A 50,173-nucleotide genomic window follows, 5' to 3' on the forward strand; every position below is an offset into this window, starting at 1 on the left:
TATCAAATAACTCAAAATCACACTCACACTCCGCCACGCCAGCGCTCGGCCCGCCGGCGCAGCCCCCATCAACCCCCGCCCCCCGCCTCGTTTCTGAGGGCCCGTTCGTCCTCGGTGGCATCCTTGAGGCACACCGGGCGTGAGAGAGGCAGGTGGGAGCCATGGCGGGCGTGACCTCACGCGAGGATGCGGAGACCGGGGGCGCGGCGGCGACGGCCCAGCCACGTGCCATGCGCGCGGATGCCCGCCGTAATCACGAGCGGCTGCTCACCGAGGCCCGCTCCGCCTTCGCCGAGCACGGCACGGACGCGTCCCTGGAGGACGTGGCCCGTCGGGCGGGCGTCGGCATCGGCACGCTCTACCGCCACTTCCCCAACCGCGACGCCCTGTTGAGCGCCGTCTTCGAGGACGCGGTCGGCGACCTGCTGACCCGCTCCCGCGAACTCCTCGACGCCCCGGAACCCTGCGCGGCCCTGGTGACCTGGCTCCGCGAGATGGTCACCCATGCCGGGGAGTACCGGGGCCTGGCCAGATCCCTGATGTCCGTCTCCTACGACAACACCTCGGCCCTGGCCCGGTGCAGCGGCCCGATCAGGGAGGCGGGCGGCGCGCTGCTGGCGCGGGCGCAGGAGGCGGGCACCGTACGGCCGGGCGTCGCGATCGGCGATCTGCTCCAGTTGACCCACGCAATTGCCTTGGCCGCCGAGGAGACCCCGGGCGACCCGGACCTGGCAGACAGATTGCTGCACTTGACACTGAGGGGACTGAAACCCACCTAGGGGCGCGGGGCTGTATCGATATGCGGCTCCGCCGCGTGGGCGCGAGCAACCACACCCAGCCTGCACCCGCGCGACTAGACAGACCACTGCGGCGAACAGGCGAAACCTACCGCCGCCGCAGATCCGCGACGCGAGCCCGCTCTCGTTCCCGCTCCGCCCCCGGCTCACCCATCACCGACGCAGCCCTGAGCCCCGCGCCGCCGGCCGGCACCTGACCCCGGCGCGGCCCGGGCAACGCAGGACGCTGCTGACGCCGCGCCGGGACCTCGTCACCCCCCGAGCTGCCGGTCGCCCCGGCCACGGCGATCTGCACCCCCTGATCGGCGAGGGCCTGCAGCTCGGTGTGGGCGCGGTCGTCATGAGCCGGTGGATCGTCGGTGACGAGCCGCGTGATGACATCGGTGGGCACCGTCTGGAACATCGTGTCCGTACCGAGCTTCGTGTGGTCGGCGAGGACGACGACCTCCGAAGCGGCCTGGACCAGCGCCCGGTCGACGGAGGCGGAGAGCATGTTGGACGTGGAGAGCCCGCGTTCGGCGGTGAGCCCGCTTCCGGAGAGGAAGGCCCGGGACACCCGCAGCCCTTGCAGGGACTGCTCGGCGCCACTGCCCACCAGCGCGTAGTTGGACCCGCGGAGGGTGCCGCCGGTCATGACGACCTCGACGCGGTTGGCGTGGGCCAACGCCTGTGCCACCAGCAGCGAGTTGGTGACGACGGTCAGTCCGGGCACACGTGCGAGCCGGCGGGCCAGCTCCTGTGTGGTGGTACCCGCCCCGACGACGATCGCCTCGCCCTCCTCCACGAAGTTCGCGGCGAGGTCGGCGATGGCCGTCTTCTCGGCGGTCGCGAGATGTGACTTCTGCGGAAAGCCGGACTCCCGCGTGAACCCGCCCGGCAATACCGCACCGCCATGTCGGCGGTCGAGGAGTCCTTCTGCCTCCAGTGCGCGCACGTCCCGCCGTACGGTCACTTCGGAGGTCTGGACGACGCGGGCGAGCTCACGGAGCGACACGGCCCCGTTCGCTCGCACCATTTCGAGGATCAATTGGCGACGTTCTGCAGCGAACACGAAACTGACAGTAACCCCAACGACCGTCTGCTTTCAGCAGTTTGCGCCGAATAACAGAAGTTGTTCGTACGCAAGGGCGAGAAGTGGTATAGGGCCTAGTCCCGCCGCCTATGCCGTACGCATGCTCGACAACTCCCCGTGACCAGCGGGGAGTTGCTTCCGGTCGTCAGAGTTCGCCGCCGGACTTCCGTGTGTGCAACTGCCGGGCCACCTCGGCGATCGAGCCCGAAAGGGAGGGGTACACGGTGAAGGCGTTCGCGATCTGTTCGACCGTCAGATTGTTGTCGACCGCGATCGAGATCGGGTGGATCAGTTCCGAAGCGCGCGGTGAGACGACCACACCGCCGACCACGATGCCCGTACCCGGCCGGCAGAAGATCTTGACGAAGCCGTCCCGGATGCCCTGCATCTTGGCGCGCGGGTTGCGCAGCAGCGGCAGCTTGACGACCCGGGCGTCGATCTTGCCGGCGTCCACGTCGGCCTGGGAGTAGCCGACGGTGGCGATCTCGGGGTCGGTGAACACGTTCGACGACACCGTCTTCAGGTTCAGCGGTGCCACCGCGTCGCCCAGGAAGTGGTACATGGCGATACGTCCCTGCATCGCCGCGACCGACGCGAGCGCGAAGACACCGGTCACGTCACCGGCGGCGTACACGCCCGGCGCGGTCGTCCGGGAGACCTTGTCGGTCCAGATGTGCCCGGACTCGCGCAGCTTGACGCCGGCCTCCTCCAGACCCATGCCCTCGGAGTTCGGGATGGCACCGACGGCCATGAGGCAGTGGCTGCCGCTGATGACCCGCCCGTCGGCGAGGGTGACCTCGACCCGGTCGCCGACCCGCTTGGCGGCGGCGGCGCGCGAGCGGGCCATGACGTTCATGCCACGACGCCGGAAGACGTCCTCCAGGACGGCCGCCGCGTCCGGGTCCTCACCCGGCAGCACCCGGTCCCGGGACGAGACGAGGGTGACCCGCGACCCGAGCGCCTGATAGGCACCGGCGAACTCGGCACCGGTAACACCCGACCCGACCACGATGAGCTCTTCGGGCAGCTCGGTGAGGTCGTACACCTGGGTCCAGTTCAGGATCCGCTCACCGTCGGGCTGGGCGTCGGGCAGCTCACGCGGATGACCACCGGTGGCGATCAGCACCGCGTCCGCGACCAGCGTTTCCTCGCTGCCGTCGGCGGCGCGCACGACGACCTTCCGCGACCCGTCGAGGCCCTGCATGCCCTCCAGCCGGCCACGGCCGCGCATCACCCGCGCACCGGCGCGGGTGACGGAGGCGGTGATGTCGTGGGACTGCGCGAGCGCGAGCCGCTTGACACGCCGGTTGACCTTGCCCAGGTCGACGCCCACGACACGCGCGGGCGTGTCGATGTGCGGGGTGTCGTCGGCGACGATGATGCCCAGCTCCTCGTAGGAGGAGTCGAAGGTGGTCATCACCTCGGCCGTAGCGATAAGAGTCTTCGACGGCACGCAGTCGGTGAGCACCGACGCCCCGCCCAGACCGTCGCAGTCGACGACGGTCACCTCCGCGCCGAGCTGGGCGGCCACCAGGGCCGCCTCGTATCCGCCGGGTCCGCCACCGATGATCACGATCCGAGTCACGTACTCCATTGTCCCGCACGCCCCACCCGGCCACTGCCTGGGGGCCCGCCCGAGACACCACTGTTACGGGAGGGGCGGACGATTCCGCTGCCGTACCCTCTCTGCATGTCGCTCTACGCCGCGTACGCCGGCAATCTCGACGCGCGGCTGATGACGCGCCGCGCCCCCCACTCGCCGCTGCGCGCCACCGGCTGGCTGAACGGGTGGCGGCTGACCTTCGGCGGCGAGCAGCTCGGCTGGGAGGGCGCGCTGGCCACCCTCGTCGAGGATCCGATGGAACAGGTCTTCGTCGCGCTGTACGACATCGCGCCGATGGACGAGGAATCCCTGGACCGCTGGGAGGGCGTCGGCCTCGGCATATACCGACGGCTCCGGGTCCGGGTGCACACGCTGGAGGGCGAGGAGTCGGCGTGGGTGTACGTCCTGAACGCGTACGAGGGCGGGCTGCCGTCGGCACGCTATCTGGGCGAGGTCGCGGACGCGGCGGAGTCGGCGGGAGCCCCGCACGACTACGTGATGGAACTGCGCAAGCGCCCCTGCTGAGGACAACAACCGCCACACCGCCCCCTCCCGTCCTGCTCTTCGTTGGAAACGACAAGACAACGATCGCCATCCCGTGAGCTCTGTCATCTACGCGCGTAGGCCCAAACCGGCTACCCTCAGTCGCGTGAACGCATCTCTTCTTCCGGACGACATCCAGGGCGACCCCCACGCCGCCGCCGACGCCGCCGCCGCGCGCCTGCGCGAACTGACCGGCGCCGAGACCCACGACGTCGCCCTCGTGATGGGCTCCGGCTGGGCACCGGCCGTGGACGCCCTCGGCGCACCCGACGCCGAGTTCCAGGTCACCGAGCTGCCCGGTTTCCCGCCGCCGGCGGTGGAAGGGCACGGCGGCAAGATCCGCTCGTACAAGATCGGCAACAAGCGCGCCCTGGTCTTCCTGGGCCGCACCCACTACTACGAGGGCCGCGGCGTGGCCGCCGTGTCCCACGGTGTCCGCACCGCGGTCGCGGCCGGCTGCAAGACGATCGTCCTCACCAACGGCTGCGGCGGCCTGCGCGAGGGCATGCGCCCCGGCCAGCCGGTCCTGATCAGCGACCACATCAACCTCACGGCCACCTCCCCCATCGTCGGCGCCAACTTCGTCGACCTCACCGACCTGTACTCCCCGCGCCTGCGCGCCCTGTGCAAGGAGATCGACCCCACGCTGGAGGAGGGCGTCTACGCCCAGTTCCCCGGCCCGCACTACGAGACGCCGGCCGAGATCCGCATGGCCCGCGTCATCGGCGCGGACCTGGTGGGCATGTCGACGGTCCTGGAGGCCATCGCCGCGCGCGAGGCGGGCGCCGAGGTCCTGGGCATCTCCCTGGTGACCAACCTGGCGGCCGGCATGACGGGCGAGCCCCTCAACCACGAGGAGGTCCTCCAGGCGGGCCGCGACAGCGCGACGCGGATGGGTTCGCTGCTGGCACAGGTACTGGGCAGGCTCTGAGCGCCGTGTAGGGGGTGCCGCGTTCGGCCGTAGAGCCTCTGCGGGCTCGTCGTGGCTGGTCGCGCAGTTCCCCGCGCCCCTGGGGAGTTACGGTCGACCTGCGCCGCAAGGTGAGCGGACTCGCAGCCGCCGACGGCGGGAAGGGGACGGGTCGGGGGGTGTCCGCCCGCAGCGGCGGGCGTCAAGAGACAGCACCTCTCTGCCCGACACCAACCGCCCGACCGAGGACGGACACCCCCCGGCGCGGCCCCGACCCACCCCCGAACCGCAGGCGCTGCACAAGCCCCCACCGAGGCCGCACAGGCCGCCGCAGGCATAGACGCGCACCACCGACAACGAGAGGCTGACCCGCCGTGCACGACGATCTCATCGCCCGGGCCAAGACCTGGCTGGCCGAGGACCCCGACGCGGAGACCCGCGACGAACTCGCCAAGCTCATCGAGGCCGGCGACGTCACCGAGCTCTCGGACCGCTTCAGCGGCACCCTCCAGTTCGGCACCGCGGGCCTGCGCGGGGAACTCGGCGCCGGGCCCATGCGCATGAACCGCAGCGTCGTCATCCGCGCCGCCGCCGGCCTCGCCGCGTACCTCAAGAAGCAGGGCCACGACAACGGCCTCGTCGTCATCGGCTACGACGCCCGCCACAAGTCGGAGGACTTCGCCCGCGACACCGCCGCCGTCATGACCGGCGCCGGCCTGCGCGCCGCCGTACTCCCGCGCCCCCTCCCCACCCCCGTCCTCGCCTACGCGATAAGGCACCTCGGCGCCGCAGCCGGCGTAGAGGTCACCGCCAGCCACAACCCGCCCCGCGACAACGGCTACAAGGTCTACCTCGGCGACGGCTCCCAGATCGTCCCGCCCGCGGACACCGACATCGCCGCCGAGATCGACGCGATCGCGAGCCTCGACGACGTCCCCCGCCCGACGGACGGCTGGGACACCCTGGACGACAGCGTCCTCGACGCCTACCTCGCCCGCACCGACGCGGTCCTCTCCCCGGACTCCCCCCGCACCGCCCGCACCGTCTACACGGCGATGCACGGCGTCGGCAAGGACGTCCTCCTCGCCGCCTTCGCCCGAGCCGGCTTCCCGGCCCCGGAACTCGTCACCGAGCAGGCCGACCCCGACCCGGACTTCCCCACCGTCGCCTTCCCCAACCCGGAAGAGCCCGGCGCGATGGACCTGGCGTTCGCGAAGGCCCGCGAGACGGACCCCGACCTGATCATCGCCAACGACCCCGACGCCGACCGCTGCGCGGCAGCGGTGAAGGACGGCGAGGACTGGCGCATGCTGCGCGGCGACGAGGTGGGCGCCCTGCTCGCCGCCCACCTGGTGAACCGCGGAGCGCACGGCACCTTCGCCGAGTCGATCGTCTCCTCCTCCCTCCTCGGCCGTATCGCCGAGAAGGCGAACCTCCCCTACGAGGAGACCCTCACCGGCTTCAAGTGGATCGCCCGGGTCGAGAACCTCCGCTACGGCTACGAGGAGGCCCTCGGCTACTGCGTCGACCCCGAGGGCGTACGCGACAAGGACGGCATCACGGCAGCCCTGCTGATCACGGAACTCGCCTCCACCCTCAAGGCCGAGGGCCGCACCCTCCTGGACCTCCTGGACGACCTCGCCGTGGAGCACGGCCTGCACGCCACCGACCAGCTCTCGGTCCGCGTCCAGGACCTGTCGGTCATCGCCAACGCGATGCGCCGGCTCCGCGAGCAGCCGCCGACGCAGCTCGCCGGCCTGGCGATCACCCGCGCCGAGGACCTCACCCAGGGCACCGAGACGCTCCCGCCCACCGACGGCCTGCGCTACACGCTCGACGGCGCCCGCGTCATCGTCCGCCCCAGCGGCACGGAGCCCAAGCTGAAGTGCTACCTGGAGGTCGTGGTCCCGGTGGCGGCACACGCCGACCTCCCGGCGGCCCGCACCAAGGCGACGGCCCTGCTGGCGACGATCAAGCAGGACCTGTCGACGGCGGCAGGCATCTGATCAGGAACAGGCATCCGCACCCGAGGAACAGGCATCCGAACCTGAGGAACCAGGCATCCGAACCTGAGGAACCAGCCGAGCTGACATGACCACCCCCGACGGGGTGCCCCCATCCGGAGGCACCCCGTCGGGTGATTTCTCCCCGGCGGTTGACCCGGGCTCCACGCCCCGCCCCGCCACCCGGGCAACGGTGGAACGGAAACGCACCACCGAATCGCCTGGAGCCGCGCCGTGTCCACGACCGCATCCCGGCCAACACCCCGAACGACCACCGCCCCCGGCGCCGACCCCGACTCCGCGCCGGAGCCACCACGCGCCCCGCGCGCACTCGGCACCCGCGCGCACATCAGACACACCCTGCACGCCATGAACGCCGCCCTGCGCCACGCGGCCCCCGCCCTCCTCGCCTACCTCGCCGTACGCGGCACGGGCCTGCTGCTCCTCACCGTCTGGGCGCACCGCGGGCGGCACGGCGTCTGGCCGATCCTGGCGACGCAGTGGGACGCCGACTGGTACCTCGGCATCGCCGACCACGGCTACGCCCACGAACTCGGCAGCGCGCCGAGCGCCAACAACCTGGCCTTCTTCCCGCTCTACCCCACCCTCGTGAAGGCGTTCGCGGCGCTCACCCCGGGCACCCGCGCGAGCACCGGACTCGCCATCGCCGTCATCGCCTCCCTCGTCGCCGCGTGGGGCGTCTTCGCGGTGGGCGACCGGCTGTACGGCCGCCGCGCCGGCATCCTCCTCACCACCCTCTGGGCGGCGCTCCCGGTCGGCCTGGTCCAGTGGATGGGGTACACCGAGTCCCTGTTCACGGCCCTCGCGGCCTGGTCCCTGTACGCCGTGCTCACCGGCCGTCTCCTCACCGCGGCCGGGCTGGCGGCGCTGGCGGGCCTGACCCGCCCGACCGGCGTCGCGGTGGCGGCAGCGGTCACGACGGCTGCGCTGCTCGCCCTGCGCCGCCGCTTCTCCCTCCGCACCCTGGCGGCAGCCGCGCTCGCACCGCTCGGCTGGTGCGGTTACGTCGGCTGGGTGGGCCTGCGGGTGGGCCGCTGGGACGGCTACTTCGCCGTACAGCGGCTCTGGCACAACGAACTGGACGGCGGCCTGGAGACCCTGCGCTGGATGCGCCGCCTGCTCGTGTACGACTCGACGCCCGAGCTGTTCCTGGTGATGGTGACGCTCACGCTGATCGCGTCGGTGGCGCTGTTCGGGCTGTCGCTGTGGGACCGCCAGCCGGTGCCGCTGCTGGTCTTCACGGCCGTACTGCTGACGATCGTCCTGGGCAGCGGCGGCGTCTACTTCCCCCGCGCCCGCTTCCTGCTCCCCGCCTTCCCCCTCCTCCTCCCCCTCGCCCTACGCCTCTCCCACGCCACCAGCCGCTACCGCACCCTGACCCTCACGGCAGCGGTGGCCGGGTCGGCGTACTGCAGCGCGTACATGGCACTGGTGTGGCCGAGCGCGCCGTGAAGGAGGCGGCTCTCAGGACACGGCCAGCAAGATCACCAGAAGCACGGCCCCCGCGACCGCCGGCCCCATCACCTCATAGGCCCACCGCACGGTCACCTCGCCCTGAGCGGACTCCGCGTCCCCCCGGTTCTCCCACAGTTCCCGCAGGTCGGCCATGACCTGGTCGGTCTCGGAGCGCACCAGACCGTGCGCGTCCGTGTCCGTCCCGGGCGCCTGGAACCCGAACTCTCCGAGCCCTGTGCCCCCGCCTCCACGACCACCACGACCTCCCCGGTCACCCCGCGCGGGAGTGCTCCGCTCGGCGGCCGCGCGGGCCGACCGGCGTGCCGCCCGCTTGCGGGCCCGCAGCGAGACCGGGATCGCCCAGAGCTGGAACTTGGTGCCGGCGTTGTCGACGACCTCGTTGGAGTAGCCGGAGCGCAGTGCGGCGACCTGCCCCCAGGGCAGCACGATCACCCGGAGCGGGTTGCGGATGCGCAGCCGGTCGTCGTTGGCGTAGACGGCGGGGCGCAGGGTGAACGCGGAGACCAGCGGCACGATGAGGATCAGTGCCGCGAGGGCCAGCCACTGTGTGCGGCCTTCGCCCCGGATCAGTGCGTCGATGCCGAGCCAGAGCGCGATGGCCAGCATCAGGACGCCGCCCGCGATGCCCGTGTGCGAGCGGTGGACCCGGTCCTTCAGGGCGGGGTCCGGGGTGGGGGGCTGCTGCTCCGGGGTGGTCATGGGCTCGATTCTGCCGTACGCCCGTGGCGGCTCGGCCGACCGCCCGATCGCCGTGGGGGCTTCGCATGTGCGCGAGTGCGGCGTGTTCGTGGCTGGTCGCGCAGTTCCCCGCGCCCCTGGGGGCGTGGCGGTCCCCGGCGCTGTCGAGAACCGTCCCTCCAGGGCAGAGAGCCACTCTCTCGGGGTGTACAGCCGCTACGCGCGTAGATATGCTCGTCTGGTGACCATGCCCACCAATGCATCTGCCGCAGCTCACGCACTCACGGACGTCACCGCGTCCGACAGCACGCTGCGCCGCTTCCTCCACGGGCTGCCCGGTGTCGACGCGGTCGGCCTGGAGGCGCGGGCCGCGTCCCTCGGTACCCGTTCCATCAAGACGACCGCCAAGGCGTACGCCATCGACCTCGCCATCTCGATGGTCGACCTGACGACGCTGGAAGGCGCGGACACCCCGGGCAAGGTCCGGGCGCTCGGCGCCAAGGCGGTCCACCCCGACCCGACCGACCGTACGACCCCGGCGACCGCGGCCGTCTGCGTCTATCCCGACATGGTGGCCACCGCGAAGGAGGCCGTCGCCGGGTCCGGCGTGAAGGTCGCCTCCGTGGCCACCGCGTTCCCGGCCGGCCGCGCCGCCCTCGGTGTGAAGCTGGCCGACGTCCGGGACGCCGTCTCGGCGGGCGCGGACGAGGTCGACATGGTCATCGACCGCGGGGCGTTCCTCGCGGGCGACTACATGAAGGTGTACGACGAGATCGTCGCCGTGAAGGAGGCCTGCGGGACGAGCGCCCGCCTCAAGGTCATCTTCGAGACCGGCGAGCTGTCGACGTACGACAACATCCGCCGCGCCTCCTGGCTCGGCATGCTGGCGGGCGCCGACTTCATCAAGACGTCCACCGGCAAGGTCGCCGTGAACGCCACTCCCGCGAACACGCTCCTTATGCTGGAAGCGGTGCGCGACTTCCGCGCCCAGACCGGCATCCAGGTCGGCGTGAAGCCGGCCGGCGGGATCCGGACGACCAAGGACGCCATCAAGTTCCTCGTCCTGGTCAACGAGACCGCCGGCGGGGACTGGCTGGACAACCACTGGTTCCGCTTCGGCGCCTCCTCGCTGCTGAACGACCTGCTCATGCAGCGTCAGAAGCTGGCCACCGGCCGCTACTCCGGCCCCGACTACGTGACGGTGGACTGATCACCATGGCTTCGGTATTCGAATACGCACCGGCCCCCGAGTCCCGCGCGATCGTCGACATCGCGCCGTCGTACGGCCTCTTCATCGACGGCGAGTTCACGGAGGCGGCGGACGGCAAGGTCTTCAAGACCGTCTCGCCGTCGTCCGAGGAGGTCCTCTCCGAGATCGCCCAGGCCGGCGAGGCGGACGTGGACCGGGCCGTGAAGGCGGCCCGCAAGGCGTTCGAGAAGTGGTCGGCGCTGCCCGGCTCCGAGCGTGCGAAGTACCTCTTCCGTATCGCCCGGATCATCCAGGAGCGGGCCCGCGAGCTCGCCGTCCTCGAAACCCTGGACAACGGCAAGCCGATCAAGGAGACCCGCGACGCGGACCTCCCGCTGGTCGCCGCGCACTTCTTCTACTACGCGGGCTGGGCCGACAAGCTCGACCACGCGGGCTTCGGCGCGAACCCGCGTCCGCTGGGCGTCGCCGGCCAGGTCATCCCCTGGAACTTCCCGCTGCTGATGCTGGCGTGGAAGATCGCCCCGGCGCTGGCGACCGGCAACACGGTCGTGCTGAAGCCCGCCGAGACGACCCCCCTCTCCGCGCTCTTCTTCGCGGACATCTGCCGTCAGGCGGGCCTGCCCAAGGGCGTCGTCAACATCCTTCCGGGATACGGCGACGCGGGCGCCGCGGTCGTCGCGCACCCGGACGTGAACAAGGTCGCCTTCACCGGCTCCACGGCCGTCGGCAAGGAGATCGCCCGCACGATCGCGGGTACCCGCAAGAAGGTCACCCTGGAACTGGGCGGCAAGGGCGCCAACATCGTCTTCGACGACGCCCCGATCGACCAGGCGGTGGAGGGGATCGTCAACGGGATCTTCTTCAACCAGGGCCAGGTGTGCTGCGCGGGCAGCCGTCTGCTGGTGCAGGAGTCGATCCAGGACGAGCTGCTGGACTCGCTCAAGCGCAGGCTCTCCACGCTCCGCCTCGGCGACCCGCTGGACAAGAACACGGACATCGGCGCGATCAACTCCGAGGAGCAGCTCTCCCGGATCACCACGCTCGTCGAGCAGGGCGAGGCGGAGGGCGCCGAGCGCTGGTCCCCGGCCTGCGAGATCCCGACCTCCGGCTACTGGTTCGCCCCGACGCTCTTCACGAACGTCACCCAGGCGCACCGGATCGCCCGCGACGAGATCTTCGGCCCGGTGCTGTCGGTCCTGACCTTCCGTACGCCGGACGAGGCGGTGGCCAAGGCGAACAACACGCCGTACGGCCTGTCGGCGGGCGTCTGGACGGAGAAGGGCTCGCGCATCCTGGCGGTGGCGAACAAGCTCCGTGCGGGCGTCGTCTGGTCCAACACGTTCAACAAGTTCGACCCGACCTCGCCGTTCGGCGGCTACAAGGAGTCGGGCTTCGGCCGCGAGGGCGGCCGCCACGGCCTGGAGGCGTATCTCGCCCCGTCGAGCCCGGAGGGCGAGCGATGAAAAACACAGTTGATGCGACCCGACTCTCCGTCTTCAAGACCTACAAGCTGTACGTCGGGGGCAAGTTCCCCCGCTCCGAAAGCGGCCGGGTGTACGAAGTGACCGACTCGAAGGGCAACTGGCTGGCGAACGCGCCCCTCTCCTCCCGCAAGGACGCCCGTGACGCCGTGGTCGCCGCGCGCAAGGCGTTCGGCGGCTGGTCCGGCGCCACGGCGTACAACCGCGGCCAGATCCTCTACCGCATCGCCGAGATGCTGGAGGGCCGCCGCGACCAGTACGTCCGCGAGGTGGCCGACGCGGAGGGCCTGTCGAAGTCGAAGGCGGGCGCCGTCGTGGACGCCGCGATCGACCGCTGGGTCTGGTACGCGGGCTGGACGGACAAGATCGCCCAGGTCGTGGGCGGCGGCAACCCGGTGGCGGGCCCGTACTTCAACCTCTCCTCGCCCGAACCGACCGGCGTGGTGGCCGTGCTGGCCCCGCAGGAGTCGTCGTTCCTGGGCCTGGTCTCGGTCGTCGCCCCGGTGATCGCGACGGGCAACACGGCGATCGTGGTGGCGTCGGAGAAGTCCCCGCTGCCCGCCCTCTCCCTGGGCGAGGTACTGGCCACCTCCGACCTGCCCGGCGGCGTGGTCAACGTCCTGTCCGGCCGTACGGCCGAGATCGCGACGCCGCTCGCCGCCCACCAGGACGTCAACGCGATCGACCTCGCGGGCGCCGACGACGTACTGGCGAAGGAACTGGAGATCGCCGCGGCGGACAACCTCAAGCGCGTCCTGCGTCCACAGCCTGTGGACGAGACCGACTGGTCGGCCGCCCCCGGCACCGAGCGCATGACGGCCTTCCTGGAGACCAAGACGGTCTGGCACCCTACGGGTTCGCTGGGCGCGTCCGGCTCCTCGTACTGAGCCGCGAGGGGCCACCCAGACCGGAGAGCCGCGCTTCCCCGCCGTCCCGGGGAGGCGCGGCTCTCTGCCGCACTGCGACCGCGGCACAGGGTAGCCGGGTGAACGCGAGATGTAGTCGAGGTGTGACGCGCGCTGCAAACGCGGTACACCGGGTCGTTCACCGGCCCGGCCATGCCTCACACTGGTGTCCCGTGAGTTCCCAACCGCCCATACCGACGCGAGTCGTGCTGCTCTGCGGCCCTTCCGGCTCCGGCAAGTCCCTGCTCGCCGCCCGCTCCGGTCTTCCGGTCCTGCGGCTCGACGACTTCTACAAAGAGGGCGACGACCCGACGCTGCCGCAGGTCCCCGGGAGCTCCGACATCGACTGGGACCACCCCGACTCGTGGGACGCCGACACGGCCGTCGCGGCGATCGTGGAACTGTGCCGCACGGGCCGTACGAGCGTTCCGCTGTACGACATCTCGCTCAGCGCCCGCACCGGCGAGGAGGCCGTCGAGATCGGCCGTACGCCCCTCTTCATCGCGGAGGGCATCTTCGCGGCGGAGATCGTGAACCGCTGCCGCGAACTCGGCGTACTGGCCGACGCGCTCTGTCTGAGCCGCGGCCCGGTGAAGACCTTCCGGCGCCGCTTCCTCCGTGACCTGAAGGAGGGCCGCAAGTCGGTGCCCTTCCTGCTGCGCCGCGGCTGGCGCCTGATGCGCCTGGAACGCTCGATCATCGCCCGCCAGACCGCCCTCGGCGCCCACGCCTGCGACCGCGACGAGGCCCTCGGCCGCCTCACCGCGGCCGCGGCGGGCCGCTGCCCGGCGGCGAACACGGCGCAGCCGGCGTCCTGAGCCCAGGCGCCCGGCCCTCTCCGGAACGCACGAAGAACGGGACTGGACGGACCCCCCGGCCCTCCAGCCCCGCTCCCGTTGTGCTCCCCCAGCGTCCCCCGTGGGTGAGCATCCCCCGATCCCCCGGGCTTCCCCCGTAGGTCCCCCGTTGGCCCCCCGGCCCCCGTGGGTCCCCCCACTTGCTACCGCTCCCCAGCGGTCCCCCCGGACCTTCAGGCGACAAGCTCCCCGAAGGCGTCCTCCTCGTCACGGCCGAAGCTGAGGACCTCGTCCTCGCGCAGCCGGCGGAGCGACCGCCAGATGCTGGACTTCACCGTGCCGACACTGATGTCGAGGATGTCCGCGATCTCCGGGTCGGTGCGGCCCTCGTAGTAGCGGAGGACCAGCATCGTGCGCTGGAGTTCGGGCAGCCGGGCCAGCGCCTGCCACAGGACCGCGCGCAGCTCGGTGCCGCGCATCGCGTCCGTGTCGCCGGGCGTCTCCGGCAGCTCCTCGGTCGGGTACTCGTTCAGCTTGCGGCGGCGCCACGCGCTGATGTGCAGGTTCGTCATGGTCCGCCGCAGGTAACCCCCGACGGCGGCCTTGTCACTGATCCGGTCCCATGCCTTGTACGTCGAGAACAGTGCGCTCTGCAGCAGGTCCTCGGCCTCGAAGCGGTCCCCGGTCAGGTGGTAGGCGGTTGCGTACAGGGAGGCGCGGCGCTCCTGGACGTAGGCGGTGAACTCCGCCTCCGACAGCGAGCGACGACGCTCCCCCGAGTCCTCCCTGTACGCGGCTCCCCCGTGCGGTTCCCCCGTGAAACCGTCAACCACCGTCATGTACGCGGTGTGCTGACGCCCGGCGCCGCGAGCGCACCCCCGCCCGCTCACGGCACCGGACTTCTCGGAACCCCGGCCCCCGTTCACGTCGTGCAGACGCGTGATCACTGCGCTGGTGCTGGTGCCGTGCAGCGTGTTCATCTCGCGCCCCCCGTCGTGGACTTCCGGTGTTCTGCTCAGTACGTCTTGCTGTGTTGCGTCCTGCTGTCTTGCCTGTGCCGAAAAGCTTGCCCGGGCACCTTCATGGCCGTGTCCGCCGACTGTCACAGAGCTGTCACAGGGGCCTGTGTCAGAGGTCCGCCCCAGGACCCGGACAGCGCGCGCACAGCCAACAGCGCTACGCGCACGTATCCCTACAGCTCGTACAGGTGTCGAAACACCACCCCCACATGAGCCAGAATGAGCGCGTGCCTTCCCTGTTGCTGATCGAGGACGACGACGCCATCCGTACGGCCCTGGAGCTCTCACTGACGCGCCAGGGACACCGTGTGGCCACCGCTGCCACCGGCGAGGACGGTCTGAAACTGCTGCGTGAGCAGCGGCCGGACCTGATCGTGCTGGATGTGATGCTGCCCGGCATCGACGGCTTCGAGGTGTGCCGCCGTATCCGGCGCACCGACCAGCTGCCGATCATCCTGCTGACCGCGCGCAACGACGACATCGACATCGTGGTCGGACTGGAGTCCGGCGCGGACGACTACATCGTCAAACCGGTGCAGGGGCGGGTCCTCGACGCCCGCATCCGCGCCGTGCTGCGCCGCGGCGAGCGGGAGTCGAACGATGCGGCGGCCTTCGGCAGCCTCGTCATCGACCGCGCGGCGATGACCGTGACGAAGAACGGCGAGGACCTCCAGCTCACGCCGACCGAGCTGCGCCTGCTGCTCGAACTGAGCCGCCGCCCCGGCCAGGCCCTGTCCCGCCAGCAGCTTCTGCGCCTGGTCTGGGAGCACGACTACCTGGGCGACTCCCGCCTGGTGGACGCCTGCGTCCAGCGGCTGCGCGCCAAGGTCGAGGACGTACCGTCCTCCCCCACGCTGATCCGTACGGTCCGTGGTGTCGGCTACCGGCTGGACACACCTCAGTGACCGACAGGCAAGGGGGGGTCCGCGGCTGGTTCGCGGCTCGCAAGGGAGTGTGGTCGAGGCTGCGTTTCACCAGCCTGCGACTGCGGCTGGTGGTCGTCTTCGGCCTGGTGGCGCTCACGGCCGCCGTATCGGCCTCCGGCATCGCGTACTGGCTCAACCGCGAGGCGGTGCTCAGGCGCACCCAGGACGCGGTGCTGCGCGACTTCGAGCAGCAGATGCAGAACCGCGCGGGCCTGCTCCCCCAGGAGCCGACCCAGGACGAACTGCAGCACACCGCCGGGCAGATGGCCAACAGCAGCCAGCGCTTCTCGGTCCTGCTGGTCGCCCAGAACACCGCCGACAGTCCGCTGTACGGCAGTTCCGGCGGCCTGGACGGCTTCACGCTCGCGGACGTGCCCAAGTCACTGCGCACGGCGGTGAACGAGAAGCAGAAGGTCAACTCCACCAACAAGTCGGAGTACCGCCTGTACTGGCAGCGGATCGTGGTGGACGACACCCCGTATCTGATCGCCGGTTCCCGGGTGAACGGCGGCGGCCCGACCGGCTACATGCTCAAGTCCCTTGAGCAGGAGGCCAAGGACCTCAACTCCCTCGCCTGGTCGCTCGGCATCGCCACGGGCCTCGCCCTGATCGGCTCGGCACTGCTCGCGCAGGCCGCCGCCACGACCGTACTGAAGCCGGTACAGCGCCTCGGCGTCGCCGCCCGCCGCCTCGGCGAGGGCAAGCTGGACACCCGGCTGCGCGTCTCCGGCACGGACGAACTGGCCGACCTCTCAAGGACGTTCAACAACGCCGCCGAGGCGCTGGAGAAGCGGGTCGACGACATGGCCGCCCGCGACGAGGCGTCCCGCCGCTTCGTCGCGGACATGTCCCACGAGCTCCGTACGCCCCTCACCGCGATCACTGCGGTGACGGAGGTCCTCGAAGAGGAGCTGGAGGCGGAGTCCGGCTCCATGGACCCCATGATCGAGCCCGCCGTACGCCTCGTCGTCAGCGAGACCCGCCGCCTGAACGACCTCGTCGAGAACCTCATGGAGGTCACCCGCTTCGACGCGGGTACGGCCCGCCTGGTCCTCGACAACGTGGACGTCGCCGACCAGATCACGGCCTGCATCGACGCCCGCGCCTGGCTGGACGCGGTCGACCTGGACGCCGAACGCGGCATCATGGCCCGCCTCGACCCCCGCCGCCTGGACGTCATCCTCGCCAACCTCATCGGCAACGCCCTCAAGCACGGCGGCTCCCCGGTGCGTGTCGCGGTCCGTGCGGCGGACGACTCGGTCGTGATCGACGTACGCGACCACGGCCCCGGCATCCCCGAGGACGTACTCCCGCACGTCTTCGACCGCTTCTACAAGGCCAGCGCCTCCCGCCCCCGCTCCGAGGGCAGCGGCCTGGGCCTGTCCATCGCCCTGGAGAACGCCCACATCCACGGCGGCGAGATCACCGCCGCCAATTCCCCGGAGGGCGGCGCGGTCTTCACCCTCCGCCTCCCCCAGGACGCCTCGGAACTGGCCGAGCAGACGAACAACGGCAACAACACCAACGGCACGAAGAAGGGGGACGTCTGATGCCAGCACAGCACTCGCCGGGCGTTCCCACCGCACACACACCCACAGCCCGTCTGCTGACCCTCTCCGCCCTGGCAGCAACCCTCCTGACAGGCTGCGGCATACGCTCCACAGAGGTCCCCACCGACTTCGGCCCCGCCCCCTCACGCGTGCACTGCTCGCTCTCCGAACCGAACATCTCGACCCAGGCCGCCCGCGGCCTCCCGGTCCAGGTCTTCCTGCTCTGCGGCTCACAACTGGTGGCCGTGGAGCGAACCGTGCGCGTACCCGACGGCACGGCGGACTCGGCCCGCCGCGTCCTGGTGGCCCGGGGCCTGCTGGACGAGCTGGAGAAATCCCCGTCGGCGGACGAAAAGGAGGCCGGCTACACCACGGACGTCCGAGGCGCCATGAGCGTGACCGCCCCCCGCCCGGCCGACCCCGACGAAACCCTCCGCCTGACCACGCCCCCCGAAGACCTCACGTCCTACGCCCTGGCCCAGATCGTCTGCACGTTCTCGGACTCCACAGCAGCAGAGGGCGACGGCTCGGTAATCCTGGGCGGCCCGGCCAACGACCCCCCACGCCGCTACGAGTGCACGGACGAGGTCCGCACAAGGCCGGGCAGCAACGAGCCCCCGTCAAGCGAGGTCACAACCGACTGACGGCCGATCCGCCCCACCGTATGGGGGACGTACCCCCACGGACCGCCAGCCGCGTACGGCGGGAAGGGGACGTGCCGGGGGGTGTCCGCCCGCAGTGTCGGGCGTCAACAAACAGCACTTCCTGAGGCACAGCAACCGCCCGACCGAGGACGGACACCCCCCGGCGCGGCCCCGACCCACCCCCCCACACCGCAGGCGCTACGCACGCCTCCACCGGACAGGAACGGGCCGCCGCAGGCACCGCCCCCACCCACCCGCCGGAGGCAGTTGTGGCGGACGCCTCACGACACCCCGGCGTGTCCCGGAACCGATCCCACCGGGGGGCGCGTCTACGGGGGCGTGCAGCGTCAAGGCTCCATCGGCGGCAGCGCCGCGATCCGCATCCGTGCGACCGGGGGTGTGCTCCTGGTCGCGCATCTCGCGTTCGTCGCCTGGCTAACGCTGCGCCCCCTGGACGTCCCCTGGGTCATGCCGGCCAACCTCCGTCCGTTCGCCGGGATAAGAGCCGACCTGGCCCTGGGCTGGCAGGAGGCCGCCCACCGCATCATCGAGGGCCTCGCCCTGCTCGCCCCCCTGGGCGTACTGCTCCCGACGGCCCACGGCAGACTCCACGCCTCCCCCGTCGGCTCCCTGCTCCGCACGGTGGCCGCCGGCGCCCTGATCTCCCTCGGCATCGAGCTGCTGCAGACCGGCGTACCGGGCCAGGTCGTCGACGTCGACTCCCTGCTCCTGAACACGGTGGGCGTGGCCCTCACCCACGCGGCGATCGTCCCCGCCTCCCGCGCCTGGCTCCGCCGCAGGTCCCGGCTCGCACCAAGGCCCACGGTCCCCCAGGAGGAACCTTCTCAGGGTCGGACCCCGACGATTCCCAGGGTCGGGATAGCCCCGTAGAGGGAGGCTTTGCCCGGTTCGTCGCCGTAGCGTGGATGTCAGATGAGGCACCCACCAGGAAGGCCCCACAAGGGGGCCTCCGGCCGACGCCCGCGAAGGAGCCGCACCATGACCGCGCTCGCCCGACCCACCCACGGCCGCATGATCGGCGGAGTGTGCGCCGCGCTGGCACGGCGCTTCGGCACCTCCGCGACGACGATGCGCGTGATCTTCCTGATCTCCTGCCTGCTCCCGGGCCCGCAGTTCCTGCTCTACATAGCCCTGTGGATCCTGCTCCCCTCGGAGGACAAGGCGACCAAGACCCGCACGGCCTGGTAACCCGCCCCCACACAGAAATACGCCGCTGGGGCGCACCCTTGGAAACGGGTGCGCCCCAGCGGCGCGACTGTGCGGCTGTGCGGTTGTGCGACTGTGCGGCGAGACAGACTCAGCCGAGCGGAATCCCGTTGACGGGCAGCCCCTGGGTGGGCAGCGCGTCGGTGGGCAGACCCTGCACCGGCAGACCCTGCAACGGCAGACCACCGAGCAGCCCGAGAACACCGGTCGGGCCCCCGGCAAGCACCTTCTCGGCAGCCGGCTGCGCGGTGGCCACACCGGTGGTGACGGCCTCCTGCCCCTGGGCCAGACCCGAGGTGGCGGCCGGCGTGGCCGCGGTGAGGTTCTCGGCCGGCACCGCGGTGCTGACGCTGTCCAGCGCCGTGCCCGCGGCCTCCGGGCCGACCGGCGCGGCGTTCGCGGCACCGGCGCCCGCAGCGGCGAAGGCGGCACCGAGAGCGGCGACACCGAGGGTCTTGGCAGCAGACTGCTTCATGAAATGCGTCCTCGAAATTCGTAACGGGGTTGTGAGCGGTTCTCGACCGTAAACACGCGCCACACACCTCCGCAAACATCGAAATGCGGACGGATTGTGAATGAGCTTCGCCCTCCGTGTGGCCTACGACCCGCCCGTCACTCCTTCTCGGCAGCAGAATCGCTGGTAGACGTGGCCTGTCGGAAAAGCCACTCGGACTTGAGTTCGGCATATCCGGGCTTGATCACGTCATTGATCATGGCGAGTCGTTCATCGAAAGGAATGAACGATGATTTCATCGCATTGACGGAGAACCACTGCATGTCATCGAGTGTGTAACCGAACGCGTCGACAAGATGCTCGAATTCCCGGCTCATGCTGGTGTGGGACATCAGGCGATTGTCGGTGTTCACGGTCGCGCGGAAGTGCAGTCGGCGCAGCAGACCGATGGGGTGGGCGGCGTACGAATCGGCGGCGCCCGTCTGGAGGTTGGAGCTCGGGCACAGCTCCAGCGGGATGCGCTTGTCCCGTACGTACGAGGCGAGCCGGCCGAGCTTCACCGAGCCGTCGGCGTGCACCTGGATGTCGTCGATGATGCGCACGCCATGTCCGAGCCGGTCGGCGCCGCACCACTGCAGGGCCTGCCAGATGGACGGCAGCCCGAAGGCCTCGCCGGCATGGATGGTGAAGTGGTTGTTCTCGCGCTTGAGGTACTCGAAGGCGTCCAGATGCCGGGTCGGCGGATGGCCGGCCTCGGCGCCCGCGATGTCGAAGCCGACGACGCCCAAGTCGCGGTAGCGGTTGGCGAGTTCGGCGATCTCCAGCGCGCGGGCGGCGTGCCGCATGGCGGTGAGCAGGGCGCCGACACGGATGCGGTGGCCGTTCTCCCGGGCGATCCGCTCGCCCTCCCGGAATCCCTCGTTGACGGCCTCGACGACCTCTTCGAGGCCGAGCCCGCCTTCGAGGTGCTGTTCGGGGGCGTAGCGCACCTCGGCGTAGACGACGCCGTCCTCGGCGAGGTCCTCGGCGCATTCGCGCGCGACACGCACGAGGGCGTCGCGGGTCTGCATCACGCCGACGGTGTGGGAGAAGGTCTCCAAGTACCGCTCCAGGGAACCGGAGTCGGCGGCTTCGCTGAACCAGAGGCCGAGCTTGTCGGGGTCGGCCTCGGGAAGCTGGGAGTAGCCCGTCTCGCGGGCGAGCTCGACGATCGTGCCGGGGCGGAGGCCGCCGTCGAGATGGTCGTGCAGCAGAACCTTCGGGGCCCGGCGGATCTGGTCCGAGCTCGGGGTGTTCGCCTTTGGGGCAGTCTCGCTCGTCATTTCCGCACTGTAATACCTACGCGTGTAGATCGCCTGTTGATTGTCTCGTTTCTTTCGTTGCCCGCTCAATGGCTGTTCTTTGTTCCTCTTTGTACGAATCTGTCGATACGTAACGGTGACCCCACAGACGGGTGGCGTACACCCGCACTTCTGACACTGTTCTGTCATGGCACAACAAGCGACGCCGGTTCGCAGGGCCCGGCTGGGCAGGGCGATCGGGCCGGAGCCGACAGCGGTGAGCGGTGTGGTGCTCCTGCTTCCCGGTGGTGACGAGGCCTCACATCGCAGACCGGCGCCGTTGTTGGCGACCTCCCAAGTGCGCGCCCTCGGGCGGCGGCTGGCCCGGGCGGGGCGCGGGGAGGGGCTCGCCGCGCATGTCGTCCACTATCGCTTCCGCGGCTGGAACGGCAACGCGGCGAACCAGGCGAGCGACGCGTTGTGGGCCGCGGACGAGGTCGTACGGCGCTACGGGGACGTCCCCGTGTGCCTCGCCGGGTTCGACATGGGCGGGCGGGCGGCCCTGTACGCGGGAGGGCACGAGGCCGTCAACTCCGTGCTGGCGATCGCGCCTTGGCTGCCGGAGGAGGACATGGCGGCCTCGCCCGAGCCGGTGAAGCAGCTCGCGGGTCGGCGGGTGATGATCGTGCACGGCACGAACGACGAGCGCACCGATCCGGAATTGTCGTTTCGGCTGGCCGCCCGGGCGAAGAAGGCGAACCGGGACGTGTGCCGGTTCGAAGTGCACTCCGATGGACACGGGTTGCACCAGCACCGGGATGAAGTCCTCGCGCTGGCCGAGGACTTCGTCATGGGGGTGCTGTTCGGGAAGGTGTTCTCCCGGCCGGTCGCCGACGCGTTCGCGGCGCCGCCGCCTCTGGGTCTGAGGATGCCGCTGGCCTCCGGCTTCGGGCGCAGGCGGTAGCGCCGCGGGGGTTCAGGTCGGCAGCAGATTCCCCTTCTTCGAGAGCAGGAACTTCTTGAAGGCCGCCACCGGGGGCGTGTCCGGCCGGCCCTCCAGCCATGCGACGCCGATTTCCCGTGCCGCTCGCGGCGCCGTGACCGTCAGTTCGACGACACCCGGGCGGGGCACCGCCGGCGGGGGCAGCAGGGCGACTCCCAGACCCGCCGCCACCAGCCCACGCAAGGTCTCCGCCTCCTCGCCCTCGAAGGCGATCCGGGGTTTGAATCCCGCTTCCTGGCACAGGTCGTCGGTGATGCGGCGCATGCCGTAGCCGGGCTCCAGGGTCACGAAGGTCTCGTCGGCCGCTTCCGCGAGGCGGATACGCCTGCGCGCGGCCAGCCGGTGGTCGGCCGGCACGACCAGGCGGAGTTTCTGTTCGTCCAGGCGGCGGGCCACCAGGTCCGGGGCATCCGGCACGGGCGAGGTCAGGCACAGGTCCAGCTCGCCCGCGCGCAGTCGCTCGATCATCGCCTCGCCGTAGTTCTGGACCAGGCTGAAGCGGACGCGGGGGTGGTCGGCGCGGAAGGCATGCAGGAGGCCGGGGACCGTTTCCGCGCCCATGGTGTGCAGGAAGCCGAAGGCAACCTTGCCGGTGGCCGGGTCGGCGTCGGCCCGTACCTCGTCGGCTGCGCGCCGGATCTCGGCGAGGGCGCGTTCGGCGGAGGCCAGGAAGGTGCGGCCGGCGGGGGTCAGGGAGACCGTACGGCCGTGGCGGGCGAACAGGTCGACGCCCAGGTCCTGTTCGAGGCGGACCATGGCACGGGAGAGCGTGGACTGCGGGACCCGCATCTCCTGGGCGGCCCGGGTGACGTGCTCGGTGCGGGCCACGCCCGCGAAGTACGCGAGACGCGGTGCGAGCAGCCTCGACAAATCTTCCATGTCTTCTGTGTCACTGGACGGTGACAGTCGAGCCTGTGAGCTGTGTTGATGCACCATGGGAACGATTATGGCGAATCCATGCATTGGACGGATGAGTGGAGGCGTACGTAGCTTCGAAGCATGTCTCCCGCCAGTACCGGGGCGTCCACCATCGTGGACGCCGCACCCGCTGTCCCTGTCGTCGACTCCCGTATGGCCCCGGGCGGCCCCGGCTACCGCCGGATGAGCTTCGCCCTCTTCCTGGCCGGTGTCGCGACCTTCGCGCTGCTGTACTCCACACAGGCCCTTCTGCCGCTGATCTCCGGTGAGTTCGGGGTGGCGGCGAGCGAGGCGAGCTGGACGGTGGCGGCGGCGACGGGCGGTCTGGCGCTGTTCGTGCTGCCCATGAGCGCGCTGTCGGAGCGGTACGGACGGCGTGCGGTGATGACGGGGTCGCTGGCGGTCGCGGTGACCGTCGGGCTGCTGGTTCCCTTCGCTCCCAACCTGACCGCGCTGGTCGTGCTGCGGGCGGTCCAGGGTGCCGCGCTGGCCGGTCTGCCCGCGTCGGCGACGGCGTATCTCGCCGAGGAGGTCCGCCCCAAGGCGCTGATCACGGCGATCGGACTGTTCGTCGCGGGCAACAGTGTCGGCGGGATGAGCGGCCGGGTGATCACCGGCTGGGTCGCGCAGGAGTGGGGCTGGCGGGTCGCCGTCGGTGTGATCGGCGCGATCGCGGTGGTGTGCGCGGTGGCCTTCCGGCTGCTGCTTCCGGCGCCGCGTCACTTCAAGGCGGGTTCGCTGCGGCCGCGGGTGCTGGTCCGCACCGTCCGTGATCACCTCTCCGATCCGCTGCTGTGCCGTCTGTACGCGATCGGTGCGCTGTTCATGACCGTCTTCGGCGGGGTGTACACGGTGATCGGCTACCGGCTCACGGAGGCGCCGTTCTCGCTGCCCCAGGGCGTCATCGGCTCGATCTTCCTGGTGTACCTGGTCGGCACGGTGTCGGCTTCGACGGCGGGGCGGCTGGTGGGCCGCCTGGGCCGCCGGGGCGCGCTGTACGCGGCGGGCGGCACGACCACGGCAGGTCTGCTGCTGTCCCTGGCGGACTCGCTCCCGCTGGTCCTCCTCGGCCTGGTCCTGATCACCGGCGGCTTCTTCGCGGGCCACGCGGTGGCGTCCTCGGCGGTCAGCAAGACGGCCACCCGCGGCCGTGCGCAGGCTTCGGCGCTGTACCAGTCCGCCTACTACGTCGGCTCCAGCGCGGGCAGCACGGTCGGTGCCGTCGCCTTCCACGCGGGTGGCTGGGCCGGGACCGTCGGGGTCGGACTGCTGGCGGTGCTCGGCGTCGTGACGATCACGGTGTTCGGCACCCGGGCGGCGCGCCTGCAGCGGGCCCGGCCGGCCACGGCCGCCTGAGCCCGATTCCGGACGAACCCCCTGGTCGGGACCGGTTGTCAGTGGCCGCGGATAGTCTCCGCGATCACTGGTGACCGGGCCGATCAGGGGGATTTTTCATGGAGTTCCGCATCGAACGCACCGCCTTCGCCGAGGCCGTGGGATGGGCGGGGCGCGCGCTGCCGTCGCGCACTCCGGTGCCGGTGCTCGGAGGTCTGCTGCTGGCGGCCGACGCCGGCCGGCTGACCGTCTCGGGGTTCGACTTCGAGGTGGCGGCGCGCATCGAGGTGGACGCCGAGACCGGGGCGGCGGGCGAGGTGCTCGTACCGGGGCGTCGGCTGCTGGACATCTGCCGGGTGCTGCCGGACGGGCCGGTGCGCTGCGCCCTGGAGGGGGCTCGGTTCACGGTGGAGGCGGGCGGCACCGAGTTCGGCATGTCGACGCTGCCGCGCGAGGAGTACCCGGCCCTGCCGTCCCGGCCATCGGCGTACGGCACCGTGGACGCCACCGCGTTCGCGACGGCCGTCGGGCAGGTGGCCGTGGCGGCCGGACGGGACGAGACGCTGCCGGTGCTGACCGGCGTGCAGCTGCGCCTGGACGGCGACTCGATGACGCTGTCGGCCTCGGACCGGTACCGGTATGCCGTACGGCGGCTGGACTGGAAGCCGCAGGGGGCGGTGCCGGATTCCGGCGGCTTCGTGGAGGCGCTGGTGCCCGCCCGGCGGCTGCTCGACACGGCGCGGTCGCTGGCGCGCTGCGGGGTCGTACGGGTCGGGCTGGAGGCCTCGACGGGCGGCGGACTGGCCGGGTTCGAGGGCGCGGGGATGCGGAGCGTCGTACGGCTGCTGGAGGGGCGGCTGCCGAAGTACGGGTCGCTGTTCGACATGGCGGGGGCGGCGGTCGCGGAGGTCGACTGCAGGGCGCTGACGGAGGCGGTGCGGCGGGTCTCCGTGGTGGCCGAGGCGAGCAGCCCGGTGCGGATGGACTTCTCGGGCGACGGCACGGTGCTGCTGCGGGCCGGGTACGGGGACGACGTGGCGACCCAGCGGCTGCCGGCCGTGCTGAGCGGCGCGCGGGAGGTCTCCGTCGCCTTCAACCCGGCGTATCTGCTGGACGCCCTGAACTCCTTCGAGGCACCCCGGCTGCGCCTCGATCTGCTGGGCACCGGGCAGCGGGCGCTGCTGAGCGGGCTCGGCGACGAGGAGCGGGACGGCGGCGAGGGGGACGAGGGGCCGGGAGCGGTGTCCGTGCGGCATCGGCATCTGCTCATGTCGGTGAAGCAACTGGTCTGACAGCGGTTCTGAACTGGGCGTTCGTGTGCTCGGGGGGCCATTGTCAGTGGGCTGCGGTAGCTTCCGAGGTGTTGGGCGCGACGATGCGCACGACGGGATACGGCCACAGGGGTGGGTGGACGATGAGCGACGGCACGGCGACTACGACAACGGACCTCGACGTCAGGCTGGAGAAGCACCGCGTCGAACTGACCGGGTACTGCTACCGCATGCTCGGCTCGTCCTTCGAGGCCGAGGACGCGGTGCAGGACACGATGGTCCGCGCCTGGCGGAGCTACGAGAAGTTCGAGGGGCGCTCCAGCCTCCGGTCGTGGCTGTACCGCATCGCGACGAACGTGTGCCTGGACATGCTGACCGCGGGCAACAAGCGGGCCCGGCCGATGGACCTGACGGAGTCGACGCCGCTGGCTCAGGCGGCGCTCTCGCCCCGTCCGGACAACACCTGGCTGGAGCCGATGCCGGACAGCCGGGTGCTGCCCACAACGGACGACCCGGCGGAGGCGGCCGTCGCCAAGGAGTCGGTGCGGCTCGCCTTCATGGCCGCCCTGCAGCAACTGCCGCCCAAGCAGCGGGCGGTGCTGATCCTGCGCGAGGTACTGGCCTGGAAGGCGAGCGAGGTCGCCGAGCTGCTCGGCACCACGGTCGCGTCGGTCAACAGCGCGCTGCAGCGGGCCCGGGCGACGCTCGCCGAGGGGCAGCAGCCGGGCGCCGCGGCCACGGTCTCCGACCCGCTGGACGCGGAGCAGCAAAAGCTCCTGGACCGGTATGTCGCCGCCTTCGAGGGCTATGACATGACGGCGCTCACGGCGCTGCTGCACGAGGACGCCATCATGACGATGCCGCCGTTCGACCTGTGGCTGACGGGCCATGACGACATCACCGGCTTCATGACGACGCTCGGCGCCGCCTGCGAGGGCTCACGGCTGGTGCCGGTCCAGGTGAACGGTCTGCCGGGCTTCGCCCAGTACAAGCCGGACCCCGAGGCGGGCGGCTACACGCCCTGGGCGGTCCAGGTCCTGGAGATCTCAGACGGCCGGCTCACCGGGTTCCACTTCTTCCTCGACACCCAGCGCTGGTTCCCGCTGTTCGGGCTCCCCGTCCACCTCGAAGCGGAGACCGACCAGGTCGAGGAGGGCGTGTAGCGCGGGGTCGGCGTCCCGCAGCCGGATCCGGCCTCCGGCCCGCCGTGCGGCCAGCTGCAGCCGGGCCAGCAGATCCACGACGCCGAGCCCGGGCGGCCCGAGCCCTCCGACATCGCACACCAGGACCGCCGCTCCACTCGCCTGCAGCCGCCCCCGCACCTCGTCACAGAGCCCCGGCACCTCGTCCCGGGTGACGGGGCCGGCCAGCACGAGTACAGCGGGTGTCATGGAGTCCACGATCGGTAGACCGGGCGGGGGCGGATAACTCATCGCGGCGGCAGACCTCGGGGTGTCCGCCGACCGGGATCACATTGACCCGCTCCCCTCCTTCCCCAGAGGGTTGGCTGTATGCCCCATGCATCAGCGCACCCCCGAATACCCTGCGGTTTCCTCCCCGGCAAGGAGGTTCCGTGCAGGGAGTGCTGACGGGGTTCGCGGTGATCGCGGTCGTCATCGGGGTGGGCTATGCGATCGGCCGCCGCGGCTACCTCGGTGATCACGGCCGCGAGGTCCTCACCAAGCTGGCCTTCCATGTGGCGTCTCCCGCGCTGCTGTTCACCACCCTCGCGCAGACCGACCTCTCGGTGATCTTCTCCAGCCGCCTCCTGGTCACGGCACTGAGCACGGCCGCGGCGGCCGGAGTCTTCGTCGCGGTGGGTGTCGTACGGCGGTGGGGCGTGGGCCGTACGACGATCGGCGCGCTCTGCTCCAGCTACGTCAACTCCGGCAACCTCGGTATCCCGATCGCGGTGTACGTCCTGGGCGACGCCTCGCTCGTGGCGCCGGTGCTGCTCTTCCAGCTCGTCGGTGTCACCCCCGTCGCGCTGACGATCCTCGACCTGTCCGGCAACGGCGCGAAGGGCCCTCTGTGGCGCCGTCTGCTGACCCCGCTGCGCAACCCGATCGCGGTCGGCTCACTGGCGGGCGTCGCGGTGTCGGCGGCCGGGGTGCGGGTCCCGGCGCCCGTCCTGGACCCGCTCACCCTGATCGGCGGCATGTCGGTCCCGGCGGTGCTGCTGGCCTTCGGCATCTCCCTGTGCGGCAGCACGATGCCCGGCCGGGGCCCGGACCGTCACCCGGTGTTCCTCTCGGTCGCCCTCAAGTCGGTGGGCCAGCCCGCGGCCGCCTGGGCGCTGGCGACCGGGGTGTTCGGCCTGCACGGCGCCCAGCTGCTGGACGTGGTGGTGACGTCGGCGCTGCCCGCCGCGCAGAACCTGTTCACCTACGCGTCGAGCTACCGGGTGGGCGAGCGCCTGGCACGGGACTCGATCCTGCTGTCGACGGTGATCTCGGTGCCGGTGCTGGTGGTCGTCGCCGCGCTGCTCGGCTGACCCGCGTCGCTCGGCTGACCCGCGCTGCTCGGGTCACCCGGGCGGGGAGGGCATCGAAACACGACGGGCCGGGACCCGAAGGCCCGGGCCCGTCGCAGGTTCAGCCGCCTCAGGCGATGCGCTCCAGCACCACCGGCGATGCCGTGAAGTCCGTCCCCGCCGCCGCGATGTCGTACGACCCCTCGACCGACTGGAGCGCGTACTCGAAGCGCTCCGGCGTGTCCGTGTGCAGGGTCAGCAGGGGCTGGCCCTCGGTCACCGTGTCGCCCGGCTTGGCGTGCAGCTCGATGCCCGCGCCGGCCTGCACCGGGTCCTCCTTGCGGGCGCGTCCGGCACCCAGGCGCCAGGCGGCGACGCCGATGTCGTAGGCGTCCAGGCGGGTCAGGACACCGGAGGACGGGGCCTTGATCACGTGCTGCTCGCGCGCCACCGGCAGCTCCGCGTCCGGGTCGCCGCCCTGGGCCGCGATCATGCGGCGCCAGACGTCCATCGCCGAGCCGTCGGCCAGGGCCTTCGCCGGGTCGGCGTCACGGACACCGGCCGCGTCCAGCATTTCCTGGGCCAGGGCGATCGTCAGCTCCACGACGTCCGCCGGGCCGCCGCCCGCCAGGACCTCCACGGACTCGCGGACCTCCAGCGCGTTGCCCGCGGTCAGGCCCAGCGGGGTCGACATGTCCGTCAGCAGGGCGACCGTCTTCACGCCGTGGTCGGTGCCGAGGCCCACCATCGTGGACGCCAGCTCGCGAGCGTCCTCGATGGTCTTCATGAAGGCGCCCGTGCCGACCTTGACGTCCAGGACCAGCGAGCCGGTGCCCTCCGCGATCTTCTTCGACATGATCGAGGAGGCGATCAGCGGGATCGCCTCGACCGTGCCGGTCACGTCGCGCAGGGCGTACAGCTTCTTGTCGGCCGGTGCCAGGCCGTCGCCCGCCGCGCAGATCACCGCGCCGGTGCCGTCCAGCACGGACAGCATCTCCTCGTTCGACAGCAGCGCGCGCCAGCCGGGGATCGACTCCAGCTTGTCCAGGGTGCCGCCGGTGTGGCCGAGACCCCGGCCCGACAGCTGGGGGACGGCCGCGCCGCACGCCGCCACCAGGGGGGCCAGCGGGAGGGTGATCTTGTCGCCGACGCCGCCCGTGGAGTGCTTGTCGGCGGTCGGGCGGGACAGGGACGAGAAGTCCATCCGCTCGCCGCTCGCGATCATCGCGGCCGTCCAGCGGGCGATCTCGCGGCGGTTCATGCCGTTGAGCAGGATCGCCATGGCGAGCGCGGACATCTGCTCGTCGGCGACCTCCCCGCGGGTGTACGCGTCGATGACCCAGTCGATCTGCTCGTCGCTGAGCTCACCGCGGTCCCGCTTGGTGCGGATGACGGAGATGGCGTCCATGGCCATGGGTTTCCTTCCGAAGGTTCCAGAAGTGGTAGGGCCCCTCCGAGCCGATCGCCGGGATCAACTCGGAGGGGCCACAAGGGAGTTACTTGCGGAGGTGGCCCGGCCCGAAGGCCTGGGGCAGCATCTCCGACAGCGGCAGGATGCCCGCCGGGGTCTCCAGCAGGAGCTCCGGGCCGCCGAACTCGAAGAGCAGCTGGCGACAGCGGCCGCACGGCACCAGGACGTCGCCCTTGCCGTCGACACACGTGAAGTGCGTCAGCCGGCCGCCCCCGGTGTTGTGCAGCTCCGAGACCAGTCCGCACTCGGCGCACAGGCCGACGCCGTACGACGCGTTCTCGACGTTGCAGCCGGTGATCGTACGGCCGTCGTCGACCACGGCCGCGACGCCGACCGGGTAGCCGGAGTACGGGGCGTAGGCGCGGGACATGGCGTCCCGGGCGGCGGCGCGCAGCTTGTCCCAGTCGACGTCGTGGGAGGCGGCCGCGGTCACTTGCCCTGCCCCTTCTTGTACGGCAGACCGTCCGCCTTGGGCATCCGCAGGCGTTGCGCGGACAACGTGAGGACGACGAGGGTGACGACGTACGGCGTGGCGGAGACGACCTGGTTGGGCACCTCGTTGGTGGTGGCGTACCAGGCGTACACCAGGGCGCCGATCACCGCGGTGATCATCGACGGGGCGTACTTCTTGCGGACCACCAGCCAGATGGCGCCGATGATCAGCAGCAGCGCGCCGAGCAGCAGCAGGGCGTGGACGTTCTGCGAGCCGCCGCGCAGGTTGAGGCTGTCGGTGTAGCCGAACAGGCCGGCGCCGAGGGCGAGACCGCCCGGCATCCAGTTACCGAAGATCATCGCCGCGAGGCCGATGTAACCGCGGCCGCTGACCTGGCCCTCCAGATAGAAGGGGTTGGCCACGATGGAGAGGAAGACACCACCGAGACCGGCCAGGCCGCCGGAGATGATCACGGCGATGTACTTGTACCTGTAGACGTTGACGCCGAGGGACTCGGCCGCGATCGGGTTCTCACCGCAGGAGCGCAGCCGCAGACCGAAGGCGGTGCGCCACAGGATCCACCAGGTCGCCGGGATCAGCGCGATGGCGATCAGGGTGAGCCACGAGACGTTGGTGACCAGACCGCCGAGCAGACCGGCGATGTCCGAGATGAAGAACCAGCCGTTGTTGTTCAGGTCCCGCAGGCCGTCGGACAGGCCCGGCACGGTGAAGTGACCGAGGGTGTCGACCGCCGGGGACTGCTTGGCGGAGCCGCCCGCGTGGCCCTCGAAGGCCAGCGGCGCGAGGTAGCGGGTGATGCCGAGGGCGAGGATGTTGATCGCCACACCGGAGACGATGTGGTTGACCCGGAAGGTGACGGTGGCGATGGCGTGCAGGATGCCGCCGATGCAGCCGCCGATGATGCCGACGACGACACCGGTCCACGGGCCCCACTGGAAGCCGGCCCAGGCGCCGAACCAGGTGCCGAGGATCATCATGCCTTCGAGGCCGATGTTGACGACGCCCGCCCGCTCGGCCCACAGACCGCCGAGACCGGCGAGGCCGATCGGCACGGCGAGCTGGAGGGCGGTGGACATCTGGCTGACGTTGGTGATGCCGTCGGCGCCGGTGATGATGCGGACGATCGAGGTCAGCGCCAGGGCTCCGGCGATGACCAGCAGCAGGATCTGCCACGACAGGCGGCGGCCGGTCGGCGCCGCGGGCTGCAGCGTGGGCTGGTTGACGTCGACCGCTGAGGTCTGCGGGGTGGTCATCGGCCGGCCACCTCCTTCTTGGAGTTGTTGTCGGCGCCGAGGACGTGACCGGCGGCCAGTTCGGCGCCGACCCGGCGCTGCTGGCGACGCAGGCCCCACTCGCGGACGGCCTCGTAGGAGACGACGACCGAGAGCACGATCAGGCCCTGCATGATGACCGCGATCTCCTTGTCGTAGCCGTGGAAGTCCAGCTCGGGCGATGCCTTGTCGAGCCAGGCCCACAGCAGGGCGGCGAACGCGATGCCGACCGGGCTGTTACGGCCGAGCAGCGCGATGCCGATGCCGAGGAAGCCGATGCCGGTGGGGAAGTTCAGGCTGTACGTGTGGGTGTCGCCGAGCAGGATCGGCAGACCGGCGAGGCCCGCGAGACCGCCGGAGAGCAGCATGGCGGTGAGCACCATGCGCTTGGGGTCGACACCGCTGGCCGCGGCGGCGGACTCCGAGGCGCCGGAGGCGCGCAGGTCGAAGCCGAAGCGGGTGCGGTTGAGGACGATCCAGTAGCCGATGCCGAGCAGTACGGCGAGGAAGACCAGGCCGTAGATCTCGCCGGCGTCGCCCATGTCGATGCCGGGGACCCAGCCGGACTCGTGCATCTCGCCGGTGGTGTTGTTGTTGCCGACCTTGACGCCGAAGACGTTCGGCAGCCACAGGTAGGCGATGACCGAGGTGGCGATCGCGTTCAGCATGATCGTCGCGACGACCTCGCTGACCCCGCGGGTGACCTTGAGGACACCGGCGATACCGGCCCAGAAGGCACCGGTGCAGACTGCGGTGAGGAGCAGCAGCGGGACCTGGAGGGCCGCCGGCAGGCTGGCGTGGGCGCCGACGACGGCGGCCATCATGGCGGCCAGCTGGTACTGGCCGTCGACACCGATGTTGAACAGGTTCATCCGGAAGCCGATGGCCACCGCGAGGGCCGCGATGTAGTACATCGAGGCCTGGTTGATGATCAGCACCTGGATGTCGGAGTACGAGGCCTGCTCGAACATCAGGGTGTATGGCTCGACGGGGCTCTTGCCCGAGGCGAGCAGCACGATCGCGCTGAGCACGAAGGCCACGGCGAGCGCGATGACCGGTCCGGCCACCGCGAGGAGCACGCGCTCCTTGTCGAACTTCTTCATCAGCGGGCCTCGTCTTCCGGAGCCTCGGGAGACTTGCGGATCTCGGGGGTGTCTGCCTGCGGCTCGGCGTTCTCGTCGTGTTCCAGGTGGCCGGTCGCGGCACCGGTCATCGCCGAGCCCAGCTCCTCCGGGGTGATGGTGGCCGGGTCGGCGTCCGCGACCAGCTTGCCGTTGTAGATCACCCGGAGCGTGTCGGACAGGCCGATCAGCTCGTCCAGGTCGGCGGAGATCAGCAGCACGGCCAGGCCGTCGCGGCGGGCCTCGCGGATGTGGTCCCAGATCGCGGCCTGCGCGCCGACGTCCACACCGCGGGTGGGGTGCGCGGCGATCAGGAAGCGCGGCTTGTGGCTCATCTCGCGGCCGACGATCAGCTTCTGCTGGTTGCCGCCGGACAGGGAGGCCGCGGTGACGTCGATGCCGGGCGTGCGGACGTCGTACGCCTCGACGATGCGACGCGTGTCCTCCTGCGCGGCCTTCGGGTCCAGCCATACGCCCTTGGCGTTGGGCTTCTCGGTGACATGGCCGAGGATGCGGTTCTCCCAGAGGGGGGCCTCCAGGAGCAGGCCGTGCCGGTGGCGGTCCTCGGGGATGTAGCCGATGCCCTGCTCGCGGCGCTTGCGGGTGGTCCAGCCGGTGATCTCCTCCTCGATGAGGGTGATCGTGCCGGAGTCGGCGCCCTTCAGGCCGATGAGCGCGTCGACCAGCTCGGTCTGGCCGTTGCCCTCGACGCCGGCGATGCCCAGGACCTCGCCCGCGTGGATGGTGAAGGTGATGTCGTCCAGCAGCGCCTTGCCGCCCACCGCCTCCAGGCGCAGCTTGTCGACGGAGATGACCGGGCGGTCGGTGACCGTGGACTCCGCGGTCTCCGGCGTGGGCAGCTCGCTGCCGACCATCATCTCGGCGAGCTGCTTCGACGTGGTCTCGGCGGGCACGGCCGTACCGACCGTCGTACCCCGGCGGATGACGGTGATCTCGTCGGCGACGGAGAGCACCTCGCCCAGCTTGTGGGAGATGAAGATGACCGACAGGCCCTCGGCCTTCAGCTCGCGCAGGTTGTCGAAGAGCGCGTCGACCTCCTGCGGCACGAGCACGGCCGTCGGCTCGTCGAGGATCAGGGTGGTGGCGCCGCGGTAGAGGACCTTGAGGATCTCCACGCGCTGGCGGGCGGCGACGCCGAGCTCCTCGACCAGGCGGTCGGGCTCCACGCCGAGGCCGTAGCGCTCGGAGAGCTCCTTGATCTTGCGGCGGGCCTTGCCGGCGATGCCGTACAGCTTCTCGCTGCCCAGCACGACGTTCTCAAGGACGGTGAGGTTGTCGGCGAGCATGAAGTGCTGGTGCACCATGCCGATGCCGCGGACGATGGCGTCGGCGGGACTGCCGAAGCTCACCTGCTGACCGTCGACCGCGATGGTCCCCTCGTCCGGCTTCTGCATGCCGTAGAGGATCTTCATCAGCGTCGACTTGCCGGCGCCGTTCTCGCCGACGAGGGCGTGGACAGTGCCCTTGCGGACGGTGAGGTGGATGTCGTGGTTGGCCACGACGCCCGGGAATCGCTTGGTGATCCCGGCGAGTTCGACGGCGGTCACCTGACCGTTGACCGCCGCGCCGGCCGGAGGGCTGCTGGACGCGTTGATGGCGCACACTCCTGGGGACGGGGGTCGTCTACGCGCGTAGCGCCCCTATGGCCTGAAAGGGGTCGACGCACCGCGACAACGGGGTACGGGGAAGGCTCCCGCCGGGAGAGTCTCCCCGTACCCCGTTGAGCGGACGTAACCCCGGGGTTACCGCTGCTCAGGGTATTGCTGCAATCAGCTGGACTTGACCTTGATCTCGCCGCTGATGATCTTCTCCTTGGCCGTCTTGATGGCTTCCTGGACCTCGGCGTTGTCCGCGAACTTCGGGTTGGAGTTCGACAGGCTCACCTGGCCGGTCTTCAGATCGCCACGAACGATACCGGTCGCGGGCTTGCCGTCCTTGACCGACTTCGCCAGCGTGTAGACCGCCTTGGCGACGTCCTTCATCGCCGACGTCAGGATCGAGTCCTTGTACTTGGCGAGGGCCGCCTGGCTGTACTGGTCGGAGTCGACGCCGATGGCCCACACCTTGTTGGCGGCGGCGGCCTCGATGACACCCTGGCCGGACAGACCGGCGGCGGCGTAGACGACGTCGGCCTTCTTCTCGATCTGGCCCTCGGCGGCCGACTTGCCCTTGTCGGGGCTGGCGAAGCCGCCCTCCTCCGCGGTCTGCGTGAGGTACTGCGACAGGACCTTGACCTTCGGGTCCGTGTCCTTGACGCCCTGCTCGAAGCCGGCCTGGAACTTGTGGATCAGCGGGATGTCCACACCGCCCACGAAGCCGACCGTGTTCGTCTTGGTGTTCTTGGCGGCGGCGACACCGGCCAGGTACGAGGCCTCCTCCTCGGAGAAGACCAGGTCGGCGACGTTCTTCGACTCGACCGTGGAGTCGTCCACGATGCCGAAGGTGGTGTTCGGGAACTTCTCCGCGGCGCCCTTGACGGCGGCGGCGTACGCGTAGCCGACACCGACGACCGGGTTGTAGCCCTGCTTGGCCAGCGACACCAGTCGCTGCTCCTTGTCGGCGTCCGTCTCGCCCTCGGTGGGCTCGACGTCCTGCGTGTCGTAGCCGAATTCCTTCTTCGCCTTCTCCAGACCCGCGAACGCGGCGTCGTTGAAGGACTGGTCGCCCTTGCCGCCGACGTCGTACGCGATGGCGAGGCCCTTGGTGCCGCCGCCGCCCTTCGACTCCGAGGAGGCCTCGGTGGAGGTGCCGCCGCAGGCGGAGAGCGCGAGGGCCAGAGAGGCGGTCGCTGCGCCTGCGACCGTGATCCGGGAAATCCGGCGCATGTGTGGTGACTCCTGTCGTACGAGCGCCGGACGGTACAGCTCGGTACAGCTTCACAGCTACGGCGCTGGCTTTCGCCGCAGATTAACGCGCGTAGACAAGCCTGAAAACCCCTTCTGTCCACCTTGTTATCCGGCCGTGTTCAACTCAACGCACGCCCTTGACCAAAGGCTTGCCGACAGCAAAGCCAGGGGGGCCGGTGGGTGATCCACGTCGGTGCAGGTGGGAGCCGGGCACAGCAGAGCGGGCGGGCACCCCCCGGATGCCCGCCCGCCGAATGTGTGTACGACCGCTGCCGTGACGTACGCGAGACAGCTGCCGCGTCTGCCTGCGACCGCTGCTACTCGGTCTTGACCTTGATGGAGCCGTCGATGATGCCTGCCTTGGCCTTCGCCACGGCGGCGGAGAGACCGGCGATCTTCGCGAACTCCGGGTTGGACTCGGCCAGGCCGACGCCGTTGACCTTCAGGTCGAAGGTCTGGGTGCCGGTCAGCGGCTTGTCGTCCTCGACGGACTTGGCCAGCGTGTAGACCGCGCCGCCGACGTCCTTGAGGGCGGAGGTGAGGATGGAGTTCTTGTACTTGGCGAGCGCCGCCTGCTTGTACTGGTCGGAGTCGACACCGATCGCCCAGACCTTGGCCTTCGAGGCGGCCTCGATCACGCCCTGACCGGACAGACCGGCGGCCGCGTACTCGACGTCGGACCCCTTTTCGATCTGGCCCTCGGCGGCGGCCTTGCCCTTGTCGGGGCTGGCGAAGCCACCCTCCTCGGCGGTCTGCGTCAGGTACTGCGACAGGACCTTGACCTTGGGGTTGGTGTCCTGGACGCCCTGCTTGTAGCCGGCCTCGAACTTGTGGATCAGCGGGACGTCCACACCGCCGACGAAGCCGACGATGTTGCTCTTGGTGGCCTTGGCGGCGGCGACGCCGGCCAGGTAGGAGGCCTCCTGCTCGGCGAAGACGAGGGAGGCGACGTTCTCGCCCTCGACGACGGAGTCGACGATGCCGAAGGTGGTCTTCGGGTATTTCTTGGCCACGGCCGTCATCGCGGGGCCGTAGGCGAAGCCGACGCCGATCACCGGGTTGTAGCCCTGCTTGGCGAGGGAGGAGAGCCGCTGCTCCTTGTCGGCGTCCGTCTCGCCCTCGGTGGGCTCCACGTCGGCCGTCTTGTAACCGAACTCTTTCTGAGCCTTCTGCAGGCCGGCGTACGCGGCGTCGTTGAAGGACTGGTCGCCCTTGCCGCCGATGTCGTACGCGATGGCGAGACCCTTGGTGTCGCCGCTGCTGTCGCTGTCGTTGCCGCTGTCGCTGCTGGTACCACCGCACGCCGTGGCAGCGAGCGCGATCGACGCGACCCCCACCGCGACACGGGTCAGTTTGGAAATCCGACGCATCGTGAAGTCCCCATTCTCCAAGCCCCGCAGTGGGTGCTGAGTTCGGCGCACATTAACGCGCGTAGACACTCCTGGGAACGGGGTTTCGCCCTGCCGTTATCCATTCGTGCCGATGGCCGGTTACGGCCTTGTGAACCACCGGATCGAAACGCACGCATGGGACGAGTAGACCTGGGCGCCTTCACCGGTGACGGCGCTCAGGACCGCCCGCCATGGGGCCAGACTCCCTCCGCTGCCGGGAGACCGCAAGCGGAGGGAGGCGAGTGGCTGACGACCACTCCCAACGCGGTGCGGGGGGCCGTATCGGGCGGGAGCGGGGGCTGTATCGGGATCGGGATGTGGCTAGACCGCGGCGTCGAGAATCGCGGCCGCCGTGAACAGCTCCACGCCCACCGCGATGGCGGACTCGTCCACATCGAAGTCACCCTGATGCAGATCACGCCCGACCCGGTCCCCCGGCACCCGCACCCCCAGCCGGGCCATGGCGCCGGGCACATGCTCCAGATACCAGGAGAAGTCCTCGCCCCCGAGGCTCTGCTCGGTGCTCTCGACGGAGTCGGCGCCTCGGCGGGCGGTCATGGCCTCGCGCATCAGCTCCGTCGAGGCGGGGTCGTTGACGACGGGCGGGACGCCGCGGATGTAGTTGATCTCCGACTTGGCGCGGTGCAGGTTGGCGACCTCGTCGATGGCGGCGACGACGAGGTCGGGAGCCTGCCGCCAGGTGTCGAGGTCCAGGCAGCGGACGGTCCCGGAGAGCTCGGCGTGCTGCGGGATGACGTTCGGAGCGTGGCCGGACTCGATACGCCCCCAGGTCACGGCGAGCCCGCTGCGGGCGTCGGTGCGCCGGGCGACGAGGGCGGGTACGTCGGTGACGACGCGGGCGGCGGCGGTGACCAGGTCGGTGGTGAGGTGAGGGCGAGCGGTGTGCCCGCCGGGCCCGTCGAGGGCGATTTCCAGCCGGTCGCAGGCGGACGTGATGGCGCCCTGCCGCAGCCCGATCTTCCCGGCGTCCACCTTGGGGTCGCAGTGCACGGCGAGCATCTGCCCCACACCCTCCAGCACCCCGCACTCGACGACGTCGGCGGCGCCCCCGGGGAGCACCTCCTCGGCGGGCTGGAAGAGCAGCCGGACGGGCCGGGGCAGCTCTCCGCGCTTGTGCAGCTCGGCCAGGACCAGCCCCGCCCCGAGGACCACGGCGGTGTGCACGTCGTGGCCACAGGCATGGGCCCGGTCCGGCACGGTCGACCGATACGGGCAGTCACTCTTCGTGTCCGGGATCGGCAGGCCGTCGATGTCGGCGCGCAGGGCGAGCATGGGCCGCTTGCCGTCCCACTCCCCGATGTCACAGATGAGCCCGGTTCCGATGGCGAGCACGCGGGGCTTCAGGCCGGCCTTCTCCAGCCGGGCCTTGATCGCGGCGGTCGTACGGAACTCCTGGTTGCCGAGCTCCGGGTGCATGTGCAAGTCGCGCCGGAACTCGATGAGTTCGGCACGGAGCGCCTCCGGCAGGGTGCCGGGGAGGGCTGCTTCCCCTGGGTGATCGACCTCGGACTCTGCGGACATCAGTTGGTTCACCCTCTGAAGGGTAGGACGCCGAGGCGGCCAACTGACCCTCGATCAACAAAAGTTCAACCCGATTGGGGAAGAAAATCTGGCCACTCGACGCATAGGTATCGGTTTGGGTGGGTAAACTCGCGCTCCTTTTCGCCAAGTCGATCATGGAATTGACAGAGACGGAGAGTGACGACGCGGGCCATCCACATCTCCTGGCATACCACGCCGCGGACAAAACCGTCGGTTGTGTTCGCCTGTCGGGACCGCCGATCCGTGGTCGGCCAAGCTCGGGCGCCTCGCCCAGAGCATGGGTTCAAGCTCAGTAATCGCCGCATTAGCAAAGAGGCATTGATCGCTGCTGCACATGCCCCGCAGAGTTGCACCGGAAGGGACCAGAAGCGCTTGACCGGCGCAAGGGCTGCGACCAGGGGGCCGAGGAGGTGGAGCGGCAGCTCGATCGGCTTCGGACCGGACCGTTCACACATGCACTGTTCGTGAGCCGTTCCCTCCCTGCGGCCCGCCATCTGGATGGTTCACGCAAGACGAAATCGACCACAAGAGCCTCAGGGCTCCCACGGGGAATGGACGACATGCGATTCAACAAGAAGATCGCGGCCACCGTCTCGGCGCTGGCCATGACCACGGGGCTGCTGGCCATGTCCGGAGCCGCCACCACCGCCAGTGCCGCGGACGGCTGCAGCACCAACGTGGTGACCGGGACCGCCCGCTCGGCGACCGGGAGCAAAGGCCAGCTCTTCGAGCTGAGGTACAACGGCTCCGGGAACAACACCTGCGCCTGGGGCCGGGTCACCAACGGCGCTCCCGGCATGCACGTCTGGGTGGACCGCAGCCGCGACGGCGGCCGGACCTGGGAGCCGCAGCTGGGCTGGCGGGAGATCGCCGGGGGAACCAGCGTCCACACCGAAGCGTGGAGGGACCCGAACGGCTCCGTGATGCGAGCCTGCGGCGACTCCGGCTACAACACGGTGATCACCTGCACCGGCTGGTTCTAGTACTCCGGTAGAACTTTGACGTTTTCCCAGTCCAGGGGCGGTTTGGGTGAGTGTGGCGGGCCGAGTTTCGACCTGTGTCCACTTTCCCGGACCGCCCCTCGATCGTGTGCGGCAGCTACGTGGCCAGCTCACACCACACGTACTTGCCCCGGTTGCCGTGCCGGGACAGCGGCTGCCACCCCCACAGGTCGGCGCAGGCCCGGACGAGGGCGAGACCGCGCCCGTCCTCCAGCTCGGCCGGCTGATCCGGTGCCGCCGGCGGTCGGGGCGGTTCGGGATCGGCGTCCCAGGCCCCGATCCGCAGCACGCCCGCCGCGCAGCGCACCCGTAGGGCGGCGGGCCCTTTCGTGTGGCGTACGGCGTTGGAGACCAGCTCCGTGGCGAGCAGTTCGGCGACGTCCACGAGGTTGACCAGGCCGTGCATGGTGAGGATCAGACGGAGGGTGCGGCGGCTCACGGTGACGGCGCGTACGTCGTTCGGGATGGAGAGGGAGTACTCCCAGGGCTCGGACTCGGGCTCGGCATCGGTTTCAGGCATGCGTCAACTCCCGTTCGGTGGAGTGGGGTTGCGGCTGGCGGGCGGTGGCAGTGCCGCGGCCGTCATGGCAGGACGGGGCGGTGCGCTTCCGGGGATCCCGGCGTTCCGCAGAGTGTGCGTCGCATCACTGACGGTAGACCTTAGATTTAAGAAACGGCAAGCCGATCGCGTAACCTGGCCCCCGAACGAGTCCTGCTTGCAAGCGCGTTGAACCAAGGAGCAATCGATGGGCACCAAGCGCGAGCCCACGGCGCGACAGATGCGGCTGGCGGTCGAATTGCGCAGGCTCCGCGAAGCAGCGGGACTCAGTGCCCGCGAGGCAGCAGCACTGCTCGGTGTGAACTCCGTCCAGATCAGCCAGATCGAGTCCGGCACCTCAGGCGTGAGCGAGCAGCGGCTGCGTCGACTCGCAGCGCACTACGCCTGCACGGACGAGGAGTTCATCGAGGCCCTGACGGCGATGGCGATCGACCGGACGCGCGGCTGGTGGGAGGAGTACCGGGGTCTGCTGCCCACTTCCTTTCTGGACCTGTCCGAGTTGGAGCAGCACGCCACCTACCGCTGGGATGTCGACTTCCTGCACGTCCCCGGCCTTCTCCAGAGCGAGGACTACGCACGAGCGCTCTTCTCGCGCCGAGTTCCCGAACTCCCCCAGAGTGAACTGGAGCTGCGCGTCCGCCATCGAATGCAGCGCCGCATCATCATCGGGGAGGCCCGACCGATCCCGTACGAAGCTCTGGTCCACGAGGCGGCGTTGCGCATCAGAGTCGGCGGCCGCGCCACCTCACGTGCTCAACTCGCCCGCATCCTGGAGCTCTCCGAGGCGGACCACATCACCGTGCGCGTCATCCCCTTCGAGCTGGACGAATTCGCCGACGTCACGGCCGACATGGTGTACGCCGGCGGCACCGTCCCGAAGTTGGACACCGTGGTACGCGACGGCCCTCATGGCACGCTCTTCATCGACTCCGAAGCCCAGCTCGCCGTCTTCCGAACACTTTTCCGTAGAGTGGAGGCGGTATCACTCGAACCCGAGCGGTCGCGTGACCTCATCCACAGGCTGGCGAAAGAGCTGTGAGGCACCACATGGGCACCCCCGACATCTGGCGGAAGTCGTCCTACTCCGGCAGCGGCGACGGCAACGCCTGCGTGGAAATCTCAGACCGCCGCACCCACATAGCCATCCGCGACTCAAAGACCCCGGCCCGGGCAACCCTCACCTTCCCGAGCGGAGCCTTCACCCTCTTCATTGAGGCGGTGAAGTCCCGGACGTCCGTCCACCACCCGCACTAGGGTGCGCTTCGTGACCGCCGAACCCTCCGGTTTCCTGGAAACCACCAGAGCCTCGTACGACGCCATCGCCCCCGCCTACACGGAGGCCTTCCCCGACTGGCTGGCCGACAGCAATCCCCTGGACCGGGCCCTGGTCACCGCCTTCACCGAGCTGGCCCGCGACCACGCGCCCGCGCCGGTCGCCGACCTCGGGAGCGGACCTGGCTACGTCACCGCCCGTCTGGACGCTCTCGGCGTTCCCGCCTTCGGCGTCGACATCTCACCGCGGATGGTGGCCCTGGCCCGCCGCGCACACCCCGAACTCCGGTTCCACGTCGGCTCGATGACGTCCCTGGACCTGCCGGACGAGACGCTGGGCGGGATCATCGCGCTGTACTCGATCATCCACGTCCCCGACGACCACCTGCCCGCCACCTTCACCGAGTTCCACCGCGTCCTGCGCCCCGGAGCCCCGGTGCTGCTGGGCTTCCAGTCCGGCGACGCCGAGGACCGGACCCACCTGACCGAACGCTTCGGCCAGGAGATCTCACTCGACTACTACTGGCGAACCCCGCAAACCGTCGCCGACGCCCTGACCAAGGCCGGCCTACGGCTCCAGGCCCGTATCCTGCGCGAACCTCAGGACGAGGAGAAGCGCCCTCGCGCGTTTCTGCTGGCACAGAGGGCGGCGTAGGCGCTGGACACCCTGGTGACGACGGCTGCCGTCGCCCGTAGGGCCCCCGCCTACACCGCCGTAACCGCCGACAGCCGGTGCACATCCCGAGCCGTCCCCGTAACCCCCGACAAGAAGCCCTGCGCCCGAGGCGACGCGTTCTCCGTCAGCCAGGCGGGGTCGATGTCGCACACGGCGACTCGTACCTCCGTGCCGGACAGCGCCAGGGGCAGGGTGTGCACAACCGTCGACGGGAAGCTCAGGATCGTGCGGCCGATCGGGCCGCGGCGGGCGATCAGCTCCAGTGGGAGGTCGGGGCGTACGACCTCCAGTCCCGTCTCCACCGCCAGCCGGTGCAGCTTCTCCGCGCTCTCCCGGCGGTGGGCGAAGTAACGGGTCGCGCCGTGGGTCTTCGCCAGGGAGCTGACCGCCTCCAGGTAGCGGTCGCCGTCGACCACGCCCGTCTCGACCAGGGACGTACCCACCATGTCCGCGCCCTTGGTGATGCGGGGCGGGCCGAAGCGGTCTCGGGTCCAGGCGAAGGTGTTGGTGGTGACCTTCACGCCGTCCGGGGTCTCCTCCATCGGCATGGAGGAGAAGATCTCGACCGACCTGTGCTCACTCGGCGTCAGGCGTTTGCGGGCCGCCGACGACACCGGGGCGAAGACCAGGTCGCGGGGGCCGGGGCGGCCGCCCTTGCGGTGCCAGCGGACCAGGCGTTCGCCGCGGGCCAGTTGGGCGACGAACTCCATGGTCGCCGTGCCGTCGTCCACCACGACGAGGTTGCGGGCCTTGGTGATGGTCAGCAGCAACTGGACGTAGCGGGAGAACGGGTCGCCCAGGACCACCCGGTCCGCCCTGCGGAGCAGGCCCGTCAGGCCGCCGATCGTCTGGAAGGGGGCCGCCGCGCCGCCCCGCGCCTCCTCCCAGCGGACCTGGTGACCGTCCTCGCGCGCCAGCTCGGCCATCCGGCGCAGCTGGCCGCGGGTCATGGGGTCGTTCGGGGACAGGACGACGAGGGTGAGCCCCGCGCCGACGCTGTGCGCGTGGGCGTGTGCCCACTCCAGCACGTTCAGGAGCTGTACCGGGCTCTCGACGAAGGCGAGAGTGTGGGGGCCGGTGTTCCCGGCGCGGAAGCTCATCGACGTACGACCTACCTGTCTACCCGTCGTAAGGCGCTCATGCGGCGCTCGTATTCAGAAGTCGCTCAAGTCGCTGGAACTGGCTCCGAGTCCGAGCGCTCCTCCTACTTGGAGCACTCGGACCCGGGGAGTCAGCAGGGTCTGTCTCAGACCCCGACATCGGTCAGACCGACACCGGTCAGACCGACACCGGCTCGCCCGCCGCCGCGGCGATCTCCGCCTCGGCGACCACACCGGCGACGCGGCGCAGCTTCTTCATCGGGCCGAGCTCGGAGTCGTAGACCTTCTTGACGCCGTCACCGAGGGACGCCTCGATGGTGCGGATGTCGCGGACGAGGCGCGTCAGGCCCTGCGGCTCGACCGAGGCGGCCTGGTCCGAACCCCACATCGCGCGGTCCAGGGTGATGTGGCGCTCCACGAAGACGGCGCCCAGGGCGACCGCGGCCAGCGTGGTCTGCAGGCCCGTCTCGTGGCCGGAGTAGCCGATCGGGACGTTCGGGAACTCCTTCTCCAGCGTGTTGATCGCGCGGAGGTTGAGCTCCTCGGCCTTCGCGGGGTACGTCGAGGTGGCGTGGCACATCAGGATGTTGTCCGAGCCCAGGACCTCGACCGCGTGGCGGATCTGCTTCGGCGTCGACATGCCGGTGGAGAGGATCACCGCGCGGCCCGTGGCGCGCAGGGCGCGGAGCAGCTCGTCGTCCGTCAGGGACGCGGACGCGACCTTGTGGGCCGGGACGTCGAACTTCTCCAGGAAGGCGACGGCCTCGGTGTCCCACGGGGAGGCGAACCAGTCGATGTTCTTGCTCTTGCAGTACTCGTCGATCTGGCGGTACTCGTCCTCACCGAACTCCACACGGTGGCGGTAGTCGATGTAGGTCATCCGGCCCCAGGGGGTGTCGCGCTCGATGTCCCACTGGTCGCGCGGGGTGCAGATCTCCGGGGTGCGCTTCTGGAACTTGACGGCGTCACAGCCGGCCTCGGCGGCCACGTCGATCAGCTTGAAGGCGTTCTCCAGCTCACCGTTGTGGTTGATGCCGATCTCGCCGCAGATGTAGACGGGCTTGCCCGGGCCGACTTCGCGCGAGCCGAAGTTGCGGAGGCGGGAGTAGGTGCTCATGGCAGAGATGTCCTTACTTGGTGAGGGAGTCGAGAGAGGGGCCGAGGATCCAGCTGGCGATCTCTCGGATCGCGCCGTCGCCACCGGGGGTGGCGGTGACCGCGCGTGCGGCGCCGCGCACGACGTCGTGGGCGCTCGCGACCGCCACGGGCCAGCCCACGAGGGCGAAGCACGGGAGGTCGTTGACGTCGTTGCCGACGTAGAGCACGCGCTCAGGCGCGATGCCCTGCTCCTCGCACCACTGCTTCAGTGCGAGGTCTTTGCGGTCGATGCCGTGCAGCACGGGGATCTTGAGCTTCCGTGCGCGGGCGGCGACGACCGGGTTCTGCTCCGTGGAGAGGATCAGCATCTTCAGGCCGCTCTTGCGCAGGGCGGCGATGCCGAGGCCGTCTCCGCGGTGCACGGAGACGAACTCCTTTCCATCGGCGTCGATCAGCACCCGGTCGTCTGTCTGGGTGCCGTCGAAGTCCAGTACGACCGCGTCGATGTCGTCCGTGGTCGGGAGGGCGCCGGGGCGGTCCGCGTCGAACAGCGGAGCCAGCGCGCGGGCGCGGGCCAGGTCGTGGGGATCGTCGATCTCCAGGACCCGGGCGGGGTCGGTGCGCACGAGTTCGGTGCGGCCGAAGAAGCGGTGCTTGTGCTCGCGGAAGCCGTCGGCGGCCATCGCGTAGGCGGCACCGGTCTCCAGGAAGTCCTGGGGGCGGTCCTGGCGGCGCGGGCGGAAGGACTTGTCGTGGTTGACGCCGTAGCCGCCGGTGGTGGCCGCGCGCTCGGTCTCCGCGGCGGTCGCGTCGTCGTCGCCGTGCCGCCACACGAAGCCGTGGAAGGGCGCGACGGTCAGGGCCGTGTCGGCGTGGTTCGCGACGATCGCCTTGACGACGCCGTCGAGGTCCTCGCGGATGATGAACGGGCTCGTGCACTGCACCAGCAGCACCACGTCCACCTTCGCGCCGTGCAGCGACTCGTGCGCGTCCATCGCGTGCAGCACGGCCGCCTCGGAGGTCGCGGTGTCACCGGCGATGGCGGCGGGGCGCAGCACGACCTCGGCACCGGCCTGCCGGGCGGCGGCCGCGATGCCCTGGTCGTCGGTGGAGACGACGACATCCGTGACGAGTCTCGAAGCCCGGCACTCACGTACGGCTCGCGCCACGAGCGGCACACCGCCGACGGGCATCAGGTTCTTCGCGGGCACGCCCTTGGAGCCGCCGCGCGCGGGGATCACGGCGAGCACCCGTGGCACCGCAGTGCCTTGACCTGCTTCCGAGTTGGACATGGGCTCCACTCCTTGGGCTCTTGGCAGGGGCTTCGGGGCGCGTCCCGGCGCCCCGGTCCCCGGATCGGTCGTCGGATCGCTCACAGCTCCCCCATCCGCCGGATGACGGGCGCCACGCGCTGCACGCCGTGCCGGTAGGCGCCGCGTGCCGCCCGCCGCACTATCTGGCGGACCGGGCCGGGCTCCCTGTCATGGGCGGGGGCGCCGGGCAGCGGGCTGCCGTCGACGCCGAGGTGGTGGCGGGCGAGGATGCCGGGCAGATAGCCGGGCGCGGTGGCCGGCGTGTAGTACGGCGTCAGGGCGGGCAGTCCGCCGGGCCGCGCGAGCAGCTTGGCGATGCGCTCACGGGCCGGGTCGAAGGCGTTGGCGTAGGTGCCGTCGGCGCAGACGCCCTGCCGGGACACCCACTCCTCGTCGGCCGTCGGCCGGTGTCCCTCGTCGAGCTGGTCCCAGGAGGCGAGGCACCCGGAGCCCACGAAGTGGTGGTTGCCGAGCACCTCGCGCACACCGAGGTCGGTGAGGACGACGGTGGGGATACGGCGGTGCAGCGATTCCAGCGCCGCCGTGGAGCTGATGGTGACCATCAGGTCGGTGCGGTCGAGGACCTCGCCCATGTTGCCGTACGCCAGTTTGAAGTTGGCCGGCGGTTCGAGCCGCTGGACCAGCTTCTGGTACGGCAGTTCCTCGATGTGCGTGGTGTGCTCGCCCGGCTTGGAGCGCAGCTTGAGCAGCACCTCGCGCTCGGGGTGCCTGCGGGCGTGCTGGATGAGGCGGTTCAGCAGGTACGTACGGTCCTTGCGGCTGTCCGGCACGGAGGGCTGGGCGGCGAAGACGACCGTGTACGGCCTTTGCCCTTGCTTCGCGGACGGGTCGTGCTCGCCGGTGTAGGGCGCCCCGCCGAGGAACGGCAGGGCGACCTCGGTCACCGCCGAGGCGTCGGCGCCGACTCCCTCGTACACCGCGCGGAAGCGCTCGGCGTCCTGGCGGGAGTTGGCGAGGACGAGGTCCGCGCCGTGCCGCAGCAGCAGGCCGTCGGCGAGCTTCTCGTAGACGACGCCGACATAGCCGGTGACGACGACGGGGCGCTCGGTGCGCTCTTCCCAGACCCGCTTCAGTCCGTGCAGCATGGCCTGCACACCACCGCCCACGAGGGCGAGGACGACGACGTCGTACGACTCCTGCGCCATGCTGCGCAGGAACTCGACGGCGGTCACCTCGCGCAGGGAGTCGGCATGGACGCCGACTTCCTGGAGCTGGCGGGCGGTGGGGGTGGCCCGGCCGCGCAGGAGGTATCCGTCCAGGTGGATGTCCGATTCCCCGGTGTTCTCGGAAGCTATGCGGCTCGCGGTGAGCGCACCCCACTTCCACCGGGTATCGGAATCCGCGAGTACGGCCACTCGCCTTGTCTTCGTCGCACTTACTGGCACGTCGAAGACGCTAGGAAGCAATTTCGATGTTCCGCCCAACCGAAATGTAACAAAGGGTTAACAGCACACCGCCGAACGGCGAATCGGGGCCCGGAACGGTTGAAAAAAAGCCTGGTTCACGGCATCGACACGCGTCGTTCACCTGACATCAAGCTGCGAGTAAAGACGGATGTCGGACCGCGCCCTAACGTCCCTCACGTGGTCAAGCTCTCCGTCATCGTGCCGTTCTACAACGTGCAGCAATACGCGCCAGACACCTTGAAGAGCCTGCGTGCGAACACACGCGCGGACTTCGAGTTCATCCTCGTCGACGACTGCTCGACGGACGGGACACCGGACATCCTCGCGCGCGCGGAGCGCGAGCTGCCCGGCGCGGTGCTCGTCAGACACGAGCAGAACGGAGGGCTGGCCACCGCACGGAACACAGGGATCGACAAGGCGCGCGGCGAGTATCTGACGTTCCTCGACGGCGACGACTGGCTGGCGCCCGGCTATTTCCCCCAACTCCTGTCCGCCATCGAGGAGTTGGACTGCGACTTCGTGCGCACCGACCATGTGCAGTGCACCGGCCGGGCGCGCAGCATCCACCGGGTGCCGCACGGCCGCCGCTGGACGGTGATGAACCCGCGCGAGGCGATCCTGCCCGCCGACCGGTCGACGTCCGTGGACTACGCGTACGCCTGGGCCGGCGTCTACCACCGCCGGCTGGTCGACCGCGGGCTCCTGCACTTCACGCACGGGCTGCGCACCGCCGAGGACCGGCCGTGGATCTGGAAGCTGCACCGGGAGGCGGAATCCTTCGCCGCGGTGGGGCTGCTCGGTGTCTACTACCGGCGCGGCGTGGCGTCGTCTCTCACCCAGATCGGTGATGTCCGGCAGCTGGATTTCATTCGTGCGTTCGACCAGGTAATCGTGGAAACCGCCGCTGACCCCGAGGCCGATAAGCTGCTGCCGAAAGCCGTGCGCACTTATTGCGCGATCATGGCTCATCATCTCGGACAAATCGAGAGGTTCGAACCCGCAGTGGCTCGAAAACTGCGCTCGATGAGCGCCGCCGCTCTGAAAAGAATGCCGCAGGACGTGCTCGCGGAGGTTATGGACTCGATGGACGCGCAGCGAGCGGCCCGGCTGCGGCGGGTGCGCCGCAGGGCGGTCGGGGCCCGGACGGTGGCCGCCTGATGCGTCGCACCACCCAGATCTTCTGCGCCTCGACGCTGTACGGCGCCGCGACCCTGGCCGCCGCCCTGGACGCCGGGCTCTTCGAACCGGCCGACCGCCGGATCCTGCTGGTCACCAACAACGCGGTCAACCCGGAGATCACCCCGTCCGTCGACGCGATGCCGGGCTTCGCCCAACTGCGCGAGCGCTTCGACGAGGTGCTGTCCTGGAACGAGACCATCTCCCCGTTCCACCCCAGCGGCTGGTCTCCCCGTGAGAACGACATCCCCATGTGGGAGCGGTACGTACGGCTGCTGTGGGACCTCGGTGACGACGAGATCCAGCTGGCCGTCGAGTCCGTCCAGGTCAACCCGGCCCTGGCGCTGTGCCAGCTGTTCACCGGCGCTCCCGTCGTCGCCTACGCGGACGGCCTCATAAGCTATGGCCCCACGCGCGACAAGATCGACCCGCTGGTCGGCACCCGGATCGGCCGGCTGCTGCACCTCGATCTCGTCCCGGGCCTCACCCCGCTGCTGCTCACCGAGTTCGGCGTCCCGTCCGAACTGGTGCCGTCCGAGGTGTTCCTGAAGGTGCTCGGCGAACTCGCCGAGGCGGAGACCGAGGTGGCCCTCCTGCCGGCGTCGGCCGGCGGTGATCAGCCGGCGCTGCTGCTCGGCCAGTACCTCGGCGCGCTCGGCATCCTCACCGACGCCGAGGAGGAGGACCTGCATCTGCAGATGGTGCGCGGCGCCGTCGCGCTCGGCCACCGCAGGCTCGTCTTCAAGCCGCACCCGGTCGCCCCGGCCCGCTGGTCGCGGCTCCTGGAGGACGAGGCGAAGACGCTGGGCGCCGAACTCACCCTGCTGGACCGCCCCGTACTCGCCGAGGTCGTCTTCCAGCGGCTGCGGCCCGCACTGGTCGTCGGCTGCTTCTCGACCGCGCTGCTGACCGCCGCCGGTCTGTACGGCGTCCCGGTCGCGCGGGTCGGCACCGACGCCGTGCTGGCCCGGCTCACGCCCTACCAGAACAGCAACCGGGTGCCGCTGACCATCGTCGACGCACTGCTGCCGGACATCGCGGACGCCGCCGCGGTGAACGCCTGGGCGATGCCCTCGCGGGAGCGGGTGGACGAACTGGACGCGCTGCTGGGGGCCGTCGGGTTCGCGATGCAGCCCAAGATCTACCCGGGGCTGCGCGGCGCCGCGGAGGCCTACCTCTCCCGGCAGCTGAACCCGCACACCTGGCGCTACTTCAAGCGCAAGCGCCTGACCTCGCTGGCCCTGCCCGGCGCCGTACCGGCCCAGCTCTCCTTCATCCCGCGCAACGCGACCGTGCGCCGACTGGCGCGCCGGGCCCGGGCGCTGAAGCAGGTGGCCGGCCGAAAGTAGCCAGAAACAAGGGGTGGTTGTTCATCCGTGTGACACCTATGCGCTCCCTGAGCGTCAGACGTCACTCACCTTTCACCCGTCCGAGGGACATAGCGTTCGGTCATCGTATTAAACGGCAACAGCCGTCACGTACGACCGAACGCTCCTCGCGACTCCCAGGAGAAGGGCCCCAGGATGAGCACGGCTGACCAGGCGACGGCACCGCCGGCACCCCCGGCACCCCGGCTGAACCAGGTCCTCGCCGAGCGGCCTCCTGTACGGCCCCGAAGAGAGAGCCGGCTGCGCGCCCTGGACGGGCTGCGCCTGGTGGCCGCGCTCATGGTGTGCATGTACCACTTCACCGGCAAGAACGGCGAGGTGGCCAACTCCTGGCACCAGTCCCCCGGAGCGATGTTCCCGACGCTGTCGCAGTTCTCCACCTACGGCAGCCTCGGTGTGCAGTTCTTCTTCGTCATCAGCGGGTTCGTGATCTGCATGAGCAGCTGGGGCCGCAGCCTCGGCGACTTCTTCCGCTCCCGGATCTCCCGCCTCTTCCCGGCGTACTGGGTGGCGATCGTCATGGTCACCGGCGCCGCGGTGCTGCTGCCGGTCGTGGTCCACCCGCTGCGGCCCGACGAGCTCCTGGTCAACCTCACGATGATGCAGCAGCCGCTGGGCGTGCCGCGGGTCCTGGGCGTGTGCTGGACGCTGTGGGTGGAGCTGAAGTTCTATGTACTGTTCGCCCTGTTCGTGATCTGGAAGGGCGTCACCTACAAGCGGGTCGTCACCTTCTGCATCCTGTGGACGCTGGCCGGCGCGTTCGCCCGGGTCGCCGACAACCCGCTCACCGACGAGCTGGTGATGCGCGACCACGCCCCGTTCTTCATCGGCGGTCTCGCGCTGTATCTGATCCACCGCTTCGGCAGCGACCTGCTGCTGTGGGGGATCGTCGGCATGTCCTTCCTGCTGGGCCAGCGCTACTCGGTGACGGCGCTGTGGCACCCGGGCGTGCAGGGCGACTTCCATCGCAACCCGCTCGTCATCCAGGCCATCGTCTTCTGCGCCTTCGCCGCCGTGGCGGTGGTGGCGCTGGGCTGGACGAGCTGGGCCAACTGGAGCTGGCTGACGGTGGCCGGGGCGATGACGTACCCCTTCTATCTGATCCATGAGCACCTGGGCTGGTTCTTCATCCGGGTGCTGCACCGCGGTCTGGGCCTGGGCTCCTATCCGACGCTGGCGCTGTCCGTGGGCAGTCTGCTGCTGCTGGCCTGGCTGATGCACCGGTTCGTGGAGCGGCCGTTCGGGCCGAAGCTGAAGCGGGGGTTGCCGGCCGTCCGGTTCTGAAGCCGGTCCGAAGCCGGAAAGGCAGCTGAAGCCGGAAAGGGGGGGGGGGGGGGGCGGGGGGGGGGGGGGGGGGCGGCCGGGCGGGGGCAGGCCAGGGTGGGGGAGGGGGAGGGGCAGGGGGGGGCGGAAGAGGAGGGGGGCGGGC

At 70.3% G+C, this 50,173-nt stretch carries 47 protein-coding genes; 26 read left to right on the forward strand and 21 right to left on the reverse strand.

The window, feature by feature from the left end; translation table 11 throughout:
- Positions 1-161 precede the first annotated feature (161 nt).
- A complete protein-coding gene (locus ACFWYS_RS42515) occupies positions 162-779 on the forward strand; it encodes a TetR/AcrR family transcriptional regulator (RefSeq protein WP_384781653.1) in 618 nt (205 codons plus the stop codon).
- 106 nt (positions 780-885) lie between these two features.
- On the opposite strand, the gene ACFWYS_RS42520 is transcribed toward ACFWYS_RS42515, so the two are convergent.
- Both ACFWYS_RS42520 and ACFWYS_RS42525 read right to left on the reverse strand, forming a co-directional pair.
- Positions 886-1,848 carry a DeoR/GlpR family DNA-binding transcription regulator gene (locus tag ACFWYS_RS42520; protein WP_384781655.1) on the reverse strand — a complete coding sequence of 321 codons (963 nt, stop codon included), beginning with the start codon at positions 1,846-1,848 and terminating at the stop codon, positions 886-888.
- Between the two features lie 166 nt (positions 1,849-2,014).
- Complete coding sequence (locus tag ACFWYS_RS42525) at positions 2,015-3,463, reverse strand: NAD(P)H-quinone dehydrogenase (RefSeq protein WP_384781658.1); 1,449 nt, start codon at positions 3,461-3,463, stop codon at positions 2,015-2,017.
- Between the two features lie 96 nt (positions 3,464-3,559).
- Here ACFWYS_RS42525 and ACFWYS_RS42530 point away from each other — a divergent pair, with 96 nt between their 5' ends.
- From ACFWYS_RS42530 to ACFWYS_RS42545, 4 genes are all read left to right on the forward strand, one after another.
- Positions 3,560-3,997 (forward strand): gamma-glutamylcyclotransferase, encoded by a 438-nt coding sequence (locus tag ACFWYS_RS42530; protein WP_384781660.1) that lies wholly within the window; start codon positions 3,560-3,562, stop codon positions 3,995-3,997.
- 124 nt (positions 3,998-4,121) lie between these two features.
- On the forward strand, positions 4,122-4,946 hold the full coding sequence (locus tag ACFWYS_RS42535) for a purine-nucleoside phosphorylase (RefSeq protein ID WP_384781662.1): 825 nt from the start codon (positions 4,122-4,124) through the stop codon (positions 4,944-4,946).
- Between the two features lie 353 nt (positions 4,947-5,299).
- On the forward strand, positions 5,300-6,931 hold the full coding sequence (locus ACFWYS_RS42540) for a phospho-sugar mutase (RefSeq protein ID WP_384781664.1): 1,632 nt from the start codon (positions 5,300-5,302) through the stop codon (positions 6,929-6,931).
- 231 nt (positions 6,932-7,162) lie between these two features.
- Positions 7,163-8,401, forward strand: a complete 1,239-nt coding sequence (locus ACFWYS_RS42545; protein ID WP_384781666.1) for a hypothetical protein — start codon at positions 7,163-7,165, stop codon at positions 8,399-8,401.
- A 12-nt stretch (positions 8,402-8,413) separates the two neighbouring features.
- On the opposite strand, the gene ACFWYS_RS42550 is transcribed toward ACFWYS_RS42545, so the two are convergent.
- Positions 8,414-9,124: a PH domain-containing protein gene (locus ACFWYS_RS42550; protein WP_384781669.1), complete on the reverse strand. Its 711-nt coding sequence runs from the start codon at positions 9,122-9,124 to the stop codon at positions 8,414-8,416.
- Positions 9,125-9,350: 226 nt separating this feature from the next.
- On the opposite strand from ACFWYS_RS42550, the gene deoC reads away from it, so the two are divergent.
- The 4 genes from deoC (at position 9,351) to ACFWYS_RS42570 (ending at position 13,517) form a co-directional block, all read left to right on the forward strand.
- Positions 9,351-10,313, forward strand: coding sequence for a deoxyribose-phosphate aldolase (gene deoC / locus ACFWYS_RS42555; RefSeq protein WP_384781741.1), 963 nt, complete (start codon positions 9,351-9,353; stop codon positions 10,311-10,313).
- A 5-nt stretch (positions 10,314-10,318) separates the two neighbouring features.
- Positions 10,319-11,776, forward strand: a complete 1,458-nt coding sequence (locus ACFWYS_RS42560) for an aldehyde dehydrogenase family protein (RefSeq protein ID WP_384781671.1) — start codon at positions 10,319-10,321, stop codon at positions 11,774-11,776.
- On the forward strand, positions 11,773-12,681 hold the full coding sequence (locus tag ACFWYS_RS42565; protein ID WP_384781673.1) for an aldehyde dehydrogenase family protein: 909 nt from the start codon (positions 11,773-11,775) through the stop codon (positions 12,679-12,681). The genes ACFWYS_RS42560 and ACFWYS_RS42565 overlap by 4 nt, the downstream gene beginning before the upstream one ends.
- Positions 12,682-12,872: 191 nt before the next feature.
- Complete coding sequence (locus ACFWYS_RS42570; protein ID WP_384781675.1) at positions 12,873-13,517, forward strand: uridine kinase; 645 nt, start codon at positions 12,873-12,875, stop codon at positions 13,515-13,517.
- A 212-nt stretch (positions 13,518-13,729) separates the two neighbouring features.
- Here ACFWYS_RS42570 and ACFWYS_RS42575 read toward each other — a convergent pair whose 3' ends face one another.
- The gene (locus tag ACFWYS_RS42575) at positions 13,730-14,476 is read right to left on the reverse strand and encodes a SigE family RNA polymerase sigma factor (protein WP_384781677.1); all 747 of its coding nucleotides are present in this window, start codon (positions 14,474-14,476) and stop codon (positions 13,730-13,732) included.
- Positions 14,477-14,742: 266 nt separating this feature from the next.
- On the opposite strand from ACFWYS_RS42575, the gene afsQ1 reads away from it, so the two are divergent.
- The 5 genes from afsQ1 (at position 14,743) to ACFWYS_RS42600 (ending at position 18,844) form a co-directional block, all read left to right on the forward strand.
- The gene (gene afsQ1, locus ACFWYS_RS42580; protein ID WP_384781743.1) at positions 14,743-15,420 is read left to right on the forward strand and encodes a two-component system response regulator AfsQ1; all 678 of its coding nucleotides are present in this window, start codon (positions 14,743-14,745) and stop codon (positions 15,418-15,420) included.
- The gene (locus tag ACFWYS_RS42585; protein ID WP_384781679.1) at positions 15,417-16,991 is read left to right on the forward strand and encodes an ATP-binding protein; all 1,575 of its coding nucleotides are present in this window, start codon (positions 15,417-15,419) and stop codon (positions 16,989-16,991) included. The genes afsQ1 and ACFWYS_RS42585 overlap by 4 nt, the downstream gene beginning before the upstream one ends.
- On the forward strand, positions 16,991-17,635 hold the full coding sequence (locus tag ACFWYS_RS42590; protein ID WP_384781681.1) for a hypothetical protein: 645 nt from the start codon (positions 16,991-16,993) through the stop codon (positions 17,633-17,635). Before ACFWYS_RS42585 ends, ACFWYS_RS42590 begins: the two co-directional genes overlap by 1 nt.
- Positions 17,636-17,974: 339 nt before the next feature.
- Positions 17,975-18,526 (forward strand): VanZ family protein, encoded by a 552-nt coding sequence (locus ACFWYS_RS42595; protein ID WP_384781683.1) that lies wholly within the window; start codon positions 17,975-17,977, stop codon positions 18,524-18,526.
- A gap of 108 nt (positions 18,527-18,634) precedes the next feature.
- Positions 18,635-18,844 (forward strand): PspC domain-containing protein, encoded by a 210-nt coding sequence (locus ACFWYS_RS42600; protein ID WP_384781685.1) that lies wholly within the window; start codon positions 18,635-18,637, stop codon positions 18,842-18,844.
- Positions 18,845-18,953: 109 nt separating this feature from the next.
- Here the strand turns inward: ACFWYS_RS42600 and ACFWYS_RS42605 are convergent, their stop codons facing one another.
- Together ACFWYS_RS42605 and ACFWYS_RS42610 are read right to left on the reverse strand one after the other, a co-directional pair.
- Positions 18,954-19,337: an ATP-binding protein gene (locus ACFWYS_RS42605; RefSeq protein ID WP_384781687.1), complete on the reverse strand. Its 384-nt coding sequence runs from the start codon at positions 19,335-19,337 to the stop codon at positions 18,954-18,956.
- A 137-nt stretch (positions 19,338-19,474) separates the two neighbouring features.
- The gene (locus ACFWYS_RS42610; RefSeq protein ID WP_384781689.1) at positions 19,475-20,638 is read right to left on the reverse strand and encodes an adenosine deaminase; all 1,164 of its coding nucleotides are present in this window, start codon (positions 20,636-20,638) and stop codon (positions 19,475-19,477) included.
- A 166-nt stretch (positions 20,639-20,804) separates the two neighbouring features.
- Between ACFWYS_RS42610 and ACFWYS_RS42615 the strand changes: the two genes are divergently transcribed.
- Positions 20,805-21,560 carry a prolyl oligopeptidase family serine peptidase gene (locus ACFWYS_RS42615; protein WP_384781691.1) on the forward strand — a complete coding sequence of 252 codons (756 nt, stop codon included), beginning with the start codon at positions 20,805-20,807 and terminating at the stop codon, positions 21,558-21,560.
- A 12-nt stretch (positions 21,561-21,572) separates the two neighbouring features.
- Here ACFWYS_RS42615 and ACFWYS_RS42620 read toward each other — a convergent pair whose 3' ends face one another.
- Positions 21,573-22,535, reverse strand: a complete 963-nt coding sequence (locus ACFWYS_RS42620; RefSeq protein ID WP_384781693.1) for a LysR substrate-binding domain-containing protein — start codon at positions 22,533-22,535, stop codon at positions 21,573-21,575.
- Positions 22,536-22,598: 63 nt separating this feature from the next.
- On the opposite strand from ACFWYS_RS42620, the gene ACFWYS_RS42625 reads away from it, so the two are divergent.
- From ACFWYS_RS42625 to ACFWYS_RS42635, 3 genes are all read left to right on the forward strand, one after another.
- Positions 22,599-23,873: an MFS transporter gene (locus ACFWYS_RS42625; RefSeq protein ID WP_384781695.1), complete on the forward strand. Its 1,275-nt coding sequence runs from the start codon at positions 22,599-22,601 to the stop codon at positions 23,871-23,873.
- A 98-nt stretch (positions 23,874-23,971) separates the two neighbouring features.
- The gene (gene dnaN, locus ACFWYS_RS42630) at positions 23,972-25,144 is read left to right on the forward strand and encodes a DNA polymerase III subunit beta (RefSeq protein ID WP_384781697.1); all 1,173 of its coding nucleotides are present in this window, start codon (positions 23,972-23,974) and stop codon (positions 25,142-25,144) included.
- Positions 25,145-25,266: 122 nt separating this feature from the next.
- Positions 25,267-26,286: a sigma-70 family RNA polymerase sigma factor gene (locus ACFWYS_RS42635; RefSeq protein ID WP_384781699.1), complete on the forward strand. Its 1,020-nt coding sequence runs from the start codon at positions 25,267-25,269 to the stop codon at positions 26,284-26,286.
- On the opposite strand, the gene ACFWYS_RS42640 is transcribed toward ACFWYS_RS42635, so the two are convergent.
- Positions 26,170-26,514, reverse strand: a complete 345-nt coding sequence (locus ACFWYS_RS42640; protein ID WP_384781701.1) for an STAS domain-containing protein — start codon at positions 26,512-26,514, stop codon at positions 26,170-26,172. The two genes, ACFWYS_RS42635 and ACFWYS_RS42640, sit on opposite strands and share 117 nt — an antisense overlap.
- 182 nt (positions 26,515-26,696) lie before the next feature.
- Here ACFWYS_RS42640 and ACFWYS_RS42645 point away from each other — a divergent pair, with 182 nt between their 5' ends.
- The gene (locus ACFWYS_RS42645) at positions 26,697-27,617 is read left to right on the forward strand and encodes an AEC family transporter (protein ID WP_384781703.1); all 921 of its coding nucleotides are present in this window, start codon (positions 26,697-26,699) and stop codon (positions 27,615-27,617) included.
- Between the two features lie 109 nt (positions 27,618-27,726).
- Here the strand turns inward: ACFWYS_RS42645 and ACFWYS_RS42650 are convergent, their stop codons facing one another.
- The 8 genes from ACFWYS_RS42650 to ACFWYS_RS42685 all read right to left on the reverse strand — a co-directional run bounded on the left by ACFWYS_RS42650 (position 27,727) and on the right by ACFWYS_RS42685 (position 37,713).
- Positions 27,727-29,004 (reverse strand): thymidine phosphorylase, encoded by a 1,278-nt coding sequence (locus tag ACFWYS_RS42650; protein WP_384781705.1) that lies wholly within the window; start codon positions 29,002-29,004, stop codon positions 27,727-27,729.
- An 88-nt stretch (positions 29,005-29,092) separates the two neighbouring features.
- Positions 29,093-29,500, reverse strand: a complete 408-nt coding sequence (locus ACFWYS_RS42655) for a cytidine deaminase (RefSeq protein ID WP_384781707.1) — start codon at positions 29,498-29,500, stop codon at positions 29,093-29,095.
- On the reverse strand, positions 29,497-30,774 hold the full coding sequence (locus ACFWYS_RS42660) for an ABC transporter permease (RefSeq protein WP_384781709.1): 1,278 nt from the start codon (positions 30,772-30,774) through the stop codon (positions 29,497-29,499). The genes ACFWYS_RS42655 and ACFWYS_RS42660 overlap by 4 nt, the downstream gene beginning before the upstream one ends.
- Entirely contained in the window at positions 30,771-31,895 is a 1,125-nt protein-coding gene (locus tag ACFWYS_RS42665) for an ABC transporter permease (protein ID WP_384781711.1), read from the reverse strand. The genes ACFWYS_RS42660 and ACFWYS_RS42665 overlap by 4 nt, the downstream gene beginning before the upstream one ends.
- Positions 31,895-33,481 carry an ABC transporter ATP-binding protein gene (locus ACFWYS_RS42670; RefSeq protein WP_384781745.1) on the reverse strand — a complete coding sequence of 529 codons (1,587 nt, stop codon included), beginning with the start codon at positions 33,479-33,481 and terminating at the stop codon, positions 31,895-31,897. The genes ACFWYS_RS42665 and ACFWYS_RS42670 overlap by 1 nt, the downstream gene beginning before the upstream one ends.
- Before the next feature lie 222 nt (positions 33,482-33,703).
- A complete protein-coding gene (locus ACFWYS_RS42675; RefSeq protein WP_384781713.1) occupies positions 33,704-34,759 on the reverse strand; it encodes a BMP family protein in 1,056 nt (351 codons plus the stop codon).
- 338 nt (positions 34,760-35,097) lie between these two features.
- Positions 35,098-36,150 (reverse strand): BMP family protein, encoded by a 1,053-nt coding sequence (locus ACFWYS_RS42680; RefSeq protein ID WP_384781715.1) that lies wholly within the window; start codon positions 36,148-36,150, stop codon positions 35,098-35,100.
- A gap of 342 nt (positions 36,151-36,492) precedes the next feature.
- Positions 36,493-37,713 carry a M20 family metallopeptidase gene (locus ACFWYS_RS42685; RefSeq protein ID WP_384781717.1) on the reverse strand — a complete coding sequence of 407 codons (1,221 nt, stop codon included), beginning with the start codon at positions 37,711-37,713 and terminating at the stop codon, positions 36,493-36,495.
- Positions 37,714-38,294: 581 nt separating this feature from the next.
- Here ACFWYS_RS42685 and ACFWYS_RS42690 point away from each other — a divergent pair.
- Entirely contained in the window at positions 38,295-38,717 is a 423-nt protein-coding gene (locus ACFWYS_RS42690) for a glycosyl hydrolase (RefSeq protein ID WP_384781719.1), read from the forward strand.
- 115 nt (positions 38,718-38,832) lie between these two features.
- On the opposite strand, the gene ACFWYS_RS42695 is transcribed toward ACFWYS_RS42690, so the two are convergent.
- Entirely contained in the window at positions 38,833-39,255 is a 423-nt protein-coding gene (locus ACFWYS_RS42695) for an ATP-binding protein (protein WP_384781721.1), read from the reverse strand.
- Between the two features lie 226 nt (positions 39,256-39,481).
- Between ACFWYS_RS42695 and ACFWYS_RS42700 the strand changes: the two genes are divergently transcribed.
- The 3 genes from ACFWYS_RS42700 to ACFWYS_RS42710 are packed head-to-tail and all read left to right on the forward strand — an operon-like array spanning position 39,482 to position 41,221.
- Positions 39,482-40,333 carry a helix-turn-helix domain-containing protein gene (locus tag ACFWYS_RS42700; protein WP_384781723.1) on the forward strand — a complete coding sequence of 284 codons (852 nt, stop codon included), beginning with the start codon at positions 39,482-39,484 and terminating at the stop codon, positions 40,331-40,333.
- 8 nt (positions 40,334-40,341) lie between these two features.
- Positions 40,342-40,548 (forward strand): DUF397 domain-containing protein, encoded by a 207-nt coding sequence (locus tag ACFWYS_RS42705; protein WP_384781725.1) that lies wholly within the window; start codon positions 40,342-40,344, stop codon positions 40,546-40,548.
- 10 nt (positions 40,549-40,558) lie between these two features.
- Positions 40,559-41,221, forward strand: coding sequence for a class I SAM-dependent methyltransferase (locus tag ACFWYS_RS42710; protein ID WP_384781727.1), 663 nt, complete (start codon positions 40,559-40,561; stop codon positions 41,219-41,221).
- A gap of 50 nt (positions 41,222-41,271) precedes the next feature.
- Here ACFWYS_RS42710 and ACFWYS_RS42715 read toward each other — a convergent pair whose 3' ends face one another.
- From ACFWYS_RS42715 to ACFWYS_RS42730, 4 genes are all read right to left on the reverse strand, one after another.
- Complete coding sequence (locus tag ACFWYS_RS42715) at positions 41,272-42,342, reverse strand: hypothetical protein (RefSeq protein ID WP_384781729.1); 1,071 nt, start codon at positions 42,340-42,342, stop codon at positions 41,272-41,274.
- Between the two features lie 178 nt (positions 42,343-42,520).
- Entirely contained in the window at positions 42,521-43,459 is a 939-nt protein-coding gene (locus tag ACFWYS_RS42720; RefSeq protein ID WP_126394455.1) for an N-acetylneuraminate synthase family protein, read from the reverse strand.
- Between the two features lie 13 nt (positions 43,460-43,472).
- The gene (locus ACFWYS_RS42725) at positions 43,473-44,732 is read right to left on the reverse strand and encodes a cytidylyltransferase domain-containing protein (RefSeq protein WP_384781731.1); all 1,260 of its coding nucleotides are present in this window, start codon (positions 44,730-44,732) and stop codon (positions 43,473-43,475) included.
- An 80-nt stretch (positions 44,733-44,812) separates the two neighbouring features.
- Positions 44,813-46,159, reverse strand: coding sequence for a DUF6716 putative glycosyltransferase (locus ACFWYS_RS42730; protein ID WP_384781733.1), 1,347 nt, complete (start codon positions 46,157-46,159; stop codon positions 44,813-44,815).
- A gap of 198 nt (positions 46,160-46,357) precedes the next feature.
- Here ACFWYS_RS42730 and ACFWYS_RS42735 point away from each other — a divergent pair, with 198 nt between their 5' ends.
- From ACFWYS_RS42735 to ACFWYS_RS42745, 3 genes are all read left to right on the forward strand, one after another.
- Positions 46,358-47,338 (forward strand): glycosyltransferase family 2 protein, encoded by a 981-nt coding sequence (locus ACFWYS_RS42735; RefSeq protein WP_384781735.1) that lies wholly within the window; start codon positions 46,358-46,360, stop codon positions 47,336-47,338.
- Positions 47,338-48,705 carry a polysialyltransferase family glycosyltransferase gene (locus ACFWYS_RS42740; protein WP_384781737.1) on the forward strand — a complete coding sequence of 456 codons (1,368 nt, stop codon included), beginning with the start codon at positions 47,338-47,340 and terminating at the stop codon, positions 48,703-48,705. The genes ACFWYS_RS42735 and ACFWYS_RS42740 overlap by 1 nt, the downstream gene beginning before the upstream one ends.
- 174 nt (positions 48,706-48,879) lie before the next feature.
- Positions 48,880-50,028: an acyltransferase family protein gene (locus tag ACFWYS_RS42745; RefSeq protein WP_384781739.1), complete on the forward strand. Its 1,149-nt coding sequence runs from the start codon at positions 48,880-48,882 to the stop codon at positions 50,026-50,028.
- The last annotated feature ends 145 nt before the right edge of the window (positions 50,029-50,173 follow it).

It is taken from the genome of Streptomyces sp. NPDC059010 (assembly GCF_042740355.1).
Lineage (GTDB): Bacteria > Actinomycetota > Actinomycetes > Streptomycetales > Streptomycetaceae > Streptomyces.

Excerpts from the sequence above, each read along its gene's own strand:
- ACFWYS_RS42515 (WP_384781653.1), top strand. The coding sequence starts at position 162 with ATGGCGGGCGTGACCTCACGCGAGGATGCGGAGACCGGGGGCGCGGCG.
- ACFWYS_RS42525 (WP_384781658.1), bottom strand. The coding sequence starts at position 3,463 with ATGGAGTACGTGACTCGGATCGTGATCATCGGTGGCGGACCCGGCGGA.
- ACFWYS_RS42530 (WP_384781660.1), top strand. The coding sequence starts at position 3,560 with ATGTCGCTCTACGCCGCGTACGCCGGCAATCTCGACGCGCGGCTGATG.
- ACFWYS_RS42550 (WP_384781669.1), bottom strand. The coding sequence starts at position 9,124 with ATGACCACCCCGGAGCAGCAGCCCCCCACCCCGGACCCCGCCCTGAAG.
- deoC (WP_384781741.1), top strand. The coding sequence starts at position 9,351 with ATGCCCACCAATGCATCTGCCGCAGCTCACGCACTCACGGACGTCACC.
- ACFWYS_RS42560 (WP_384781671.1), top strand. The coding sequence starts at position 10,319 with ATGGCTTCGGTATTCGAATACGCACCGGCCCCCGAGTCCCGCGCGATC.
- ACFWYS_RS42565 (WP_384781673.1), top strand. The coding sequence starts at position 11,773 with ATGAAAAACACAGTTGATGCGACCCGACTCTCCGTCTTCAAGACCTAC.
- ACFWYS_RS42575 (WP_384781677.1), bottom strand. The coding sequence starts at position 14,476 with ATGAACACGCTGCACGGCACCAGCACCAGCGCAGTGATCACGCGTCTG.
- ACFWYS_RS42590 (WP_384781681.1), top strand. The coding sequence starts at position 16,991 with ATGCCAGCACAGCACTCGCCGGGCGTTCCCACCGCACACACACCCACA.
- ACFWYS_RS42600 (WP_384781685.1), top strand. The coding sequence starts at position 18,635 with ATGACCGCGCTCGCCCGACCCACCCACGGCCGCATGATCGGCGGAGTG.
- ACFWYS_RS42605 (WP_384781687.1), bottom strand. The coding sequence starts at position 19,337 with ATGAAGCAGTCTGCTGCCAAGACCCTCGGTGTCGCCGCTCTCGGTGCC.
- ACFWYS_RS42610 (WP_384781689.1), bottom strand. The coding sequence starts at position 20,638 with ATGACGAGCGAGACTGCCCCAAAGGCGAACACCCCGAGCTCGGACCAG.
- ACFWYS_RS42615 (WP_384781691.1), top strand. The coding sequence starts at position 20,805 with ATGGCACAACAAGCGACGCCGGTTCGCAGGGCCCGGCTGGGCAGGGCG.
- ACFWYS_RS42620 (WP_384781693.1), bottom strand. The coding sequence starts at position 22,535 with ATGGTGCATCAACACAGCTCACAGGCTCGACTGTCACCGTCCAGTGAC.
- ACFWYS_RS42625 (WP_384781695.1), top strand. The coding sequence starts at position 22,599 with ATGTCTCCCGCCAGTACCGGGGCGTCCACCATCGTGGACGCCGCACCC.
- dnaN (WP_384781697.1), top strand. The coding sequence starts at position 23,972 with ATGGAGTTCCGCATCGAACGCACCGCCTTCGCCGAGGCCGTGGGATGG.
- ACFWYS_RS42635 (WP_384781699.1), top strand. The coding sequence starts at position 25,267 with ATGAGCGACGGCACGGCGACTACGACAACGGACCTCGACGTCAGGCTG.
- ACFWYS_RS42640 (WP_384781701.1), bottom strand. The coding sequence starts at position 26,514 with ATGACACCCGCTGTACTCGTGCTGGCCGGCCCCGTCACCCGGGACGAG.
- ACFWYS_RS42650 (WP_384781705.1), bottom strand. The coding sequence starts at position 29,004 with ATGGACGCCATCTCCGTCATCCGCACCAAGCGGGACCGCGGTGAGCTC.
- ACFWYS_RS42660 (WP_384781709.1), bottom strand. The coding sequence starts at position 30,774 with ATGACCACCCCGCAGACCTCAGCGGTCGACGTCAACCAGCCCACGCTG.
- ACFWYS_RS42665 (WP_384781711.1), bottom strand. The coding sequence starts at position 31,895 with ATGAAGAAGTTCGACAAGGAGCGCGTGCTCCTCGCGGTGGCCGGACCG.
- ACFWYS_RS42675 (WP_384781713.1), bottom strand. The coding sequence starts at position 34,759 with ATGCGCCGGATTTCCCGGATCACGGTCGCAGGCGCAGCGACCGCCTCT.
- ACFWYS_RS42680 (WP_384781715.1), bottom strand. The coding sequence starts at position 36,150 with ATGCGTCGGATTTCCAAACTGACCCGTGTCGCGGTGGGGGTCGCGTCG.
- ACFWYS_RS42685 (WP_384781717.1), bottom strand. The coding sequence starts at position 37,713 with ATGTCCGCAGAGTCCGAGGTCGATCACCCAGGGGAAGCAGCCCTCCCC.
- ACFWYS_RS42690 (WP_384781719.1), top strand. The coding sequence starts at position 38,295 with ATGCGATTCAACAAGAAGATCGCGGCCACCGTCTCGGCGCTGGCCATG.
- ACFWYS_RS42695 (WP_384781721.1), bottom strand. The coding sequence starts at position 39,255 with ATGCCTGAAACCGATGCCGAGCCCGAGTCCGAGCCCTGGGAGTACTCC.
- ACFWYS_RS42700 (WP_384781723.1), top strand. The coding sequence starts at position 39,482 with ATGGGCACCAAGCGCGAGCCCACGGCGCGACAGATGCGGCTGGCGGTC.
- ACFWYS_RS42705 (WP_384781725.1), top strand. The coding sequence starts at position 40,342 with ATGGGCACCCCCGACATCTGGCGGAAGTCGTCCTACTCCGGCAGCGGC.
- ACFWYS_RS42715 (WP_384781729.1), bottom strand. The coding sequence starts at position 42,342 with ATGAGCTTCCGCGCCGGGAACACCGGCCCCCACACTCTCGCCTTCGTC.
- ACFWYS_RS42720 (WP_126394455.1), bottom strand. The coding sequence starts at position 43,459 with ATGAGCACCTACTCCCGCCTCCGCAACTTCGGCTCGCGCGAAGTCGGC.
- ACFWYS_RS42725 (WP_384781731.1), bottom strand. The coding sequence starts at position 44,732 with ATGTCCAACTCGGAAGCAGGTCAAGGCACTGCGGTGCCACGGGTGCTC.
- ACFWYS_RS42740 (WP_384781737.1), top strand. The coding sequence starts at position 47,338 with ATGCGTCGCACCACCCAGATCTTCTGCGCCTCGACGCTGTACGGCGCC.
- ACFWYS_RS42745 (WP_384781739.1), top strand. The coding sequence starts at position 48,880 with ATGAGCACGGCTGACCAGGCGACGGCACCGCCGGCACCCCCGGCACCC.